Origin of the sequence: Pyxidicoccus caerfyrddinensis, from assembly GCF_010894405.1 — a bacterium.
GTDB classification, from domain to species: domain Bacteria; phylum Myxococcota; class Myxococcia; order Myxococcales; family Myxococcaceae; genus Myxococcus; species Myxococcus caerfyrddinensis.
The window spans coordinates 575,969-633,639 of sequence record NZ_JAAIYA010000004.1 but is presented as its reverse complement, the minus strand read 5'-3'; the positions used below and the strand labels follow the sequence as shown (position 1 = coordinate 633,639).

The window sequence follows — 57,671 nt, the reverse complement described above, 5'->3', positions numbered from 1 at the left end:
CGGCGTGAATGACGTGCCGGCACTCCAGGCCGCGGACGTGGGCATCGCCATGGGGGAGCGAGGGACGCGCAGCGCGCGCGAGGCGTCCTCCATCGTGCTGCTCGACGACGACTTCGGCACGCTGGTGCGGGCCATCGCGGAAGGCCGGCAGCTCTTCCGCAACCTCCAGCGCTGCTTCCAGTACCTGCTGCTCATCCACATCCCGCTCGTCGTGACGGCGGCGCTGCTGCCGCTGGCGGGCTATCCGCTCCTGTACCTGCCCATCCACATCGTCTGGCTGGAGCTCATCATCCACCCCACGGCGATGCTGGCCTTCCAGGCGGCGGCGCGTCCGGGACGTCTTGGACCTGCGCGGCGCCAGGGGCCCGCGCGCTTCTTCACCGCGGGCGAGTGGGCCACCGTCGCGCTGGTGGGCGGGCTGGCGACGGTGGGGCTCGTCTGGGGCTATGACCGGAGCCTGGGGGCGGGACGCGACGTGGAGCACGGGCGCGCGGTGGCGCTGGCGTCCCTCACGCTCGCGAGCGCCGGCTACGCGGCGGTGCTCACCGCTCTGCGCACGCGCACGGCCCGGTGGGTCTGCGCGCTGTCCTTGGGGGCCTCGGTGCTGCTCATCCAGGTGCGGCCCCTGGCGTACATGTTGGGGCTGCACCCGCTGCACAGAGATGACTGGGCGCGCGTCGTCGTGGGCGTGGCGGTGGCACTGGTGCCGCTGGTGCTCTCGCGCCAGCGCCTCTTCTCGCGGGGCCCACGCGGACGCCAGATTCTCCGCGGCCGCTACCGGCTCCGTCCCCGCGTCGCGTGAGCCGCCGACAGGTCGAGCGCCACGGCGAGAATCAGCGTTCCCGCCCACGCATTGACGGGGTCGAACAGGGCGTGATGCCTCTCGCGGTGGACCGGAAGCTTGGGCGGGCGCAAGGACGCGGCATCTGCTCCCGGGTTGGGGGGCAATGACAGATGCAGTGGGAGCGGGCTCGTCCTGACTTGAAGCTGGGCAACATCCGAATGGGGGCACGCGGGCGGGCCCTGTCCGGCGAGGTTGTCTATCGGGGAGCGCACCCACGCGTCGCCAGCCCGTCAAGGGGTGTCGAGGCGAACGGCGCACCTCCATCCTGAGACAGGACCACGCAGGGAGGGGCATCGCGATGGAAGAGCTCAGTCGATGTAGAAGCAGTCCGAGGGAGTCTTGCTGCGACCTGGTCTTCGAGGGAGGCGGGGTGAAGGGCATCGGCCTGGCCGGTGCCTTCTCCGTCCTGGACGAGATGGGCTACCAGCCACAGAACCTCGCGGGGACTTCCGCGGGAGCCATCACGGCGGCGCTGATTGCCGCCGGCTACCGGGGAGAGGAGCTGAGGCAGACCGTGCTCGAACTCGATTTCCTTCAGTTCAAGGACAAGGGCTGGGAAGACAAGATTCATCTCGTCGGAAAGGGGATCAGCCTCCTGCTCGACCAGGGCATCTACGAAGGAAAGCGCTTCAGCGCGTGGATGGACGAGCGTCTCGCGGCCCATGGCGTGCACACCTTCAAGGACCTGCGCACGAAATGGACCGACCCCCGCTGGAGCTCCCGGCTGCAGGTCATCGTGTCGGACCTCACCGCCCACCGGTTGCTGGTCCTTCCACGAGATGCACACCTGCTGGGGCTGGACCCGCTCGAGCTGAAGGTCTCCGAAGCGGTCCGGATGAGCATGAGCATTCCCGGCTTCTTCGAGCCCGTGCGGGTGACGAATTCCAACACCGGGGAGGAGCACGTGCTCGTGGATGGTGGCCTGTTGTCGAACTTCCCGGTCTGGCTCTTCGATTGCGAGGACGAGGAGCCGGCCTGGCCGACCTTCGGCCTCATGCTCGTCGAACCCGAGCCGAAACACGCTCTCCCGAAAAAGACGCATGGACCGGGCGGGCTGACGGGGCTCTACAAGCTGTTCAGTGAGTTGGTCGAAACGCTCCTGGAGGCTCACGACCGCCTCTATCTCGAGCGGGCCCAGTTCGCCCGGACCCTCACCATTCCGACCCTGGGTGTCGGGACGACGGAGTTCGACATCACGAGCGAGCGGGCGCTGGATCTCTATAACTCCGGCCGCGCCGCCGCGAAGACGTTCCTGGCGTCCTGGAACTTCCAGGCCTACGTGGAGGAATTCCGCAGGGGCAAGCCCTACATCCGCCGTGAATCGGTGCGGACGCAGTTCGCACGCGCCGCCGCCATGGCCCCCGCCTGATGTCGTGCATCCGGTACCGCGAGCGAAGGAGGCGCGGGACCGGGAGCGGCCGGACAACCGAAGGCGAGGTCTGACAAGACGGATGGGGTGAACTCTTTTCCGGAACCCGTCGGAACCGCCCCCTCCGGCCCTGAAGAGCTCACCGGGGCGCAGGCCCTCGGCCCGGCGCATGGGCAGCACCGTCTCTCCGAGCCGGCTGCGCACCCGCACGCGCTTGCCGGCACCGCTCACGCGAGTCGCGGTGCGTCCATCACCGGAAGCTCCCGGGGCAGGCCGCCCGGAAGAGGACGCCCCCTCACCCCCGCGTCCGAGCCGCGGACGTCACCGTCCCAGGCGCTCGTGCAGCAGGTGGAGGGCCCAGGCGCCGAAGAGGATGCCGAACACGCCCAGGCCCACCAGGACGACGGTGCGCTGCTCCAGGAAGCTCGCGCCGAGGTAGACGGTGCCCACCGCGTAGGGAAGCTCCGCCAGCGCGAGGACGAGCAGGTAGCGGCGCAGCCCGTAGCGCGCCAGGCCGAGTACATAGCCGGGAATCTCCGAGGGCACCGCGAGCTGGAAGAGGAGCACCCAGCCGAAGGGCGTGCGCCGGGAGATGCGCTCCTCGTAGCGGGCCAGCCCGCGTGAAGAGGTGAGCCGGCGGATGACGGGCCGGCCCCAGGAGTGGGCGAGGCCATACGCGCAGGCGCCGCCGAGCATCCAGCCCACCCAGAGCAGGAGCACGCACACCGTCTTGCCCCAGGCGTGGAGGGCCACCGGCAGCAGCAGCGCACTGGAGAAGAAGGCCAGCATCGCCGACAGCGCGGAGACGAGCACGAAGAGCACCGCGCCCCAGAAGGGGTGCTCGGAGATGACGGGCGCGCTCGCCTCGAGGATGCGGCGGAGCAGGGACTGGAAGGCGTCCGACGAGGCGAGGAGGGCGAGGCCAGCGAGGAGCGCCGCCAGTACGAGCGCACGGGCCCAGGGCGCGGGGAGCCCACGAGGCGTGTCCGGCGGACGGAGGGGCGGGCTCATTGCTTCACGCATGATGCGTGAGGGGCTCCTCGGTGGGATACGCGGTGGGGAGCGTGAAGGAGAAGGTGCTCCCCTCGCCGGGGCTGCTCTCCACCCAGAGGCGACCACTGTGGGCGTCGACGAGCCCCTTCACGATGGCGAGCCCCAGCCCGGCGCCTTCCTTCCTTCCCACGCGCGCCTGCCAGAAGGGCTCGAAGAGGTGGGGGATGTCCTCCGAGTCAATCCCGGCCCCCGTGTCCTTCACCGAGAACCTCAACATGCCTCCCTCGGGCACGGCCCGGACCACGATGTGTCCGCCCTCGGGGGTGAACTTGAGCGCGTTGCCAATCAGGTTCGAGAGGATTTGAAGCACCCGGTCATGGTCGGCGAGCAGGGGAGGGGCGTCCTCGGGGACGTCGGCCGTGAGCGTGAGGGACTTCATCTCCGCGAGCGCCCGGTGCTGCTCGATGGCCTCTCTCACGAGGTTCGTGGTCCGCAGCGGAGCGCGCTCCACGGAGAGGTGGCCGGCCTCCATGCGGGCGACGTCCAGCAGGTCCCTGATGAGCCGGTTGGCCCGCGCCACCGCCTTCCGGATGGACTCGAGCGGCCGCGTGTCGGTGGCCCGCTGCTCGGGCGTCCGCTTCAGGAGCGTCTCGGCGCTCAGGGTGATGACGTTCAGGGGGGTGCGCAGGTCGTGGGCCACGACGCGCAGGACTTCGTCGCGGGTGCGGGTCGCCTGCTCGGACCGCTCATGGAGGCAGGCGTTGTCGATGGCGAGCGCGGCGCGGGCGGCCAGCTCCTCGGCCAACGACAAGTCCCGGATCCCGAAGTGGCGCCCCGACTCGGAGGTCCAGAGGATGATGACCCCCAGGATTCGCCCGCGAGCCGAGAGGGGCGCGACGAGGCCGGACACGGGCGCGATGCTCCTCAGCAGCTCCAGGTGGGCACCGTCCTCTGCCATCGACTCGAGCACCGTTCCCTGAACCTCCGGGAAGAGGGCGGACCGCCCCGTCTGGAGCACGCCCGCGACGATGCTCCCCTGGCGCGCCGGCTCCTGAGGGTAGGTGCGCAGCAGCGTGTCCAGCAGCCGCGCCTTGTCCGGCGAGGCCGCCACGCCCTGCACCGACTGGAGCCGTCCGTCCTCATCCACCAGCTCGACCACGCACCAGTCCGCCAGCGTCGGGACGGCGAGCCGCGCCACGGTGGAGAGCGTCGCCTGCGACTCGAGCGAGCCCGCCAGGCGCGGTCCCGCCTCGGCCAGGAAGCGCAGGGCCTGCTCGAGCTGCTTCCGCTCCGAGATGTCCTGCATGTGTGCGAGGAAGTGGAGCGGCTCGCCCCGCGAGTCGCGCATCAGCGACGACGTCAGCAGGATGCTGACGATATGGCCCTGCTTGTGGATGTAGCGCTTCTCCCGCTGGTAGGAGCTGAGCTCTCCCGTGAGCAGCCGCTGGAAGCTCAACAGGTCCACCTCCAGGTCCTCGTGAAAGGTGATGTCCCGGAACCTCCGGTTGAGGAGCTCCTTCTGCGTGTAGCCGACGATGTCGCACAGGCAGTCGTTCACGTTCAGGAAGCGGCCGTCCAGCCCGACGAGGGCCATGCCGATGGGGGCATCCTCGAACGCGGTGCGGAAGCGCTCCTCGCTGTTGCGGAGCACCTCTTCCGCGTGCCTGCGCGCGGAGATGTCTCGCAGCATGACGGTGAGCAGATGTGCCCCGCCCACGTCCACCTTGGAGATGCTGGCCTCCGCGGGGAACACCTCGCCATTCTTCCGCCGCCCGGAGATGGGACGCCGCTCCGCCATCTGCCGCGAGGAGTGCGCGCCCTCCGCGAAGCGCTTCACGTGCTGCCGGTGGATGTCGCGGTACTGCTCCGGGATGAGCTGGTCCAGGGGCTGGCCCAGGGCTTCGTGGGCGGAGTAGCCGAAGATGTGCTCCGCGCCCTCGTTGAAGACGGTGATGCGCTGCGCGTCGTCGATGGTGATGATGGCCTCGGCCGCGCTGGAGACGATGCCGGCGAAGCGGGCCTCGGACATCCGGAGCGACTGCTCCATCTGCTGGCGGTCCGCCTCCATGCGGGACAGGACGCGCGCATTCCGGGTGAGCAGCGCCAGGAAGAGCGCCAGCGCGAAGAGCGCGACGATGCAGACGTCGAAGTAGGCGTAGAGGATGCCGACGTCGCCCAGGCCCCAGGCCATCAGCCCGCCCACGGCCATCGCCACGGCGAGACCGGCCGCGAGGGGCCCCAGCCTGACAACCACCTGCTCGAGCCGGGGAACCCGGCCGCTCCCGGGTCGCGCCGTCATGAGGGCCCTGCCCGGGCGGCCTCCAGGAGCAGCCGCCGCTCCGCCGAGGCGATGACCCTCCGCGCCGCCGCCGCCGCGCCCGGGTCCACGGAGATGGAGGTGATGCCCGCGCGCACCAGGTGCTCGGCGAACTCCGGGCGGTTGGACGGGGCCTGGCCGCAGAGCGACGAGGTGAGGCCGGCCTCGCGGCTGGCCCGGATGATGTGGAGGATGGCGTCCAGCACCGCCGCGTCCGACTCGTCGAACAGCTCCGCGCACAGCTCCGAGTCCCGGTCCACGCCGAGCATCAGCTGCGTCAGGTCATTGGAGCCGATGGACACGCCCGAGATGCCCAGCTTCGCGTACTCGGGGATGCGGTAGACGACGGAGGGTACCTCCGCCATCACCCAGCGCTGAATCCCTCGCTGCCGGCCCAGCGGGCTCTTGTCCATCGCCTCCAGGCACGCCTCCAGCTCCCACTTCGTGCGCACGAAGGGAATCATCACGTGCAGGTTGGGTGTCTCCTCGCGCACGCGGGCGAGCACCTCCAGCTCGAGCTGGAACACCTCGGGCTCGCGCAGGTAGCGGTAGCAGCCGCGGTAGCCAATCATCGGGTTGGCCTCGGTGGGCTCGAACTCGTCGCCGCCCTCCAGGCCGCGGAACTCGTTGGTGCGGAAGTCGGTGGTCCGGTAGATGACGGGGCGCGGCCGGAAGGCGCGGGTGATTTCCAGCAGCGAGCCGGCCAGCTTCTCCACGAACTCCGCGCGCCGGCCCTGGGCCAGCAGCCGCTTCGGGTGCACGCCGCCGAGCGCGTCCGTCAGCATGAACTCCGCGCGCAAAAGCCCCACACCGTCCACCGGGAGCGCTGCCACCTCCTTCGCCTGCCCGGGCAGGGCGAGGTTGACGTAGAGCCGGGTGGCGAGCGGCTCGGGCTCGGCGGCCACGGGGGCCCGGGCGGGGGCCGCCTGGACGGCCACGGGCGCCGCCTCCAGTCCCGCGCGGACCTGGCCGGTGGACCCGTCCACCGTCACCTCCTCGCCGTCGCGCAGCACCCGCGTGGCCGAGCGCGTGCCCACCACACAGGGGATGCGCAGCTCCCGGCTGACGATGGCGGCGTGGCACGTCATGCCGCCGCTGTCGGTGATGATGGCCGCGGAGCGGCGCAGCGTGGGCACCCAGTCCGGAGACGTCATCGGCGCCACCAGCACCTCGCCTTGCTGCAGCCGCTTCCCCTCCTCGGGCTTGTGCAGCACGCGCACGCGGCCGGACACGACGCCCGGTGATGCGCCCAGGCCGGTGACGAGCGGCGGGCCCTTCGCGGCCGGGGCCTGCTGCTTCGGCGCCTTCCCGCCGTCAGCCAGCGTGGTGATGGGGCGCGACTGCACGAGGTACAGGCGTCCTCCGGACTGCGCCCACTCCACGTCCTGCGGCGAGCCGTAGTGCTTCTCCACGCGCAGCCCCAGCCGCGCCAGCTCGACGATTTCCTCGTCCGTCAGCACCCTGCGTCCGGCCTCCTCGGGAGACAGCTCGACGCGGTGCTCCTTCCCGTGGCTCTCGCGGACAATCTGGAACGCCTTGTGGCCGATGCGGACCTCCATGATGCGCAGGCGCTGCTTGCTCACCACGTACGTGTCCGGCTCCACCTGTCCACCGACGACGACCTCGCCGAGCCCGAAGGCGCCCTCGATGACGAGCCGCTCCCGGTCGCCGGTGGACGGGTCCACGGTGAACATCACCCCCGAGCGCGCCGAGTCCACCATCTCCTGCACCACCACGGCGAGGGTGGGCTCCTCGGACAGGCCCTGGCTGCGGCGGTAGGCCACCACGCGCTCCCCGTAGGCGGAGGCCCAGCACTCGCGCACCTTGTCCAGCACCGCGTCCTCGCCGGCGACGTTGGTGAAGGTCTCATGCATGCCCGCGAAGGAGGTGTCCGCGGTGTCCTCGGAGGTGGCGGACGAGCGGACGGCCACGGCGCGCTCGCTCCCGAGCTGGCGGTAGGCGCTCAGGAGGGCCGTGCGCACGGACGCGGGGAACGTCACCTCGCGCACCAGCTGCTTCAGCTCCGCGGAGAGCGTGGCGAGCGACTCCGCGTCGTCCGGGTCGATGCGGCGCCAGAGCTGGGTCAGCCGGGCGCGAATGGGCTCCAGGGAAGCGGAGAAGGCGGCGGCGGTGATGACGAAGCCCCGGGGAACGGGCAGGCCGGCCCGCGTCAGCTCGCCCAGGTTCGCGCCCTTGCCTCCGGCGATGGCGGTGTCCCCGCGTGACAGAGCCTCGAACCAGACGACGGGGGCGGGGGACTCCTGCTGGGACGCTGCCACCACTCCCGCCGAGCCATCCGGCGGCCCGTTCCTGGGGGTCCTCGTCGTCTGCATGGCCAGGCTCCTTCGCGTTCCATGCCCCTCAATGTGCGTCATCACGGCTCCCGGTCTGGCCAGTGGGCCTCTCGAAGCCACGGCCGCTCGCACCGGGCCCCCGCTGGACGTGGCACCTGCCAGCCGTCGCGTGCCAGTTCCCAGCCCAGGCGGGCGACAGCGTGTCCAGGCTCACGAAGAGGCTCACGGTGTCGGCTCGCGAGCAGGGCGGACCCATGCCCGAGCGCCCGCACGGGAGAAGCGTGGAGGCGATGCGCTCCCGCTGCCATGAAGCGGCTATCAACCTGCTACGTTCTCCCTGTGTCGATGGAGGCTGGAAGTAGGATGCCCATGCACGAGGAAGATTGGAAGGTGCACCCGGGGGCGCTGGGGCCTGGAACGGAAGTGGGCTCCTGGCGCGTGGTGGAGCGGCTGGGCGTGGGGGGTTACGGGGCCGTGTACCGGGTGGAGGACCTGGCGTGTCCGGGGGACTTCTACGCGCTGAAGCTCGCCCTGCGACAGGGGGATGAGCGCGCGGAGCGCGAAGTGCAGTTGCTGATGTCCCGGGCCGTCCACCCGAACGTGGTGCGGCTGTACGCCTGTGGACGCTGGCCGCACCCGCGGACGGGCTACCTCTACTTCGTCATGGATTGGGTGCCCGGCCCCGTGCTGCACACGTGGGTGGAGACGGTGAACCCCCCCTTCCGGCTGCTGGCCGAAAAGGTGGGGAAGGTGGCCGTGGCGCTGGGCGCCCTTCACGACAGGCGCACACGCCGGATGGGGCGGGCATCCCTGTCTGCATTGAGTTGTTTGGCAACGACGACAAGCGCGGCCTTGTCATCAGGCCGGACAGCGGTCCCGACTCTGCCCGTGTCTTCAGCACTGGAAGCGCGGATGCAGTCGACCACTTCGAGTGAAGTCAGGAGCCCCGCCATCGGTGGCTGGCGGACGACGCCGACCGTGCAGGGTGATAGGCGCGGGCGCCTCGGGCCCCTCAGGAGGTCACCTTCCGTGCTCCAGCCGTCTTCCGTCGTGCCCCTGCTCCTCGCGCTCGTCGTGGGGAGCTCCGCCCACGCGCAGCCGGGCCGGCTACCCGAGGTCCCTGGCGTGCGACGGATCGAGCTGGAGTAGGGGGCAGCCAACTCCGCGCTCGAGGTGTCCATCAGCCCGGGGCTGACCACTGCGTTCCGCTTCCACGGCGCATCGCTGAACCGGGAAGGGGTGACGCTTCAGGGGCGCGAGCAGATGTGGATGTCCATCGCGGAGGAATCGATTCTCCTCGTGCCCTCGGAGCTGGCGGCCGCCGGGCAACGGCTTCGACTGACGGTGCCTTTCAAGGGCGGTGTGTCCCCGGCCAGCGTCACGTTCACCCTCGTGGTGCACCCTGCCCTGGCTGAGCGACAGGTCGAGGTCTACCGGCAGCCGCGCCTCTCCGAGTCACTGCGGGCCGAGGTGAGGGAGAAGGACGCGCAGCTCCAGGCGTGCCGCGAGCAGGTGGACCGCATGAGCGTCGAGCGGAAGCAGCCGGAAGGGCTGTCGGGTCTGATTGCCGCCCGACAGCTGGACAAGACGGGCGTCATCTCCAAGGAACTCATCGAGCCCACGGCCTCGCAGCCCAAGGAATCCATCCGCGTACGAATCGCGAGGAGCTTCAGCTCCGTGACGCGGGTGGCGGTGGAGCTGTTGCTGGACGTCCCCGAAGAGGTGGGCCCCTGGAATGCGGAAGGGGCGACGTTGCGAGGCAGGGCGGGCGAGGAGCTGACAGGCGTGACGGTGTGGCAGGACGCCGTCGTGTCTCACGGTACGCAACGGCGCGTGGTGGTGGAGGCAGCGGCGGAGAACATGGCTCGCGGCCCCTTCGTCCTGAAGCTGTGGGGCGAGGGTGGCCGGCATTCCATCACCCTCGGCAACGTGACGTTCCCGTAACTCCCGCCAGCGCCGTTAATCCCCGTGCCCTCCGGACGCGGAGGTGCCTGGAAGGAACGTTCATTCCGCCGTCGGGGCTGCCCCCCGGGCGGAGGTGCCTGGAGGGAACGTTCATTCCGCCGTCGAGGGCCGCCGCGCCGCTCCCGCTCGCACAGGACTCGCGCAGGGCTGACGTGAGCCGCCGCCTCCAGGGCCACGTGGACATGGGCCGCGTGTGTGGAGGTAGGTCCGGTTCCTCTGGGACGTGGCCGGTGACGAGGCGCGCGGGTCTCCCATGTCGCAGCACAGTCCCCATCGGGGAGCGTCAGGCCGAGCGCACCTCGTTCTCTCGAAGAGAGCCCTTGAAAATGAACCGTATTCTTCCGCTCGTGGTGTGCGTCGCGCTCTCGCTCATGGGCTGCGGCGACGATGCGGTGTCGTACTCGGCGCCCGTTGGCATCAACCTCAAGGCCAAGTCGTCCGACACCGTCAACAGCACCGTCACCGCCCAGAAGGGCATCTCGACCGAGTCGGGCAACCCCTTCAAGGTCTTCGTCGATACCGCGCACCAGGAGCTGGACGGCAAGGCGCCCTCTCGCGTGGAGATCGCCACGCTCACGCTTACGCTGGGCGCTGGCAGCGTGGGGGTGGCCTCGCTCGCGGAGGTCTTCACTGGCCGCGTGGAGATCCTCTTCCGCGTGGAGGAGTCCAACAACACCTACGTCGCGGGCCACGTGGAGAACCCCACGGGCACTGGCCCGGTGCCGTTCCTCGTCGACTTCGACTCGACGGCGATGGCGCCGGACGACTACACCCGCTTCCTCGACGGCAAGTTCAACGTGGTGCTGCGCGGCTCGGCTGCCCCGACCTTCATGAACAAGGGCGCGGAAGTCGACTTCCAGTCCACCTTCTCCTTCACCGCGTTCGAGTAGCTGTCAGGGAACGCGGCGAGGAGGGTCCCGCCGGGCGCGCGCGGTGGGGTCAGGCCTGTTTCGCCAGCTCCGCGTCGATGGCCTGGACGAGGCGGGGGTCATCCGCCGTCACGTCCGGCGCGAAGCGGCCCGCGACGCGGCCATCCCGGCCGATGAGGAACTTCTCGAAGTTCCACTGCACCTCGGGGACCGGATTCGCCTTGATTCCGTAGCCCTGGAGCCGCGCGCGCATCGGTCCTTCGCCCGTGGCCGCGGGGAAGGCGTGGGTCAGCTCGCGGTAGAGCGGGTGCTGCTTCTCGCCCACCACCGTGACTTTCGAAAACAGCGGGAACTTCACGTCGTAGGTCAGCTTGCAGAACTCCTGGATCTCCGCCTCGGTTCCCGGCTCCTGGCCGAGGAAGTCGTTCGACGGAAAGCCCAGCACCTCCAGCCCCTGGGCGCGCCTGGCCTCGTAGAGCTTCTCCAGGCCTTCGTACTGGGGCGTCAGCCCGCACTTGGAGGCGACGTTGACCACCAACAGGACCTTGCCCTTGAACGGGGTGAGGGTCTGCGCGGCGCCTTCAATGGAGGTAAGAGGGATGTCGTAGAGGTTCTGGCTCATGCTCGGCTCGAGTTCGGGTGGATGGGGGCAGCCTGCCTCACCTGATGGACTCCCGTGAGGATTGCCCGTGCCCACACGATACGTCTTCCTCTTCCTGGCGCTGTGCTCCGTCCTCGTCGCGAGCGGAAGTCTCGCGGCCGATGCCGGCCCGGGGCCCCTCATCCTCCGGCGCGAGCCGCTTCCCGGCCGATTCACCGGCCTGGCCGAGTCCCGAAGCACATGGCTCGTCCAGTTCGGCGGCTGGTCCGAGTGGGGCGGAGCGCGGCGGAACGCACTGCGGCTGGACGGGCGCTGGCGCGGGGTTCCCTCGGGCAGCGCCTTCACCTGGCGGAAGTGGCTGGTGTTCGAGGGGCTCGAGCCGCTTGCTCGCTCGGACGAGGACGCGCCCACGCGGTTCCCGCCCGGCGCGACGCCGGGAATCTCGCTGGGCACGGATGACGTCTTCGCCCGGCGGGTGGTGTTGTTGGACCTGGAGACGCAGCGGGTGTTGGAAGCGCCCTGGGACACCCTGGCGCCGCTGCCGCTGGGGGACGGGCAGGTGTGGCTGCTGTGGAGGTGCCCGGGCAACGACGAAGCGCGCCGCCTGGAGCTCATCGCGTGGACACCCCGGGACGGCCGGAGCCGCGGCCTGGGGATGCTGGCGGGAGACGTCCGTGGAAGCTGCGAGCAGGCCAGCGCCGCACAGGAGTTGCGCGTGATGACGTTTCCCGACGGGGGCGTGAAGACGCCGCAGGGCACGAGCTCCTACGACGATGTGCCGGCCGTCGTCCGCTCGGGCACGGGCGCCTTCGCGCGGACGGTGTCCGACGGGGGAGAGGCGTGGGTCTTCGTGGATGCGAAGGGGAGGGTGCATGACCGGGGGCCTCCCGAATCCATGGATGGCGGGACGCCGCTCGAGCCCTTCACGCAGGTGCCTCGGGAGGAGGCGTACGACGTCTCCGACGGGTTCCTCCGGACGCAGGATGGGCGTGAGGTTCTCGGCACGCAGTCGGACGACGCGTCTGTTCCGCTCACGCCGAGCCTGGGCGGTGGCGTTGCCCTCTACCGGGGCTTCCTCTTCACGGATGAAGGCGTCTACCGCTGGCCACGTGGTGAGCCGCCGCCTCGGGTGGTGACGAGGTCAGAAGCGGGCAACGGAAGCGACGGAGGGCCCGACGCGTCCGGCACTCCGTGAGCCCGTCCGCCGGACAGGGATCATCGGGGCTGGAGGAGGCCGGCCCTGGCGAGCAACTCGCGCACACGCCGAACCAGTGTCACGTGCTCTGGGTTGGCCATGGTGAAGCGCTCGGGCGTGAGGATGATGAGGGTGCCTCGGTCTTCGATTGGCTCGATGCGTACGGGCGCGGGCAGGGGCGGCACCCTTCCCAGGCGGTGCGAGAGGTAGGTCAGCCAGTTGAGAGAGAACGGCGATGAGGCGGGCTCTTGGTACTGACTCCTGTAGGCTCGCGACCCAGCCAACGCCCAATCCGGCTCCCAGCAGGACGCCATGCCTCGCACGACGTTCGTCAGCAGTGGGGCGGTTGTCAGCCGCTCCGCACTTGCCCCGCGCCATGGCAGGTCCAGCACGCACGCATTGCTTATGCCTCGCGCATAGCTGCCGCAGAACATGCTCAACGACACGAGCTCCCCACGTTCGCCGTCGTTGTATGCCGAGACGGTCAATCCCAGGTCCTCGATGGCGGGTCCCCCAGGTTCCCGATTGACGCCGCGCCGGAAGGCCTCGGTGAGGATGGTGAGGTCGGGAGGCATGAGGGGCGTCTTGCGGCCCCGGCCGCGCGGCTTGGGAATCTTGTTCCAGCCGGCCAGCAGGGGCTCGCATGAGGCCAGCAGGTTGAGGAAGTCCGCCGCTCGTCGAGCGCACTCCTCGGCGGACTCCTTGCGCGGGCCCCAGTAGGCACCGGCGTAGTAGGTCTCGGCATAGGGTTGGGCTTCCGGGCTGCCGGTCACGATGGTTTTTTCCTCAGAGCGCAGGGGTGTGGATGACCGTGATTCCTACGACTTCTGCATCCTGCAACATCTGCCAGATGGCTTTCGCAGCATGCTTCTCGGCGACATGCCACTCAATCGGAATGCCCATGCCTTTGACCCTCTCGCTCTGTCGTTTTGCCTGGCGGACAAGCTCCACGGCTCCCTCCGAGAGCTTGAACCACTCCTTGGGGACAAACTTCTCGTCGAAGAACTCGGCGTACCCGGGGCCCTTGGCCTCCAGCAACGCGCCGTTCCTGTAGCCGTCGAACTTCGTCCCACCGCTCTTCCTGCCCACGCCGCCGACCCAGTAGGCCTCGTCGTACGAATGCCCTGAGATCTGCTCCTGGTAGGCCCGGGCCCGAGGGGGCGCACCCTTCTCTTCGGACGGTCCCCACTCCCCCGGCCCGCGTCCGCCGGAAGGTGAAGCCTCGCCTGCGGCCGAGTTGGCGCGCTGGAGGATGATGGCCGCTCCGGGCCCGCCGCCCAGCACCGCGGCCGCCCGTCCCACCGGCACCGCGACGCGATCAATCGTGAGCGCCCCCTGCGCGGACAGGGACAGGGCGGGCACTGTCGCCTCGGCACCGGCGAGCGCGCCCGTCACCGTGCGCGTGGTGGCCGAGGCCGCGCCCGTCGTCACGACGAGGTTCGTGACCAGCTCGGCGACGGCCCGCACCTGCTCGCCGCGCGTCATGTACCGGAAGCGCTCGAAGTATTCGGGCGACGCGGCTATGAGCGCGACGACCCCGGCCGGCAGGTCCTTCAGCGCGGCGAGGCTGTCCAGCGGCCGGGTGAAGAACTGGCCCAGCGAGAGCGCCAGCTGCAGGAACGCCGCCTCGGCCCCATCCAGTGAGCGGCCGAGGTAGTCCGCATCGTCGTACACCTCGACGAGCACAGGCCCGGCCATCGGCTCCAACTGCTCGTCCGCGAGCCGGAAGACGGAGCCGTTGCTCACGTAGAATCGTCCCAGCTCGAAGGGGCCCGCCCGAAAAGCGCCGTCCTTCCACTCCACCGCCGCGGCCCTTTGCTGCGTGCGGCCGGTACGGACCCAGGCCAGGTACCCATCCGGCCTCAGCACCGCCACCCGCGTGAAGCGCTCCACCCGGCGCACGAGCTCGTCCCGCGAGAGCTCGCCTCCCTCCAGCACCTCGCGCAGCAGGGCGCCCACCGCCATGCGGGCCGGAAAGGTGCCGAGGGTTACCGGCTTGCGCAGCAGCATCTTCAGGAGTCGCGCCGCGTGAGCGGGCGTCAGGGGGCTGTTCGGCAGGGGGCGCTCGTCTGGTGCTTCCAGCCCCGCGTCCGTCAGCAACTTCTCCCAGGCATCCTCTCGCGCGTCGCCTCGGACGCCGCCGACATTGCCCGCCACGCGCTCGGGGCCCGCCCGCGTCACCTCCGCGCGGGACTCGCGGCGACGGTGCATCCGCTCGCGTTCCCCGGGGGGCGGCATCGAGGAGGGCAGGGTGCTCTGAGGCTTGGCGCTCGCCCCCTCTGCCTGCGTGGGCGTCGCGGCGGCACGTGGCGAGTAGCCCAGGTTCATCCCCTGGACGGGCGATGGCGACATCGACGCGCAGCCCGTGGTCAGCAGCGCGGCGGCCAGCAGCAGCCGCGCCCATCGGACACGCGGCGAGTCAGCGCGCATCGTCCACCCCCAGGCCCACGGACGCGAAGGCGGCTGGAAGGAATGCTCCTTCCGCGGCCGGGAACAGCAGCGTGCCTCCCGTGCTCAGCGCGTACAGCGGTCCTCCGAGGAAGCGCCAGCGCACTTCCGCCGCGCCCAGGTAGCGTGCCCCGGGGTGCCCCAGGCCCACGGCCAGCCCCTTCGCGGCCAGCTCGACGGCGCGCCCGAAGAGCTGCACCGCCACGCGCCCATCCACGTCGACCCGGCCCCAGGTGAAGGCCTCGGCGGCCAGCGAGAGCTTCAGGTGTTTCCACGGCCCGCCGTGGCTTTCGGCTTCCCAACCCACCACGGCCTCACCGCAGAGGGAGTAGCCCTCCGGAAAGGAGGCGTCCGCCAGCGGTACCCCGTCCGCGCCCGCCGCTTGGAAACGCGCCAGCTCGTAGTCCGGACCGACGGAGCCCTGGCGGAAACCGCCGTGCTGCCGGCGCACCTCCAGTCGCAGCTTCAGGTCCAGCGTGGCTGTCACCGCATCCGCGCCCGCGCCCACCACCGCCCCCCACGCGCCGCCCCTGCCCGGCCGTCCTCCCCAGCCCGCGAGCAGGTGCGCTTCGAAGTCCGGCCGCACCACCACCACCGCCGTCCCATCCAGGTGCGCTAGCGTCACCGGGGGCGCACGTCCTCCGGCCCTGCCCCAGTCATGCACTGCTGACAGCGCCAGCGTGTAGCGTCCCTTCTCCCGGGGCCGGCCGAAGAGGACATGCTGTACGTCCACCGCGACTTCCACCCCCATCAGCCGTGCGCCCAGGACATCCGAGGCGAACGCCTCCGTGTAGAGCGGGCCCAGCGTGCCGGTGAAGAAGCCGCCCGCCGGGTGGTAGTCCGGATTGAGGCGGTTGGAATAGCGCCGCACGAGGTGCCCGGAGAGGAGGCTGTAGCTCTCCAGGGCGCCAAGCCACACGCCCACGGGCGCATGGTCAGAGCCCAGCTTGAGGCCGCGCACGAGCTGCCCCCAATCCGAGACACTGTCCCAGTCCTCCCGCCGCACGACGTCCGCGCGCTCACCACCGCCCCACAACCGCAGCCGCACGGGAGCGCCCACGTTGACTCCGAAGTCCGCACCGCCGTCGATGATGAGGGTGGGCTCGAGCTGCGCGAAGCCGTCGTCCGAGCCCGCATCGGAACGCGGCAGCAGCGCCAGCGTCGTCGCCTCCATGCGCAGCAGGGAATGCCACGTTCCGGAGGACGTGGCCGGCGGGGAAGCCTCACGCGCGGGCGCGGGAGGTGTCGCTGCCTCTGCCAGCCACGGAAAGAACCCGAGCAGCAGTCCCCACCAGCGGGTCCTCATCGCGCACCTCCTCGACGTACCCCGGAGCAGGGACGCTGAAGGAGGTAATACCTGCTCAGTCCGACAGAGCAGGCAGACCTGGAGCGACGCCACGCTGCGCCATCGGCGCACGCCTGCTCGCCTCGGGGCCGACTGGTTGCCCCAACAACAGTTCGTCCTCACTCTCTTCTCACAGGCTCTCTACATCCGCGGCCGTCGTGCCGGCGGGAAGGACGGGAACGCTGATGGGGAAGAACTCGCGAGCGAGCCCGGTGGAAGCGCTGCGCAACCTGGCCCTGGGGCTCGAACGGCTGGCCGCGCGCGAGGCCGTGGTCGGCGCGGTGAGCGGCGCGGCCGACGGGCTGCGCAAGGAGATGCCGGAGCTCGATAGTCAGCTGCGCGGCCTCCTGCAGGATGCGCTCACGGTGCTCGGCCGCCTGGTGCATGACGCCGCCGAGCACGAGCACGTGGAGCCGGGCGGGGTGGCCCATGCCATGGCGAGCGCCGCCACGCAGGGCGCGCTGGAGGCGCTGGAGCGGGAATGGCAGGACGGCGGTCTGCCCTTCCACGCCTTCGCGGAGCGCATCAACCGCCTCCTGGATGGAGTGGCGGCCTTCGCCCGGCACCGCACCGAAGAGATTCGCACCCCGGGAGAGCGCGCGCAGCTCATGGCCCGGGGCATGGTGACGGCGGTCACGGAGGAGCTCCATGCGGCCGCGCCGGGGCTCGTCGAGGACGCGCGGAGGTTCGCTCCCGCCGGGGCGGAGATTGCCTCGAAGATAGGCAGAGGGGTCGCCGACGGCCTCGGGTCGAAGCTGCGAGAGGACTCCGATGCGCTCGTGGGCCTGCTCGAGCGCGCGGGCCGTGGACTGGTGCGCGGACTGGCCGAGGGCATTCGCGAGGAGGTGGCGAAGCGCCCGGCGGAGACGGGAGCGGCGCTGGTCTCTTCCCTGGAGATGCTCGCCGAGCGCACCGCCGCCGCAACCGTGCGAGGCGCGAGCGGGGCGCTGGAGGTCCAGGGGCGCCGCTGGCATGAGGCCCTTCGCCGTGACGGCCTCGTGCGCAAGGCCAGCCGCGAGCTCGTGGGCGGCGCGCTGGAGGCGCTCGGAACGGGACTGCGCCGTCCCGTGATGGCTGTGGTGGGCGCGGGCAGCGCGCTGGTGGCCCTGTCGGTGCTGGCGGTGCGGTGGCGCACAGCCTGAATGGCTGACACCTTGCGCGGGTGGTGACAGAGACCCACGGCCAGAGTGCCGCTGGTCAGGCGCGGTTGAGATACCAGCTTCCCGGCTCCCTTCGCGGAGTGTGCATGAGAGTTCCGGGCCGCTGGACGCGCGGAAGCGCTATCTGTCTGTTCGTCTGTCTTTCCTGGAGCCTGCTCGCGGGTGCGCGGTCTCACCCCGAGGACTCTCTGCTTCCCACCGGCTTCGCGGTGGAGGTGGTGGCCTCGGGACTGCAATTGCCAACCACGTTCGCCGCGCTCCCGGACGGCCGCATCCTCATCGCGGAGAAGGCAGGCGTCGTCCGGCTCTTCAAGAACGGGGTGCTCCAGCCCACGCCCTTCATCGACCTCCAGGCGCTCGTGAATTCCCACCATGACCGGGGTCTCCTCGGGCTCGCGGTGGACCCCGCCTTCTCCACGAATGGTTTCGTCTACCTGCTCTACACCTACGACGACGACGCCACGGACGACACCGGCCCCAAGACGGCCCGCCTCGCGCGGTACACGGCGGCGGGGGACACGGCCTCGCCCGCCAGCGAGTACGTCCTGCTGGGCACCGCGGTGGGCAATTCCTGCAATGACTTTCCACCGGGCACGGACTGCATTCCCTCCGACAGCCCCTCCCACACCGTGGGCAACGTCCGCTTCGCGCCGGATGGCACGCTCTTCGTGACGCTGGGGGACGGAGCCCGCTTCGACGGGGTGGATGACGATGCCCTGCGCGCCCAAAGCCTGGACTCGCTCGCGGGCAAGGTGTTGCACATCACCCGCCTGGGGCAGGGCGTCTCGTCGAACCCGTTCTGGAATGGCGATGCCAATGCCAACCGCTCGAAGGTCTGGGCGTACGGGCTGCGCAATCCCTATCGCTTCAACCTGCGCCCCGACACGGGCGTGCCCTACCTGGGCGACGTCGGCTGGGGGACCTACGAGGAAATCAACGTCGCGAGCGCCGGAGCCAACCTCGGCTGGCCCTGCTACGAGGGAGACTTCCGCCAGCCCGGCTATGAGCCGAAGCCCGTCTGTCAGGCGCTCTACGGCCGGGGCCCGTCCGCCGTGAAGGGCCCGCTGTATGTCTGGGACCACGGTGTCGGCCAGACGTCCACGGGTGGGGCCTTCTACACGGGCGCGGCGTACCCGGAGGCCTGGCGCGGCGCCTACTTCTTCGCTGACTACGGCCAGCGCTGGATTCGGGCCCTGCGCGTGGACGCGAATGACAACCTCGTCCCCGGCAGCGTGACGAGCTTCGCGACCGACGTGGGCGGAATCGTCGCCCTCGACGTCGGGCCGGACTCCAATCTCTTCTACGTGGACATCCTCGCGGGGGAGCTGCGCCGCATCCGCTACACGGCGGGCAACACGCCTCCCGTTGCGGTGGCCTCGGCCACGCCCACCTCCGGAGACCTGCCGCTGCGCGTGCGCTTCTCCAGCGCGGGCACCCAGGACCCGGACGGTGACGTGCTCCAGTACACGTGGGATTTCGGGGACGGCAGCGCCCCCTCCAGCCTCGCCCACCCGGAGCACATCTATGCCGTGCGCGGCTTCTACACGGCGCGCCTGAGCGTGAGCGATGGGCGTGGCGGCAGCCACTCCGCCACCGTGCGCATCGCGGCCGGGCACCGCGCCCCCGTCGTCTCCATCTCCGCGCCGTCGCCGGCCTACAGGTTCAGCGTGGGGGACGTGGTGGCGTATTCCGGCAGCGCGAGCGACGCGGAGGACGGCGCCATTCCCGGTGACAGGCTGCGCTGGACGCTCACGCTCCAGCACTGCTCCGGCGGGACGTGCCACGCGCATCCGTACGCCACGAGCACGGGCCCGACCGGGTCGTTCACGGTCGCGGACCACGGGGACGAGGTCTTCTTCCAGCTCACGCTCACCGCAACGGACTCGACGGGGCTGACGGGCTCGAGCACCGTGACGCTCCTCCCGCGCACGGTGCAGCTCACGCTGGAGACGTCACCTCCCGGGCTGGACGTGGTGTTCGACGGGACTTCGGGCCCGTCGCCCCGGGTGCGCACGGCCATCGTCGGCTCCACGCACACCCTCTATGCGCCCTCGCCCCAGGACGACGCGGTCTTCCACGCGTGGACGGACGGAGGACCGCAGCAGCGCGAGGTCGTCGCCGGGAGCACCGATGCCCGCTACACGGCCCTCTTCGTCCCCGAGTCCCAGGGCGAGTGCCCCGACGGCACGTACCGGGCGGAGTACTTCAACAACATGGGGCTGTTCGGCGTGCCGGTGCTGGTGCGCTGCGAGTCCGCGCCGCTCTCCCACGACTGGGGCGGAGGCAGCCCGTCGCCGCGGTGGATGGGCGCGGACGGGTTCTCGGTGCGCTGGTCCGGTCGCTTCTACCTGTTCTCCGGCGGCTACTTCTTCGCCGCCGAGGCGGATGACGGCGTCCGCGTGTACCTGGACGGCAGCCGCATCATCAACGGGTGGAAGGACCAGGCGCCCACCGCGTACGTCACCTGGCGCTACCTGCGCTCCGGCATGCACCGCGTCGTCATGGAGTACTACGAGAACGGCGGAGGCGCCGTGGCGCGGCTCCGCTGGTACCGGTAACGGGCCTCCAGCCCGGGACAGAGCAGGCCGCTCGCCTGCTCAGCAGACGAGCGGCTGCGCGTTCCGGCGGTGCCCGTGTCCAGTGCCTAGCATGCCTACATGTCCAGGCTCTTCTTCTCCCGGCGGGCGGAGCGTCAGCTCCAGCGCCTTCCGGGCGAGGTGCGCGTGCACCTCGAAACCCATCTGGAGAATCTCGCGCTCCTGATGGGGAGCGCCGTGCCGCTGGGGCAGATCCTGGACCGCATGGAGCGCGACGAGGAAGGCTTCGTCACCACGGTGGAGGGCGTGCGCCTGTCGTTCGCCCTGGACACCGTCCTGCGCGTCCTCCTCGTGCACTGCATCTCACCCGTCGAGACGCCGCGTGCCCCCGGAGCGCCGGGCCTCCACGGCGCCCCGCCCGCGACCTAGCGGGCGGGCAAGCGCGGGTGCCCGAGGCTCAAGGCGCCGCCGGGCGGGCCGAGCCAGCCCCGTCCGCGGTGACGGCAATCCCACCCAGCACCTGCTCGTCGACCTCCACCTTCGTCTTGCTCCGCAGCGAGGTGACGAGGTCATCCATGAGGCGCGAGCGCTTCTCCATCTGCAGCCGGCTCTCGATGCGCGGCCTGACGATGTCGAATGACTGCTCCAGTCCCGGCTGGCGCCCGGTGAGCTTCAGCAGGTGCAGGCCCCGCTCCGAGGCCACCTGGCCCAGCTCGCCCAGGGCGTGGAGTCCGAAGGCCGCGTCCGCCACCGCCTGCCCCCACTTCGCCGTCAGCTCCTCGCGCGTCTGGTAGCCCAGGTCGCCCGCGGCCTCCTTCGAGGCTGCGTCGTCCGAGCGCGTGCGCGCCAGCTCCGTGAAGGCCACCTTCACCGGCCCCGCCTCCTGGCGCTTCACCTCACCCAGCAGCTTGTCCGCCTCCGCCTTCACCGCCGCGCGCTTCGCGTCGTTGCTCGCCGAGGCGAGGAACACCTGGCTCACCCGGACCTTCTCCGGCCGCACGAATTCGCCCAGGTGCTCCTGGTAGTACTTGCGCAGCTCCTCGTCCGTGAGCGGCGTGGCCGCCGCCGTCGCCGCGTGCTTCTGCATCAGCCGCTGCACGATGAGCTTCTCCAGCGTCGCCTTCACCTCGGGGTCCTGGTCCAGGCCCTGCCTGCGCGCTTCCTGCACCAGCAGCTCGAAGCGCACGAGGTTGTCGAGGAACTCCTTCTTCGACGCCAGCGAGGTGTAGCGGGAGCGCAGCACCGGGGGCTGCTCCTCCAGCCGCGCCTGGAACCCGCTCGCGGTGATGACGCCGTCTCCCACCTTCGCAACCACGGGGTCCGGCCTACCCCCGGACGCCTCGGTCCCTCCCGAACCCTTGCAGGCACAGACGAGCAACACGGCGGCTGTGAGTATGGGTTTGAAAGGACTCATGGGTGTAATTCCTGACTCATTAGAGGCGGGTGGAGACAGACACCGTGCGGCAGTGCCGGTGGGCACCGGGATTTCAGTAGCAAATGACGCAGGGATTCACAATTGGCGGCACATTTCAGACTAGTTGAATTCTTTCTGGGAGATCGCGGACGATAGCCAGCACATCAGGTGCGTCACCTCGTCCACGGAGCGTCGTTTGTCATACATCGGGTACAGCCGCTGGCTCGTCGTGACGCTCGCGCTGATGGGCTGCGAGGGGCGTCAGTCCGAGGGTGCCCGCGGCTCCGTGGCGGACGCCGGTGCGGTGTCTGGAGACGTGGTCGCCCGGTACAAGGGCGGCGCCATCACCCGCGAGGAGTTGGTGCGTGAGTCGCGGAGGCTGCCTCCGGCGCTGCGCGAGCAGTTCGAGAGTCCGGTGGGGCAGGAGGAGTTCGCCCGCTCGCTGGTGGACAAGCGACTGCTGGTGGAGGAGGCGCGGAGGCGCGGGCTCGCGCAGCAGCAGGACCTCGCCCGGCAGGTGCGGGAGCTGGAGGAGCGGCTCCTCGTGCAGGCGCTGCTGGCGGAGGAGGAGCGCGGCGCGGGGCCCGCGACGGAGCCGGAGCTGCGCGCCTGGTACGACGCGCACCGGTCCGAGCTGCGCCAGCCGGAGCGCGTTCATCTGGCGCGCGTGCTGGCGTCCGCCGGTGGGGGCACCGCCGCGGAGCGCTCGCGAGCGCGGGCCCGGGCAGAGGAGTTCGCGCGACGCCTGCGGGCTGGGGAGCCCCTGGCGCGCGTGCAGTCCGCCGGAGACGGTCCCGAGCGGGCGCGGGCGGGGGACATGGGGCTGTTCGCCCGGGGCGAGCTGAAGGACGCACGGCTGGAGGAAGCGGCCTTCGCGCTGCGCACCTCCGGGCAGGTGTCCGCGGTGGTGGAGACGGCGGAGGGGTTCGCCGTGCTCCAGCTCCTCGAGCGGCGGGTGGAGCGCATTCCTCCGTTCGAGGAGGTGCGCGCGGAAGTCGAGGGGCGGGTGGCGCCGTCGCGTCAGCGCCGGGTGTTCGATGCGTTGCGGACGCGCCTGAGGGGCGCCGCGGATGTGCACGTCGAGGTATCAGCGCGTCCCTGACGCGCGGGGCAGAGGGGGAAGTCACATGCAGCCACGTCGCGCGACGCGCCTGGGGGCGCTGAGCGTCCTGTGCGCGGTTCTCGTCGGTGTCGTGCCTGCCCTGGCTCATGGGCAGGCCGCGCCGTCCGTCGTGTCCGTGTATCCCCTCCGCCCGCTCCAGGCCGGGGCGCGGACCGTGGAGCTCGGCTTCGAGGTGGAGGGCACCGCCGCCCAGGTGGTGGTGAGCGTCAAGGGCACCTCCGCCACGGCGGGCGCGTTCGTGGACCTCGCAAGGACTGTCGTCTCCCGGGACATGGCCGGTGACGTTCCCTTCCACGTGCTGGTGCCGCTGACGGCCGAGCTGCCGGCGGACGGGCGGCTGGTCATCACCGCCGCGCCCGTGGCAGCCGAGGGCGCGCAGGTGACGCCGGTGCAGGTGGTGCTCGACGGGAGCGCGCCTCCGCCCGGCTTCGCGGCGAACGCGGTGAAGGTCCGGGCCTCGCAGGACTCCGGCGAGCTGCTGGTGGACGTGGCGTACCAGGGCACCCTCGCGCGCGTGGAATTGACGTTGCTGGGCGCCTCGGCGGAGCTGCTGCGCACGGTGAAGGGCGACCTGGAGGAGGCCGAGGCCCACTCCTTCGCCACGGCCCGCCGGAAGGTGGCGCGGCCCCGGCTGACCACGCCCGGCCAGGTGACGTTCTCCGTACCCGTCACGGCCGAGCGCATCCCCGTGGACGGCGTGGTGGTGGTGGACGTGGCGCTGGTGGACCCGTACGACCGCGTGGTCCACACGTCCGAGGTGGAGTTCACCGACTCCACCGCGTTCGACCCGGTGCTGGCGCTGCGCGCCGGGCCCTCGCCCCTGCTGCTGTCGGAGGGCTTCGGCCAGCGCGAGCCGCTCAAGGTGTCCGCCGTCTTCGCCATCGCCGGGGAGGTGGACGTCAGCGGCGGCGCGAATGGCGCCACGTACGAGTCCTCCGACGAGTCGGTGGCGGCGGTGACGCGGGACGGGCACGTGGTGGCTCGCGCCAATGGCGAGGCCCAGGTGACGGTGCGGTACGCGGGCTACACGGCCACGGTGCCGGTGGTGGTGGACTCCACCGCGCAGCTGCAGCAGCTCGCCATCCTCCCCGTCGCGCCGACCATCCCCCGCGTGGGGGGCTCGGTGGCGCTGCGGCTGGAGGGCCTGCTCACCTCCGGCCGGCAGGTGGACCTGACGCCGGCGGCCGTCGGGACGAAGTGGAGCGCCGAAGACCCGAGCACGCTGAAGGTGTCTCCGGACGGCAAGGTGACGTCGCTGCGGCCCGGACCGGCGCGCGTCGTCGCCACGTACCCGGGCCTGTCGCCGGTGTCCGTCATGGTGGAGGCCCTGGACGCGCCGCCCGAGGTGCGGCTCACCGTGCCCGCTACGGTGGTGGCCGGTGGCAGCCTCGAGGTGAAGGCCGTGGCCACGGACGACGTGGGCGTGGCGCGGGTGGACTTCCTGGTCAACGGCGTCCCCACCGTCTCGGACACGTCGCCGCCCTTCGTGCTCCAGGTGAAGGCGCCTCCGTATGGCGGCAGCCCCCTGGTGCTGTCGGCGCGGGTGGTGGACACCGCCGGCCAGCAGGCGCAGTCGGCGGAGGCGCGGGTGCAGGTGACGGGCGCGCGCGCGCCCAGCTCGCGCTCGGTGGTGTACGAGGCGCCGCTGGCCGGAGAGCTTCTCGTCGCCGGGCTGCCCCGGACGCTGCGGGTGACGAGCGGCGACTGGCGCAGCGGCACCCTGAGCGCCAGCGACTTCCAGGTCGTCCGCTTCACCGTGGACGACGCGGCGTTGGGCGTGGCGGAGGCTCCCCGCGTGGAGGTGCGGATGCGGGAGACGGACAAGGGCCCCGAGCCCGTCCTCGTCCCGCTGTGGGAAGTCACCTTCGTGCCGTCGAGGACGGCGGCGGGCACCTCCGCCGTCATCCGGGCCACGGCCGTGGACGGCTCCGGGGCCGAAGTCCCGGTGGAGGCGCTGCCGGTCCGCATCGTCGCGGACTCCGCGCCGCTCATCACCCTGCACCAGCCGGTGGGGCCCATGGCGGATGCCACCGTGGGCGTGCCGCTGGCCGTCGCGGGCACGGTGGGGGACGACGCGCTGGCCTTCGGCGTGGACCTGCGGCTGCTGGTGGACGGCGCCGCCGTGGCCAGCACGCGGCTGACGAAGGGGGGACTGGCCGGGACTCCGTCGGGCTCGCAGGGCTTCTCCTTCAGCTGGACGCCGCCCGCGTCCAGCCTGGGACGGCAGTTGAAGGTGGAGGTGCAGGCCCTGGACGTGGGCGGCAACGAGCGCCGCGCCGCCTTCCAGGCAGTGGTGCGCGCGGACCAGCCGCCGCAGGTCTCCATCCTCTCGCCCATCAGCCAGAGCAGCCTCATCGCCGGCTCGCGCATGGTGCTCACCGCGGCCACGCAGGACGACTCGGGCCGGCCCGTGCAGGTGACGTGGCTCGTCAACGGCGCCCCGGTGGGCCTGTCCAGCGTGCCGCCGTACCTCACGACGTTCGGCGTGCCCGCCTCCGCCGCGGGCCAGACATTCACGGTGGAGGCCGTGGCGCGCGACTCCTCCGGGCAGGAGAAGAAGGCCAGCGCCACGGTGTTCGCCACGCCGGACGTCACGCCGCCCTCGCTGGCCATCGTCTCTCCCGCGGAGGGCGCGCAGGTCGTCCGCACGCAGGACCTGCTCGTCAGCGTGGCGGGCCTGGACGACGTGGACGTGAAGCGGGTGGAGCTACTCCTGGATGGGGAGGTGCTCCACACGGACTCCACCCCGGCGCCCAACGCCGGCGTGCCGGGCTCGTTCGTCACCCACGCGGTGATTCAGGCGGCCCTGCTGCAGGGGCGCGCGGACCACCGCCTCCGCGCGCGCGCCTACGACTCCTCCGACAACGTGGGCTTCTCGCCCGAGGTGCTGGTGCACGCGCTGGCCGACGAGCCGCCCACGGTGGCGTTCCTCCGGCCCCTCGCGGGCACGGTGGCGACGCTGGGGGCGTCGGCGGAGGTGGTCGTCGACGCGCGGGACGACGTGGCCATCAAGGCCGTCGCCCTGTTCCTGGACGGCACCGCCGTGGGCACCCGCACCCTGCCGCCGTACCGCTTCGAGGTGCCCCTCTCCGGCGCGCCGCGCGACGCGGTGCTGAGGGCGGTGGCCACCGACAGCGGTGACAGGACGACGGAGGCCACGCTGCCGCTGAAGTTGTCCGCGGACCAGAAGGCGCCGCTCGTCGGCTTCCGAGCTCCGGCCGAGGGCACGCGCGTGTTCGCGGGCCGCACCGTGCAGGTGGAGGTGGTGGCGTCGGATGACGTGGAGGTGGCCTGGGCGGAGCTGTACGTGGGCGCCACGCGCGTGGACCGGCTGACGGGCGGCGTGCAGGAGGGGCTCTACCGGGTGTTCCGCTTCCAGCTCCCCGTGCCGGCCTCCGCGGAGGGCTCGCGGTTGCAGCTGCGCGCGGTCGCGGCGGACCGCTCCGGGCTGACGGCGGAGCGCACCCAGGAGCTGAGCGTGGTGAAGGACCTGCCTCCCACCGTGACGCTGCTGGCGCCGCCGCCGGGCAGCCCGTACCGGGAGGGCGAGGACGTCCGGCTGTCGGTGGCCATGGGCGACGACGAGGGCGTCATCGGCTGGGTGGGCCAGTCCGGCGGAGTCGTGGTCGGCGCGCTGCCGCTGTCGGGGCCCCGGAAGGACGTGGCCACGCCCCAGGTCATCGTCGTCACGGCGCCCCTCATCTCCAAGGGCCAGCCGGACACGGTGGGCATCACCGTGCGCGACACCTCGGGACAGGACACCACCCGCACGGTGTCGCTCGGCATGCGGCGCGACACCCAGCCTCCCACCGCGCTGCTAACTTCGCCGCTGCCGCCGCGCGAGGGATTGCTGGACGTCCCGGAGGGCGGCTCGCTGGGCGTGCGCGTGGAGGTGCGGGACGACGTGCGCGTCTCGCGCGTGGCGGTGCTGGTGGACGGCACGGCCCTCACCCCGGGCGGCAGGGAGCCGCTCGGCGTGGCCGAGGAGCGCTTCGAGGAGGTCCGCACGCCGGACCCGCTGGGGCCCGGCTCCATCCTCACCAGCCGCGAGTACGTGGGCACCTTCGCCGGCACCGTGCGCATGGAGGGCGTGGCCCCCGGTGAGCACACGCTGCTGGCGCGCGCGTATGACCCGGCGGGCAACGTCACCGACACGCACGCGGTGCGCTTCCGCGTGAAGGAGTACGTGGACAGCGGCCCGCCCCGGCTGACGCTGGCCCTGTCCGGCTGCCCGGACGACACCACCTGCGTGTCCGGCACTACGGTGAAGCTCCGCGTGTCGGCCAGCGATGACGGAGTGGTGAGCACGGTGTCCGCCAGCCTGGACGGCGTGGCGCTGGTGCTGCCGGACGTCGAGCCCGCCCCCTCCGTTGGCGCGGAGGTCTCCGTGCCCCTGCCGGTGCTCGCGGCGGGCGAGACGTCGCGGCTGCTCACCTTCACCGCGCGCGCGGTGGACGCGACGGGCAAGGCGTCCGAGGCGAGCCTCACCCGCACGCTGCGGCCCGATGCCGCGCCCACCGTGGCACTGCTCGTGCCCGCGGCTGGCGCGGAGCTGACGGAGGAGCGGCGCGAAGAGGTGAAGGTGGAGCTGCGCGACGACGTCTCCGTGGCGTCGTCGCTGGTGGTGCTGTCCACCACCGGGGCGCGACTGGCCCCCAGCGGCGCGGGGTCCTTCGAGGTGCCGGCCACCGGCGCCACCGCGGGCGGCGCGACGCCGTCGGTGACGTGGAGCTTCGGGGCGGAGCAGTCGTTCCAGCTCTCGGTGGAGGCGGGCCTGGTGCGCGTCCTGCCGCATGGCCCGGCGGGGCAGGGCGGCGCGTCCGGCCGCGCCGTGCTGAAGGTGGGCGCCTCGCCGTCTGGCCTGGGCGCGCGGGCGCGGGTGACGTGGCGCTACCGCGTGCGCCCCGGCCAGGAGCAGTCCGCGGCCGTGGAGGACTTCCTGGCCCAGAACCCGGGCGGGCGGCGCGAGCTGGTCCTGGCGGCCCCGTCCTACTCGGCCGACCTGTCCTTCCCGGCCTCCGTGCTGGCGGTGGATGCCATCGACGTGGAGCTGCTGTCCGCTTCCGGCGCCAGCGAGCCGCTGGCCGTCACGCGCACGGGGCTCGTCTATGACGGCTCCAGCGTGCAGGTGCGGGCGGTGGCGGGCGGCGAGTGGCTCGCCGTGAGTCCGCTGGACGTCCAGGCCTCGGCGCCGGGACGCGTGAGCCAGCCGACGACGCACCTGCGTCCTCCCATGGGCTGGTCTCCGCGCGCGGCGGTGCTGAGCGCGCTGGCCTGGGACGGCGCGGGCGTGGGTGCCGTCGCCACGCTGCCAGTCGGCGTGCGTCCTGACACGACGTCCCCCGTCGCGGCGGTGACGTCGCCCGCCAACGGGAGCGCCGTCGTCGAAGGCGCCCTGACGACGGTGACGCTGTCCTTCCAGGACGACGTGGAGGTGGAGTCCGCCGAGCTGCGCGTGGACGGCGTCACCCTCGAGACGCTGGCGCGGCCGGGCGCGGAGGTGAACCGCACCCTGGTGCTGCGGCGTCCCGCCAGCGGCGCGCCCGTGGCGCTGTCGGTGGTGGCTCGCGACAGGGCGGGCAACGCGTCCGTGTCCCAGCCCGTCTACGTGGACGTGCGCCTGGACGAGGCGCCGTCGCTGACGCTGCAGTCGCTGCGCTCCAGCGTGGAGGACATCACCGGTCCGGAGCTGGCGAGCGGCTTCGTGCGCCTGCTCCAGGGCACGGACGCCTCGCTCCAGTTCGAGGCGAAGGATGACGTGGGCGTGGCCTCCCTCGAGGCCACCTTCCGGGGCGAGGTCATCTTCAGCCAGGTGCTGTCGCCCGCGCCGGCCACCGCCACCCGGCAGCTCACCTTCCGTCCGCCGGTGAGCCGCGACGGCGAGCCCTCCGTGCTGCTCCTCACTGTCACCGACACGTCCGGGCGGCAGGGCCGCGCCCGGCTCGTCGTCGAGGGCCGCCGCCCCCAGGCGCCCGAGCTGGCCATCTCCGTGCCCACCGCCGCCAACGCCACGCTGGCCGAGGGCAGCATCCAGCTCTACTTCCAGGCCATCGCCGGTGACGACACCGCCGTGGAGCGGGTGGAGCTGTTCATCAACGGCCAGCCCGCGCTCTCCGTGTCCGCGAAGGCCGCGAAGGACATCCCCACGCTGGGAGACTCGCTCGGGGAGGACGGCCTGCCCGTGGCGCTGGACCCGGCGGTGCGCGAGGCCGCGCGCGAGCTGAAGGAGCCCTTCCGCGACGTGACGCGGCTGAAGACGTATGGCGGCCTGGTGCGCCTGCCGCCCGGCTTCGTGGCGTTGGAGCCGGAGCGCACGCAGACCACGCTCCAGCTCCGGGCGGTGGCCACGGACATCGAGGGCCACCAGTCCTCGTACGAGCGCGTGGTGGTGGTGGTGCGGGACACCACGGCGCCGGTGGCCGAGGTGCTGCGGCCGACGCTGAGCCAGAACGTGGTGGAGAAGACGCCCGTGCTGGTGGAGGTGGTGGCGCACGACAACGTCTTCGTGGACCGGGTGGAGGTGCTCGCCGGCCCCAGCCTGGAGGCGCTCCAGGTGGTGCACGTCGCGGGCGGCTTCCCCGCGGAGAACGCGGTGCCGGGCTCCGACTTCGACGTGTACGCGCCGCCGGTGCGCTACGAGGTGGGCATGCCGCCGCTGGCCCAGTTGGGCATGGCGGACAGCGCGCCGTACTTCGTGGCCACGCGCGCCCGGGACGTGAGCGGCCGGTGGAGCACGCTCTTCATCCAGCCCATCGACGTGGTGCGAGACCGCGAGCCCGCGGTGGCCATCATCTCCCCGCCCAACGGCATGCCCGTGGTGGAAGGCAGCCCGGTGACGGTGACGGTGGCGGCTGATGATGACGTGGGCTTGCAGGCCGTGGAGTTGATGGTGAACGACGCGCCGCAGCCGCTGGTGCTGCGCACGCCGCCCTTCGCCTTCCAGGTGCCGGTGCCACAAGGGGGCGGGACGCTCAAGCTCCAGGCGTCGGCGGTGGACTCGTTCGGGCATCGCGTCAACAGCCAGGTGGTGTTGCTGCCGGTGGTGGCGGACCAGGCGCCCACCGTGGCGCTCGCGCAGCCGCGCCAGGGCGACACGCTGACGGAGGGCCGCGACTTCGGCCTCGTCGTGGCCGCGCAGGACGACGTGGCCATCTCCTGGGTGGAGGTGCTCGTCGAGGGCGGCGCGAGCGGGACCCTGCGGTACACGGGCACCACGCGCCCCTTCACCTTCCGCGTGCCGCTGCCGTACGGCTCCGCCGGGCGGACGCTCACCGTGCGCACCCGCGCGCGGGACTCGCTGGGCAAGGAGGCCGTGGCCCCGGTGGTGACGCTGCCGGTGGTGGCGGACACGAAGCCGCCGGAGGTGGCCTTCCTCTCGCCGGCGAACAACTCCGAAGTCGTGGAGGGCATGCGGCTGGACGTGGAGGCGCGCGCGGACGACAACGTGGGCGTGGCCAGCGTGGTGTTCCGCCTCGCGGGCAACACCGAGCCCCTGGCCACCATGCCGGTGGCGCCCTACCGGTTCAGCTACCGCGTGCCGAAGAGCGCCCGGGGCACGACGCTCACGTTCATCGCCGAGGCGACGGACACCTCCGGCCTGAAGTCCCAGAAGCAGGTCTCCGTGCGGGCGGTGGAGGACGCGCCTCCGGCGGTGTCGCTCCAGGCCCCCGCGCAGGTGGTGGCCGGGCTGAAGCGCCGCTTCAAGGTGACGGCGGAGGACAGCGTCGGCGTGGCCCAGGTGTCGCTGCACCTGGGCACGGGCGAGACGCCGCCCGAGGTGATGCGCCGCTTCGTGCTGCCGTACGACTTCGACTTCGAGGTGCCCGCGGCGTGGGTGGACACCACCATCACCGCGAGGGCGAAGGCGGTGGACGTCGCGGGGCAGGAGGCCTGGTCGGCGCCGGTGCTGGTGCGGGTGGTGAAGGACCAGCCGCCGGTGGTGGCCATCAAGAAGCCGGTGCCCGGCACCAACGTCTTCGACGGACAGTCGCTGCGCATCCAGGCCGAGGCCACGGACCCTGACGGCGGCATCGTCCGGGTGGCCTTCCTGGTGGACGGCAAGCGCGTGGACACGGCCCTGGTGCCCGCCGGCATTCCCGGCGCGCCGGCCGTGTACGTGGGCACCTTCGTCGCGCCCGTGGGCAGCGGCAACCGCCTGTTCGAGCTCACGGCGGTGGCCGTGGACACCGCGGGCCAGGAAACGGTCTCCGCGCCGGTGCCGGTGGGCACCGTGCGCGACACCGTGCCGCCCGAGGTGGAGCTGGTGGACCCGCCCGAGCGCGACCTCGTCACCGAGGGTGAGCTCGTCACGCTGTCGGCCGCCGCTGTGGACAACTCCGGCGTGAAGTCCACCGAGTTCTGGGTGGACGGCCTGAAGCTGGGCAGCACCGCCGTCAGCCACCCGGGGCCCGCGAACCGGCCGCTGTACTCGCTGTCGTGGCTGGCGCCGAGCGGCCGCGCGGGCGAGCTCGTCACCCTCCACTCCGAGGCCACGGACGCCTCCGACAACCGTGCGCGCTCGCAGCAGGTGAAGGTGGAGCTGGGCTTGCGGCCCTCGGCCACGTTGCTGCCCATCTCCGGCGCGGCGCGGCTGGGGCCGGTGGCGGCGCGCACCGATGGCCGCCTGGCCGTGGGCGGGAGCCTGGAGCAGGGCGGTGGCGCGCTGGCCTTCGCGCAGGCGTCGCTGGGGGACAATCCGCTGCTGGGCCTGGGCCTGGTGCCGCTGGATGCGGAGCCCGTGGCCGTCGCCTTCTCCGGGACGCGCGCGCTGGTGACGACGCCGCACCGGCTCAAGAGCAACGGGTCCTTCGTGCCGCCCCTGCTGTCAGTGGTGGACGTGGAGCCGCGCGTGCTGCGCGGCAGCGTGGACCTGCCCGGCAACGACGTGGGCGGTGTGGCGGCGAGGGACAGGGTGGCCTTCGTGGCCAACGGCTCCGCGGGCGTGGCGGTGGTGGACATCGGCGACCCGACGGCGCCCCAGCGCATCCTCACGCTGCCCGTGGTGGGCGAGGCCCGGGACGTCTTCATCTCCGGCGACTTGCTGCTGGTGGCCGCGGGCCCCGCGGGCCTGCGCGTGCTGGACCTGAAGCACCCGAGGCTGAAGGAGAAGGGCTTCGTGGCGGTGCCCGGTGGCGCGCGCGCGGTGTCCGCCGTGGGCAACCGTGCCTTCGTGGCGTGCGACGGCGCCAGCGCGCAGCTCGCGGTGGTGGACCTGACGCAGCCCACGCAGCCCCGGCTGCTGTCGCTGCTGCCGCACACGCCCGGCCGCAAGGACCTGCTGGCCACGGGGCTGGGCGCGGTGAGCGCCTCCGGCAACCTGGTGTTGGGCGCGACGCAGCTCACGGACCAGGACGCGCAGCCGGTGAAGGGCATGCTGTCGGTGTCCGTCGTCAAGCCGGAGGGCGGGGCCCGCACGCTGGTGCGCGCCAACCTGCCGGCCGGCTCCCACGTGGCGCACGCGGCCGGCGGCGCGGTGGCGACGCTGGGTGACAGGCTGGCCCACTTCGCGCTCCAGCGGCTGGTGGTGACGTCCGTGCAGCCCGCGGATGGAGAGCGGCAGGTGCCCGTGGCCGCGCCGGAGCTCGCCATTCAGGTGGAGCTGTCCACCGCGCCCTCGGCCGCCAGCATCGGGCCGGGCACGGTGGTGCTGCGCGCGGCGGATGCGCTGCTGGGGCCGCAGGTGCCCGTCACCGTGGAAGTCGCCGGACGCCTGCTGCGCGTCGTGCCCCAGCGCCCGCTGGCCGTGGGCATGGACTACTTCCTCGCGGTGGGCCCGGAGCTGGCCACGTCCACGGGGCTGACGTTGGGCGAGACGTTCCGCTCGCGCTTCACCACGCGCGCCGCCGCGCACACGCCGCCGGCCGTGGCCGAAGTGCAGCCCGCGTCGGGACCGCTGGACGGCGGCACGGCCGTCACCGTGTTCGGCGCCGGCTTCAGTCAGGGAGCCCGGGTGTACTTCTCCGGCGCCGAGGCCACCGAGGTGGTGGTGGCCGGTGACGGCAGCAGCCTCACGGCCCGCACACCGCCGCAGCTCGAGGGCGCGGCCACCGTCACGGTCGTCAACCCGGACGGGCTCGAGGGCGCCCTCTACGGTGGCTTCATCTACCTCAAGGTTCTGGAGCTCCAGTTCGTGGTGCCCTCCACGGGAAGGCTGGAGGGTGGCAACACGGTGGAGCTGTCCGGCGGGGGCTTCCAGCGCGGCGCCACGGTGACGGTGGGCGGACAGCCCGCGACTCAGGTGCGGGTGCTGTCTCCGGGCCGGCTGACGGCCCGGGTGCCGCCGGGGCCCTTCGGTCCCGCGGACGTGGCGGTGCGCAACCCGGACGGGCGGCGCGCGGTGGCGGCGGGGGCGTACCTCTACACGGACCTGACGGTGTCCACGGTGCTGGAGCGCTACGACCCGGAACAGGACGGCCCCATCCGCCCCGCGCACCTGATGCCGAGGCTGGCGCCGCTGAAGGTGACGCTGTCCGGGAAGAAGGCCTGGGTGCTGTCGCCCGCGCAGGTGGCCACGTCCGCGAAGGAACCGGTGGAGCTGCTCCAGGACAGCGTGCACGGCGCACTGTCGCTGGTGGACGTGGGTGACGCGTCGGGCGCGTTCCTGCTGGGAGGCGTGTCGCTGCCGCCGCCGTACGAGCCCGCGGCGCTCGCGGTGCGGGGGACTCGGGCCTACGTGGCCGTCAACGGCGCGGACCTGCCGTTCGTGGACGTGGTGGGGGAGGGCGGCCCGTCGCTGCTCGTCGTCAACGCGGCCACGCCGACGGCGCCCGTGCTGGTGACGGCGGTGCCCGGCGTGGGGAACGCGCGGGGCCTGGCCCTCGCGGGAGACCTGGCGCTGATGGCGGCGGGGCCGGGGGGCGTGGCGCTCTACTCGCTGGTGGAGCCGGACCGGCCGGTGCTGCTGGGCGCGGTGACGCGGTTCCGCTTCAACGGCACGCAGCAGGAGCCGTCCATCCTGGACGTGCAGGTGTCCGGCCGCTACGCGGTGCTGCTGGCCGAGCTCGGCTCCGAGCGCCGGCTGCTGGTGGCGGACCTGTCGCTGCCGGCCATGCCGGTGGTGGGCGAGCTGGCCACCTCCGCGAGCGACGTGGCGCTGTTCTCACGTCGCGGCTTGTCCGTGGCGGAGCAGACCCTGCGCACGCTGTCGCTGGTGCCCGTCACCCGGCCGCGCGAGGTGGCACCGGTGACGCCGCTGGTGGGCGGCATGCGCTTCGCGGGTGGCGCGCTCGGGCCCCAGGTGGGCGCGCTGGCGGGCTCCGGCGGTTCGGCGCTGGTGCAGGTGCTCGTCGCTTCGGACCCTTCGCGGCCCATCTCCGTGGACGCGGTGGACCTGTACCCCGCGGCGACGCTGTCCGACGTGGCGGTGGAGGGTGACGTGGTGGTGGCCACCGTGAAGACGACGGTGGAGCCGCCGCCGGGCGCGCCCGCGGCGCTGGATGCGCTCGCGGTGGTGGGGCTGCCCTTCCCGGTGGTGACGGGAAGCGTGCCGGAGGATGGCGCGGAGGCGTTCCCGGTGGGCACGTCCCTCCAGGCGTTCCTGAGCCGGCCGGTGTCGGACGTGAGCGCCACCACGGTGCGGCTGTTCCAGGTGGACGGCACCGCCCAGGGCGCGCCCGTCCCGGCCACGCTGGAGGTCCAGGGCACCACGGTGACGCTGACGCCCGCGCAGCCGCTGGAGCGGAGCAGGACGTACCAGCTCCGCGTCGAGGGACTCCATGCGCAGGTGGACGGCGCGCCCATGCCGGGCGCATTCCTCGCGGAGTTCACCACCGCGTCCGACGTGACGGCGGTCCCCGTGGGCTTCACGCGAGTCACTCCGCGCCAGGGTCCCGCGTCGGGCCGGGTGGACGTGACGCTGGAGGGCCACGGCTTCAGCTCGACGATGGAGGTGCGCATCAACGGCGCGCCGGCCACGGTGAAGTCCGTGGCTCCGGGCGGCATGAGCGCCGTGGTGGAGACGCCGCCGAGCATCGCCGGCCCCGCCACCGTCAGCATCATCGGGCGCGGTGGCAGCCGCGTGGACGCCATTGGCGCCTATCTGTACGTGGACCCGCTCCAGCTCACCGCGGTGTCACCGCCGCGCGGCCCCACGTCGGGGGGCACGCGGGTGCTCATCTCCGGCAGGGGCTTCGCGCCGGACGGGACGGTGCGGGTGCGCTTCGGCAACGCGGACGCGCTCCAGGTCCGCGTGCTGGGCATCGGCCTCATCCAGGCGTACACGCCGGACGGGCTGCGCGGCCCGGTGGACGTCACCGTCACCAACCCGGACGGCACCACCGCCACGCTGGCGCACGCCTTCACCTTCGACCAGCCGACCGGCGCGTCGGTGGCGCTGGGCGCCGCGCTGCGAGACGTGGTGGTGGTGGGCGACCTGGCCTACGTGGTGGGCGACTCGGGGCTGGAGGTGGTGGACATCTCCGGCCTGCACCGCTTCGGGCCACACGTGGGCGAGCCGATTGCCCCGGACCGCCGGGGCGACCTGGTGGACGAGAACGGCGACCGCGTGGATGACCGCCGCGTGGCGCACCTCAACCTGCCGGGCGAGGCCACCTCCATCAGCTACCCGCCCTCGGGGGGAGACCTGATGTACGTGGGCCTCATCTCCCGGCGCGGCGCGAATGGAGTCCCCGCCGAGGGCGCGGTGGCCCGGGTGGACGTGGACAGGCCGGACCAACCCCGGCTGCTGGCCGTGACGCCCTCGGGCGCGCACGGTGTCTTCGGCGTGGACGCGCGCGGAGACCGGCTGCTGGCGGCGGCCGCGGCCAGTGGACTTCGGGCCTTCGACACCTCCGTGGACGTCTTCCCCGTGCACACGCAGGAGATTCTCCCCGGGGTGCAGGCGGTGGGCGTCTGGGAGGGGCAGGCGGCGCTGGGCGTCGGGACTCGTGGCGTGGATGACCGCGTGGCGCCGGGCAGTCTCCAGCTGTGGTCCGTGGAGGGCGCGCCTGCGTTGCTGGGCGTGCTGCCGGACATCGCTGTGCAGCGCGTGCGCCTGCGGCGGGAGCTGGCCGTGGTGGCGGCGGGCGCCGAGGGCCTGGTGCTGGTGGACGTGTCGCAGCTTCCGCTCCGGCGCCTCGCCTCGGTGGACGTGAAGGGCTTCGCCTCGGACGTGCGGCTCTCGGGAGACGTGGCCTACGTGGCCGCCGGGGCCGCGGGCGTCGCGGTGGTGGACCTGAGCGACGCGCTGGCTCCGAAGCTGCTCCACCATGTCATCGGCATGCAGGGCGGCGACGCCCGCACGGTGGCGGTGGGCGGTGGGCGGCTGCTGAGCTTGAGGGACCGTGGACAGCGCGGCTGGTCGCTGGAGCTGGGCCCCGCGGCGGAGCTGTCCGTCACGGGCGCCAGCGTGGCCTCGGGCGAGGTCGTCCCGCGCAGCCTGGACTCCGTCACCGTCTTCTTCTCGGCGGCGTTCGACCCGGCCACGGCGCCGGGGGCCTTCTCCTTCACGGCGGACGGCCTGCCCGTCTCCGGCACGCTGGAGGCGGGGGGCGTGGATGACCTGCGCAGCACCTGCGTCTTCAGGCTCTCGGAGCCGCTGCCCTCGGGCGCCGCGCTGCGCGTCTCCGTCTCCCAGGCGCTGAAGACGCCGGACGGCCACGCGCTCATCGCGCCCTACACGCTGGACTTCCAGGCCGCGGGCGGCGTGGGCGTGCGGCCGGTGCTGTCGCAGGTGGTGCCGCGCGTGGGCTCAATCGCGGGTGGCAACGTGGTGGAGGTGCTGGGGGCGTCCTTCGAGCCGGGCGCGAGCGTGCGCATCGGCGGGGTTGAGGCGGACGTGCTGGCCGCGTCGTCGACGCGCCTTACGGTGGAGACTCCTCCGGGCGCGGTGGGGCTGGCGGACGTGGAGGTGGTGCAGCCGTCGGGACTGTCCGTGCGCAGGCCGGGCGGCTACCTGTACGTGGCGCCGCTCTTCGCGCACTCGGCCAGTCCGCGCTTCCTCAATCCCCGGGGCGGCAGCACCGTGCGCGTCACCGGCGAGGGCTTCCTGCCGTGGTGGGCGGATGCGCTGGGCTCCACCCGGGTGCTGGTGCGCGGCCTGCCCGCGTCCGGCGTGCAGGTGGTGTCCTTCAACGAGCTGACGGCCGTGGCGCCGCCGGGCTCGTTCGGCGCGGCCGAGGTGTCGGTGGTGTCTCCCGACGGCATCTCCCGCGTCACCGCGCCGAGCCCCGTGGGCTACGGCCTGCCGTTCTCCGGCGAGGAGCGCGCCGTCTCGGTGCGTCCGCGCGCGCTGTTCGTCAACCCGGAGCAGCCGCTGCAGGTGTTCGCCGCGGCCGGCGCCGGTGGCAACGGCAACCGCTTCGACCAGCCGTACCTCGGCGCCATCACCGGCCAGGGCGTCATCCCCGAGTCGTTCCGCGCCGTCGTGTACGACGCGACGCTGGCGGGCCGGCCGCGCACCTCGGGCGCGCAGGTGGTGGACGCGCCGGACGCGCTGGTGGACCGCTACTTCGCGCTGCGGATGGGCTACCTGCGCGACGAGCCGCTGCCGGACATCGAAATCATGCCCGACTCGCTGGACGTGGCGGCGAGGGACGGCAGGCTGTACGTGGCCAACGGCCTGAGCGGCCTCGCGGTGCTGGACGCCACGGACACGCTGGGGCTGCCGCTGCTCGGCCGGGCCTCGCTGGAGGGAGGCTCGGACGGCATGCACGCCACCCGCGTGCTGCCCACGCCGACGGGCGCCTGGGTGCTGGGTACCGTGCTCACGATGGACCCGGAAGGCCGCTGCCCCGGGACGCCCCCGGCCTACGGCACGGGCGGCGGGGTGATGCTCTTCGACACGCGCACCGCGAACGACCCGGTGCGCATCGGCGCGCTCCCGTCCGCGACGGACGTGTTCGGCGCGGCGCTGGCGCGAGGCCGCGCGTTCGTGGTGACCGGCCGGCACGAGGGCCTCTACTTCTGCCCGCCCGACCCGTATGACCCGATGAAGCTGCCGCCGCCTCCGGAGACGTCCGTCACCGGGAGCCCTTCGGGTGAGCATGCTCGCGCCATTCCCGGCGAGCCGCCCTCGGGCAGCCTGCTCGTGTACGCCTCCGCGCGTCCGGGCGCCTCGGTGGAGGCCTCGCTCACGTTCCCGTACTCGCTCACGGACGTGGTGGTGGTGCGCGACGTGGCGATTGTCGCGGCCGCCGAGTACGGCCTGCTCTTCGTGGACGTGGCTGACCCGGCCCATCCCCGGAAGCTCGACACGGCCAGCATTCCCTTCGACGGCACGCTGTCCAACAAGCCGGGCCACCCGCAGCGCCTGCGGCTGCTGGGCGATTTGCTCTTCGTCTCCGCGGCTGACGGTGGCGTGGTGCTGGTGGACGTGTCGGAGCCGCGCGCGCCGAAGCTGGTGAGCGGCGGCAACCCGGAGCCGGCGTGGGACTCGGCGGCGGTGCAGGACCGGCTGCTGCTGGCCAGCCGCGACCGCGTGACGGAGCTGTCCGTGCCCTTCCTCTACGTGACGGGCTACACGCCCGCGCGGGAGTCGCTGGTGGCGCCCGAGGGCGTGGAGTTGGTGGTCCGGTTCAACCGGCCGCTCGCCGCTGCCAGCTTCACGGACGCGAGCGTCCGGCTGCTCGGAGCGGATGACGAAGCCGTCGACGTGGACCTGGAGGTCTCCGGCTCCACGCTGGTGGTGCGTCCGGAGTCCGCGCTGGCGCCGAACCTGGCGTACCGACTGGAAGTGGACTCGCGGGTGACGGACCAGCGCGGAGGCTCGCTGCTGGTGCCGCTGAGCCTCGGCTTCCGGACAGGCGCGGTGGGCAGCCGGCTGCCTGTGCTCGTGTCCGTGGCGCCCTCCGCGGCCTCGCGCGCGGGAGGCACGGTGCTGACGGTGGTGGGGCAGCGCCTGGGCGGCGTGGCCCAGGTGCGCGTGGGCGGACAGCCCGCCAGCTTCCAGGTCGTCTCCGAGACGGAGCTGCGCGTCACCGCGCCCGCCATGGCCGAGGCCGGCCCCGCGGACCTGGAGGTCGTGGACCAGGGTGGGCCCACGGCGGTGCTGCCCTCGTCGGTGCTGTACCTGGACCCGCTGGAGGGTGCGGGCGTGGCGCTGTCTCCGGACCATGGGCCGGTGGAGGGCGGGACGCGCGTGCAGCTTGCTGTCTCGGGCCGTCAGGCGCTGGCGCCGGGGACGAAGGTGCGCATCGGCGGCAGGGACGCGGTGGACGTGGACATCCAGGACCTGACGTCGCTGAGCTTCACGACGCCCGCGGTGGATGACGCCACGCTGGCGCCGGTGGAGTTGGTGCGGCCCGGCGAGGAGCCGGTGCGGGTGGGCCTGTTCTCCTACGACATGCCGGTGGGCACCACGCTGGACCTGCCGGGCTTCCCGCCGAGGGTGGCGTCGGAGCTGCGCCTGTCCGGGGACACGCTGTACGTGGGCGTCTCCAACAGCGGCTACGAGGGGCTGGAGCTGTTCGACGTGAAGATTGAGGAGCGGCCCATCCGCCTGGGCGGAGTCCGCACCGAGCGCCCCGTGCGCGGCCTGGACGTGTCCGGCGCGCTGGCGTACCTGGCGACGGATGAGCTGGGGCTGGTGGTCGTGGATGTGTCCGACGCCGGGTTCCCCTTCATCGCGGACCGCGCGGTGACGTACGGCCGGGCGACGGGCGTGCGGCTGGAGGGCGCGGACGCCTACGTGTCCGTGACGGACCCCGGGAGCAGCGCGGGCGTCATCCAGCGCTTCCACGCGGCGGGGCCGCGTCTGTCTCCTCCCGAGTCCGTCGTGCTGGACGCGGACGCGCTGGCACTGGACCTGGGACCGGACCGCTTCTACACGCTGACGTCGCAGGTGGTGGGCGGCACGGGCTCCGGCCTGGCGCTCACGCTGTACACCCGCGCGGGCACGCGGGTGGGGCGCGTGACGGTGCTGTCGGGGACGCGGCCCTACGAGGAGCTCGTGAGCAGCCGCCTGGCGGTGCGCGGGGGCCGTGCGTACGTCAGCGTGGGCACGAAGCTCTACGTCTTCGACCTGAGCGACGAGTCCGCGCCGCGCGTGCTCCAGTCCACGGACCTGGGCTCGCCGGTGCTGGGGCTGACGTTCGCGGGCGGGGCGCTGCTGGCCGCCACCGCGGGCGATGCGACGGTCATCGAGATTCCTCCCACGGACCTGCTCGCCGTGGAGCTGGACCCACCCCAGGGCGGGCTGGCGCCGCCGGGCACGCTCATCCAGGCGCGCCTCACGCTGCCGGTGTCGCCGGAGTCGGTGACGCCGCAGACGTTCGAGGTGCAGGCCAATGACGGCACCGGCTGGCGCGTGGTGCAGGGCTCGCGCGAGGTGGTGTTCGCCGTGCGCGGCTCCACGCTCGTCTTCCAGCCGTCCGTCCCGTTCCGTCCGGGCGACGAGGTGCGGGTGGACCTGTCCCCTGGCATCAAGGCGTTCGACACCCGGCCGCTCGCCGTGCCGGTGCACGCCACCTTCCACGTCACGAGCGCGGATGCGCTGAAGCCCGTCATCACCCGCCTGGAGCCGGCGTCCGGCCTGTCCAATGCGCACACCACGCTGCTGCTCACGGGCGCGGGCTTTCGCGCCGCCACGTCCGTCCGGGTGGGCGGCCAGGCGGCGGCGGTGGAGTGGCTGGCGGACGACACGCTGCGGGTGACGGTGCCTCCCTCCGTGGGCGCGGCCGCGGGGCCGGCGTTGGTGGAGGTCATCGACACGCCGTCGGGGCTGCGCGACGCGCGCCTGGGCGGCTTCCTCTACCGCGAGCCGTTGCGCCTGCTCACGCTGTCGTCCGACCAGTCGCCCCAGCAGGGCGGCAAGGACATCGTCGTCACCGGCAAGGGCTTCGTGCCCGGGCTGGCCGTGCGCTTCGACACCACGCCGTCCTTCGACGTGCGGGTGCTGTCCATGGAGCAGGCGGTGGTGCGCGTGCCGCCACACGCGGCGGGGCTGGTGGACGTCACGGCGACGCTGCCGGGCCAGTCCTCCGTGCTGACCCGCTCGTTCATCTACGGCGCGGGCGCGGTGTCGCGGCTGCCCACGCTGCCGGTGGCGCAGGTGCTGGTGGACCACGGCGTGGCGTACGCGGCGCTGGGCGGCGAGACGGCCATCGTCGGCGCCGACGGCACCGTGTACGAGGCGTCGCGAGCCACGTCCGAGGGCGGGTTGCTCATCGCCCGCCTGTCGGAGCTGCCCACCATCACCGAGGTGAAGAAGCTCACCGTTCCGGTGTCGGGCGGCGTGCGGCGGCTGGCCAAGGCCGGCAGCCGCGTCTACCTGGCCGCGGGCGCGGCGGGCGTGAAGGTGGTGGAGGTGTCGCAGGTGGACGCGCCCGTGGTGACGACCACGCTGGGCGTCACCACGGCGGCGCGGGACGTGCTCGTACGCGACGACCTGCTCTTCGTCGCGGACGGCGCGGGCGTCTCCGTGTACCGGTTGGGTGAGACGGACGCGCCGCTGCCGGTGGGCAACCACGCGGTGTCCGGCGGCGCGAGCGCGCTGGCCACCTGGGGCCCCTACCTGTTGGTGGCGGACGGCAACGAGAGCGCGCCGAAGCTGCACGTGCTGGACGCGCGCAAGGGCGGGCTGCCGCAGGTGGGCACCTTCCCGCTGTCCGCGCCCGCGCTGCACCTCACGGCGAGCGGCACGCGCGCCTACGCGTCGCTGGGCCGGGCGAAGCAGGTGGCGGTGGTGGAGCTGGTGGACCCGGCGAATCCCGCCCCGGCCGGCCAGTTGGTGCTGACGGATGCGCAGGGGCGCACGTGGATGTCCGCGGAGCAGACGTGGGTGTCCGGCGGCGTGGCCTACGTGGCGGCGGGTGGCGGCAAGGTGCAGCGCTTCGCGGTGCCGGTGGGCCTGCCACCCTACGCGCTGGAGCGCGCCCAGGTGGTGGGCGATGCGCGGACGCTGGCCTTCGCCGACAACTACCTCCTGGTGGGCACGCTGCTGCTGGACGTGAATGGCCGGTCGGTGGAGCTGCCGCTGGAGCAGGCCTCGGACCAGGGCGGCGCGCTGGCGGGCTCGCTGGCCGCCGTGGCGCTGGACCACCTGGAGCTGGTGGGTACCACGCCCGCCAACGGCGACACCGTGGCGCCGGGCGAGCCCGTGCGCGTGCACCTGTCGGAGCTGCCGGACTTCAACACGGCGGACGCCGTCACGCTGACGCGGGATGACGGCTCGAACATGCCGGTGGCGGTGGCGCGGCGGTTGATGGCCACGACGGAGGGCGCGGACGTGGTGCTGGAGCCGTACGCGCCGCTGGCCACGTCGACGGCGCACCGGCTGCACATCGGCCAGGACCTGGCCAACCTCGAGGGCGGCAAGCTGGGCGTGGACGTGGACGTCCGCTTCCGCACGGCCAGCGCGGCGAACGCCGAGCGCCCCGTGCTGGCCCGCGTGGAGCCCGCCTTCGGCCTGGAGGCGGGCGGCGACACCGTCACCGTCCTGGGCGAGCACTTCGTCGCCGGGTGCGCGGTGTCCTTCGGTGGGACGCCGGCCCTGGTGACGTCGGTGGCGGCGGATGGCCGCTCCATCGCCGTGCAGGTGCCTCCGGGCACCGCCGGCCCCGCGGCCGTGGAGGTGGTGAACGTGGGTGGCCTGTCCGCCCTGCGCCTGGGCGCTTACCGCTACCTCTCGCCGCCCTCCATCGCTTCGCTGACGCCGGAGACGGCGCCCTTCGACAGCGGGGAATTCGTCACGCTGCGCGGGCAGGGCCTCTACGGCGGCTCGCAGGTGACGTTCGGCGGGGTGCCCGCGGCCAGCGTGGAGCTGCTGTCCGCGGAGGTGCTGCGCGTGAAGGTGCCGGGCAACGTCACGGGCCCGGTGGACGTGCGCGTCTCCACCCCGGCCCCGGGGGGCCCGGTGAGCGCGGTGCGGGCGGGAGGCTTCACCTTCACGCTGCAGCCGCTGGTGACGTACGGCCAGGGCGCCGAGGCGCTGGCCCGCGTGGGCTCCGCGCTGTTGATGGCGGACAACGGCCGGCTGGTGGCGGTGGACCTGTCGATTCCGGAGAGCCCGGACCGGCTGGGCGACGTGCCGGGCGTGCCGTACGCCACGGCGCTGGCCGTCAGCGGGGACGTGGCCTTCCTCGCGGGCACGGGCGTGGTGGTGCGGTACGAGGTGGGTGCCTGCGGCTCCGCGCCGCGCGTGCCGTGTGAGCTCCAGGAGCGGGAGCGCATCTCCCTGTCTCCGGGCGACGTGGTGCCGACCTCCATCGTCGCGACGCCGGGTGCGGCGTACGTGGCCATCGGCGGCGGCAACGAGGTGGCGCTGCTGGGCCGCGTGGACGGCACCTTCCAGGTGGTGGCGCGCGCGTACCTTCCGGGCGGCAACATCCGCGCGATGGAGCGCATCCGCGGGGCGCTGGCCGTGCTGGTGGACGTGGGCTCCACGTCGCGGCTGGAGCTGCGCAGCTTCGACGACGCGGAGCTGACGCTGCTGGGACAGGTGGACGGGCTGCCGGATGGCGCCTTCTCCCTGGCGGCCGAGGGCAACCGGCTGCTGCTGGGCCTGGGGCACCAGGCGCGCCTGGTGGATGCGACGCAGCTGGAAGCCCCGGCCGTCGTGGGCAGCTTCGCCTCCAGCAGCACGAGCAACGACTTGCTGGCCGTGTCGCTGTCCGGCCCGTGGGCGTGGCTGGGTGGCGACGAGCGGCTGTCCTGGGTGGACACCACGGACGGCATGGTGGAGCGCACGTGGGCGCCGGTGCTGAGCGGCTCGGGCCAGCGCGTGGTGGTGGCGGCGGGAGTCGCGGCGGTGGCCAGCCCGTGGGAGCTGCGCCTGTTCCATCTGCCCTATCCGGTGACGGTGGGCTCCACGCCGGTGCCGGGCGGAGCGCTGCCGCCGGGAGGCACCGTGTCCGTGGCGGTGTCGCCGCTGCTGCCGCAATACCTGGCCACCGGCAGCACGCTGGCGCTGTCGCAGGGGAGCACGCCGGTGTCCGGCGAGACTTCCCATACGGGCTTCACGGTGGGCTTCACGCCGTCCTCCGAGCTGCAGCCGGGTGCGGTGTACACGGCCGAGGCGTCGCTCGCGGCGCCGTCGGCGGTGGGTGGTGGGCTGCGCGGACCGTGGCGCTTCCCGGTCGTGGGCGGCGTTGCGGACACGCTGATGCGCGTGGACGCCATCTCTCCGGACCACGGTGGGCTGGGCGGGGAGCTGCTGGTGGACCTCACCGGCGCCAACCTCCAGGCCGTGTCCGGGGTGACTTTCGGCGGGCGCCCCGCGCCGCTCCAGCAGGGCCCCACGGCCACGCTGGTTCGCGTGCGGGCTCCGGCGGCGCAGGTGGCCGGCCCCGTCACCGTCGAGCTGCGCACGGACGCGGGCGAGCGGCTGCACGTGCCGGGCGGCTTCGTGTACGTGGCGCCGCTCCAGGTGACGGACGCGTCCCCGTCGCGCGTGGACCTGGGCGGCGGGTGGGTGACGCTCACCGGCTCCGGCTTCACGCGCGGCCTCTCCGTCAAGGTGGACGGGGTGACCGTGCCGTCGAATGCCTCCAGTGACACGTCCCTGGCCTTCCTGGTGCCGGCGGGCGCAGCGGGCTTCGTGACGGTGGAGTTGTCGCAGGTGGGCACCGCGCCGGTGGTGATGGCCAACGTCGTGCGGCGCGCGGACACGCAGCCGCCGTCGGTGGTGTCGTGGCAGCCGGTGGAGGTGGCACAAGGCGGGCAGAGCACGCCGCTCGACAGCGTGTTCGCGGTGCGCTTCGACGAGCCCATCGCCCCGGCGAGCGCCGCCCTGGCGCGGCTGGAGCGGACGGCCACGGGCGTGGCGGAGCCCTCGACGGTGACGGTGGACGCGGATGGCCGAGGCCTCACGCTGGTCCCGTCGTCGCCGCTGCCGCCGACCACGTGGTACCGGCTCAGCGTGGTGGGCGTCACCGACCTGGGCGGCAACGCGGTGGCCTACAGCTCCGCGGCCTGGCGGACGTTCCGCACGGTGGACACGGTGCCTCCGTCCGTGGGCCTGGTGATGCGTGGCACGGGCCGGCCGGTGGAGACGGGCGACCTCTTCACCGCGCAGGTGGACCACGTGTTCGAGGTGACGGCGGAGGACGACTCGCGGAGCTTGCGCGCCCTCACCCTCAAGGTGGATGGAGTGGCGGTGCCAGGCGGGAGCAATGGCTTCACGTACCAGTGGCCGGCGGAGAAGGTGGGCGGCACCTCTCAGCTCGTCGCGGTGGCGGAGGACTCGGCGGGCAACACGGCGCAGTACACGGTGACGGTGCAGGTGGTGAACGACGTGCCGCCCACGGTGTCCATCACCGCGCCGGCAGTGACGCACCTGACGCTGGAGGAGGGCGCGCCGCTGGAGGTCGCCGTCTCCGCGACGGACAACACGCGGCTGAGCAGCATGGAGCTCCGGCTGGACGGCGTGTCACAGAAGCGCATCACCGGCCTCACGTCCGACAGCGCCACGCTGACGCACCGGCTGCGCATGGCACCCGTGGGCGCGGCGCCGGTGGAGCGTGTGCTCACCGCGCTGGCCATGGACGAGGGCAACCTCGTGGGCAGCTCCGCGCCCGTGGTGCTCACCGTGACGCCGGACGTCACCGCGCCCCAGGTCTCCTTCACCTCGCCGGGCGAGGACGTGCGCGTGGTGTCCGGCAGCACGGTGGTACTGGCGGTGGAGGCCGCGGACCACAACCCGGTGCGCTCCGTGGTGTTCACGGTGGACGGCGTGGCGCGCGAGCCGCTGACGCTGTCGCCCTGGGTGCTGCAGTGGACGGCGCCGACGGTGACGCAGAACCGCGACGTCGTGGTGACAGTCGTCGCCACGGACGCGCGCGGCAACACGGGCACGGCCACGCGGACGCTCACGGTGGAACCCGCCGACGCACCGCGCGTCAGCATCACCTGGCCGGGCCATGGCGCGGAGTTCACCGAGGGCTCCCAGCTCCAGGTGAACCTCGAGGTGTCGGGCCGTGCCGCCGCGCGGCTCGTGCGCCTGTCGCTCGACGGCCAGCAGGTGGTGCTCACGGGCGAGCCCTGGCGCCACACCTTCACGTTGCCAGTGGTGGGCCCGGAGGGCCGCTACGTGGTGCTGCGCGCCGTCGCGGAAGGCGCGACGGGGCAGCAGAGCGCCGCGTCGCAGCGGCAGCTCCACATCGTGGACAGCGGCCTGCCGGCGCCGGTGGTGTCCGTGGCCGCCTCGCCCGAGGGGCCGGTGTTCGCGGGCGGCTCGTCGCTGCGCGCGCAGGTGGCCGCCAGCGACGCGACCACCGTCACGCACCAACTGCACGTGGGCAACGTAGCGGTGGCCGCTACACCCTCGGAGGACTACGTGCTGCCGACAGCGCCGGAGGGTGCGCAGGTGCGCCTGTCCGCGCTGGCCTCGGGGCTGGGCGGCACGGCGTCCGCCGAGCTGACCGGGACGCTGGCCATCTTCGCGAGCGGAGCGGCCACGCGCCACACGCTGACCGGCGTGGAGCCGGCGGTGGACCTGGCGCTCCAGGGTGAGCGACTGGCGGTGCTGCGGAGCAACGGCGGTGGGCGGGCCCGGGTCGAGCTGCACGCTCGCGCGGATGCCGCCCCCGGGGCGCAGCGGACGCTGGAGGGCGCGCCGGTGGCGGTGGCCTTCGCGGCGGACCGCGTGGCCGTCGCACTGGTGGCGGACGGGGAGGGCGCACTGGAGCTGCTCTCCTCGACGGACCTGTCGCCGGTGGCCCGCGTCGCCCTGCGCCGCGAGCCGCTCGCGGTGGCGGGCTTCCGGGGTGGCGTGGTGGTGGGCTTCGACGAGGGCCTGGAGGTGCGCGCTCGCGACGGCGCGCTGAGCGCACGCCTGGCGCTGGGCTCCGTGGCCGCGCTGGCCGTCCGCGGAGACATGGCGTACGCGGTGGCGGATGGCCGCGTGGTGGTGGTGGACCTGTCGGTGCCTCCGGCGCCGTGGGTGGTGGCCTCGGCGGATGCGACGGGCGCGGTGGCGGTGACGGCGCTTGGTGCGGACCGGGTGTGCACGGCCGGCGCGGAGCTGCGCTGCTTCACCCTGGCCGGTGGCGTGCTGACGTCGGCGGAGGCCCGGGCGCTGACGCCCGCGGCGGTGTCCGTCCACGCGGTGGGCCCCTGGTTGATGCTGGGGAGCGACGCGGGGCTGACGGTGGTGGACGCACGGGCGGTGCCGCGCACGGCGGGCACCTTCCCCGCGGTGAAGGGCCGCGCGGTGGCGGCGGCGGGCACGGTGTTCGCGGTGAAGGACCTGGAGCTGTCGCGCCTGGGCCTGGGCCGTGGGCCGGGTACGCCGCGCGTGTCGCTGGAGCTGCCCGCGACGGCGGCTCCGGGCTCGCGGCTGGCGCTGGTGGCCTCGGTGGAGGATGAAGTCGAGCCGCTCAACGCCTATACGGCCGAGCTGCTGGTGGACGGCCGTATGGTGGAGGTGCTGGACAGCGCGCTGCCCGCCTCGGTGGACCTGCCGCTGACGGGCGGCTCCGCGCAGGTGACGCTGCGGGTGCGGGACCTGGCCGGCAACGTGGGCCTGTCGCAGCAGACCGTGACGCTGGTGGACGGAGGCGTGGGCCCGGCGCTGCTCGCGCTGGAGCTGCCGTCCGAGGTGCTGGAGGGCACGGAGCTGGCGGCGCGTCCGGTGGCGGTGGACCCGGCGCGCGTGGCCGCAGTGGAAGTGACGCTGCAAGGGCAGGCCCCGGTCACCTTCGCCGCGCCCGCCTGGGCCGGCGTGCTGCGCGCGCCCCTGGTCGGCGCGGACACGCAGGTCATCGTGACGGCGGTGGCGGTGGATGCGCAGGGCCGTCGCGGCGCGGCGGTGCAGGCGCAGGTGTGGATTCGCGATGACGCGGGTACCGCGCCCGCCGTCTCCTCCGTGGAGCGGCAGGGCACGGGCCCCATCCTGGAGGGCTCGCGCGTGGCGGTGCTCGCCGCCACGTTGCCGGTGCTGGTGCGCGAGGTGCGCTTCCGGGTGGATGGCGTGGAGCAGCAGCGGACGATGACGGCGCCCTACGTGGCCTCGCTGCGGATGCCTCGCGGCGTGGGCTCCCGGAGCGTCCTGGTGGAAGCGGTGGCGGTGGACGCCCAGGGCCGCGAGTCGGCCCCGGTGGGCCTGTCGCTGCTGGTGGTGGACGACCTGGCCGAGCCCACGCTGTCGCTCGTGCTGGAGCCCGCCGGGTTCGACCGCATCGCCGCGGGCACGTGGTTGAGTTCCACGGCCACGGCGACCGACACGGCGGGGACACCGCGCATCGCGCAGTCCCTGCTGAGCAACGGCGTCGAGGTGGCCACGGGCGGCGCGGTGCTGCGCTACGCCGTGCCCGCGTCCACGCCGGCCGGCACGCAGCTGCGCCTGGTGGCGACGGCGACCGATGGCGCGGGGAACGTCCGGACGCAGCAGGTGGTCTGGACGGTGCTGGCGCCCGCGGCGCCTGCCGCCGGCACGGTGGTGGCGGGCACGTTCGCCGGCGCCGAGCAGCTCGCGGTGAGCGGGGACACGGTGTACGCCCGTACCGCGTCTGGCTTCGCGGTGGGCACGCTGGGCCGGGGGCCGATGCCTTCGCTCACCCCCGTGGGGACGTACCTGGCGCCGCGCCGCCCGCTGTCCCTGGCGGTGGTGGGGAGCGTGGTGCTGCTGGCCTACGGGGAAGCAGGCGTGGACATCGTCGACGTCTCGACGCCGGCCAGCCCCGTGAAGGTGGGCCACGCCGATGGGGACCTGGGCAAGGTGGTGTCGTATGCGGGGAGGGCCTACGCGACGTCGACGCAGGCGCAGCAGGGCTACCTCTACACCCTCGACGTGAGCGACCCGTCCCGCCCCTCCGTGGCGCTGCTCAACGGCTACCAGGGCCGGGTGCTGTCCGCCCACGTCGACGGCCTCGTCTTCCAGGACAACGCCTGGGTCGTCTCCCACTTCCGCAACCCGAGCCAGCCCACCGGACCGTACGACACCTACAGCGACTGGGTGGGCGCGGGGCCGATGCTGGCCGAGCGTGACACGGGCGTGGTGGTGCTCGCGGACCGCACCCTGCGGCTCTACGACGCGCAGCTCCACCTCCAGGCGACGCTGGGGCTGCCCGCCCAGGGCCGGGCGATGCGGGTGGTGGATGGCCGCGTCTACGTGCTGGGCACGGACGCGCGGCTGCGCGTGGTGGACGTGCGTGAGAACCAGCACGCGGCGGTGGTGGCATCGGACCCGCTGGACGGCACCGACCTGGCCATCTCCGGAGGGCTGATGCTGGTGGCCACCGAGGTGGGCGTGGAGCTGCGCCGGCTGCCGGTGCCTTCCGCCGACGTGGCCCAGGTGGCCTCGGCGACGCAGTCGCTGGCGTCTCCGCCCATGGGCCTCACGGCCTGGCGCGGGGGCGTCCTCGTCGCCGCCGGTCCGGCGGGGCTCGCCAACCTCGAGCTGTCCCTGCCCGGACGGTTCCAGGCGCGCGACGGCAACGTGGGCATCACCGACGCGCGGCAGGTGGAGCGCGTGGGGCAGACGGCCTGGTTCCTCACGGGGACGGCGCTGCAGGAGGCCTACGAGCAGGCCAATGGCTCGCTCTGGTACTCGTACAACTACGCCAACAACTGGCACCTCAACCAGCTCGGCGCGGTGACGCGCTTCCACGCATCCGCCCGCCGGCTGTGGGCGCTGGGCGGCGGCAGGGTGTCCACCGCGACGCTGCCCGTGTCCGACTCGCGCGCCTCGCTGCTGATGTCGGGCGGCGCGGTGGACGTGTCGGGCGACGAGCGCCGCGCGGCGGTGGCTCACGGCGCGGGAGGCTGGAGTCTCGTGAGCGTGGAGTCATCCGGCGAGCTGCGTCGGCTGGCGACCTTCGCGGGCACGGCCGCGGACGCGGTGGCGCTGGACGGCGGCCTGCTGGTGACGGGCAATGCGCAGGGCTTCACCACGTGGCAGGTGGACGGCGCGGAGGCCACCGCCCGGGTGCAAACGCAGACGGCGGGCCCGGTGGTGAGGGCGCGGCTGTACGGCCGGCTGGCGGTGCTGAGCGAGGCCAGCGGCGGGGTGCAGCTCTTCGACCTCACCGACGCGGACGCGCCCGTGCACGTGGCCACCTTCCCGGCGGGCCGCGCGGACGACGCGGTACTCAGCGGCGGGGACGTGGTGGTAGCGGATGCCTTCAACGGCGTGCTGCGCTTCCCGCTGCCCGCCACGCGGGCGGTGCCCTCGGTGCGCATCGTCGCGCCGGCGGACGGCTTCGAGGTGCGCGCGGGTGACGTCTTCGCGCTCACGGGCGCGACTTCCGGCGCCTCCGTGGACTCGGTGGAGCTGCTGGTGAACGGCCGCGAGCTGGGTCCGCTCGATGACAGGGATGCGCGCGCGCTGCTGCCGGTGCCCGTGGGCACCAGCCCCGGGAGCGAGTGGGTCGTCCAGCTCCGGGCGCGCGGTGGCAACGGCGGCGTCGCGCTGTCGTCCCCCGTGCGCGTCCGCGTGACGCCGTACGAGGGGGCCGCTCCCTCCATCACCATCGTCAACATCGGTGCGAACTGGACGCTGCCCTCCGGCCAGCGGACCGACGTGCAGGTGCTGCTCTCGGGCGCCGTGGCTCCGGCCCGGTGGACGGTGCGGTACGGAGACAAGGTGCTGGGCGAGCAGGTCGCCCACCCCGCCGTCTCCTACCCGACGCAGTCGGTCGTCCTGCCGACGGTGACGAGCACGGAGACGGGTGTGCTCCACGCCGAGCTCATCGACGGAGCGGGGCGCACGGCCACCACCTCCATTCCCATCATCCTCTCCACGCCCCCGACGTTCACCGACCTGCCGTGGGGCCTGCCCGCGCACCTGCGGGTGCGGCCGTTCCTCAACTGCATCTCCGGCTACTACTACTACCCGCATGGCCCCTACACGCTGGCCCTGCTCGTGGACGGCGTGGAGGTGGCTTCGACGGAGAACACGGCGCAGACCTGGTCCACGACGTCCGTGTACCACTGCCTCGAGCTGCCCGAGTCGCGCCTCGGTGAGTCCGTCGCCCTGGCCCTGGTGGTGAAGGACCCGGCGGGCCGCTCCATCCAGACGAGCCAGTCGTACGTGGTGCGCTCGGACGGCGATGCGCCCGAGGTCGCCTTCTGGGACTCCGCGCGTCCTCCGAGCGCCGCGTTCGAGGGCGACCTCATCCATGTGTACGTGGAGGCGTCCGACAACGACGGAGACCTGACCTCGCTGCGCCTGCTGGCCAACGGCGTGGAGCTTGCCTCGGGCACCAACAGCTACCTTCAGGTGGACTACGCCCTGCCGCGACGGAGCGAGGCGCTGCGGATCGTCTTCACCGGCATCGCACGTGACAGCCGGGGCCGCGAGACGACCCAGACGCGGACGGTGGAGGTGATGCCCAACGCGCCGCCCCAGCTCTACCTGGAGCCCACGACCGACCAGCTCGTCTCCGGCTACCCGGAGCTGCTCTGCGCCACGGCCACGGACGCGGCCGGGGTGGGACGGCTGGAGCTGCGGCTGGACGGCACGCTGCTGGACGCCACGCCCGCGAGCTGCTGGGGCGAGCGCTGCCTGAAGCGCTGCGCCACCGTCACCATGCCCGCGGGCACGCAGGTGGCCTTCACCGCCACGGCGGCGGACACGCTGGACGCGGAGTCCACCGCGACGTGGACCTACGGCCTGCGGGCCAACACGCCCCCCACGGTGGTGCTGTCCAGGCTGGACTACCTGGTGGCGGGAACGCCGGTGACTGTGTCCGGGTCGATGGCCGACGAGCGACCGCCGCTGGCCTGGGCGGAGTTCCAGCTCGCGGGCGTGCCCGTCGCCGCGCGCATCGAGGCCCCGAGCTCCCAGGCCTACGCCTCCTTCACGCCGCTGGTGACGGGGCCGGCGGTGCTGTCGCTGGACGTCATGGACCGCGCGGGCGCGGAAGCCTCGGCCACCTGGAGCGTGGAGGTGCTGCCGTCGGGCACGGGCTCGACGTGTGACCTGCCCGTGCCGCTGAAGGCGGGGGAGACGCGGCTCCAGCCGAATCAGGCCTCCGACGCGCCCCAGGACTGTGGTTGGGGCACGCAGGGCGCGTGGACGTCGCTGCCCTTCGACGGCCCGGTGGAGCAGCTCACGTACTATTCGGCGGACATCGTGAGCGTCCGGGATGGCTGCGAGCAGCCGCAGCAGGCCTGCACCTCCGGCATGACGACGGTGGGGCCGCTGTCCGCGAACGCCCGCCTCTTCGTGCGCAACTGGTACTACGGCGGCGACAGGAGCGTCGTCCTGTACAGCGCGCGGCTGGGCATTGGCGCGAAGTGCGAGCCTTCCTCCGGGGCCTTCGTCTGCGGCCACGGCGCCTGCGTGCCGGCGGAGGAGGGCGTCCACCGGTGCGTCACCGTGGAGTGCAGCGACGGCGTCGACAACGACGGCGACGGCCGGACCGACTACCCCGAGGAGCCCGGGTGCGAGTCGCCGGCGGACTCGAGTGAGGAGGACTCGCAGCTTCCGTCCGCCTGCGCCAATGGCGTGGACGACGATGGGGACGGCCGTACCGACTGGCCGGCGGACCCGGGCTGCGTGGCGGCGGGCTCCCCGTCCGAGAGCGGCGATGGCGAGGTGTGCTCCGCTCCCGCCGAGCTGAACGCGCTGGAGACCCATGTCTCGCTGGCGGGGGCGGACTCCAACGCGTGGCTGTCGTGCGCGCCGCAGGGACTGCCCGACCGGGTGGTGGCCTTCCGGATGCCGGGCGCGGGCGCGTTCGAGTTCCGCGCCACGAATGCGCACCTGGCGCTGCGCGACGGCTGTGGCCAGGCCAGCCATGAGCTCAAGTGCTCCACCGCGTGGATTCCCGAGGACCCGACGCAAGGCTCTCCGTCGTACTTCTGGCACGCCTTCACGCCGGGCACCTACCACCTCGTCATCAGCGGCCCGCGTGACGCCACGCTGCGCGTGGCAGGCGAGCTGTACGACGGCTCTACGTGTGATCCGGCGCAGCCCTGGTTCCGCTGCGGGTCCTCGCGCTCGTGCCTCCCGACGGAGGGCGAGCTGCGCTGCCGGTCCGCGGCGTGCCAGGACGGCTTGGACAACAACGGGGACGGCTTCGCCGACTTCCCGCAGGACCCCGGCTGCTCCAGCCCGGAGGACGACCACGAGGAGGCGCCCGCGGTGCTACCGGAGTGCGCCAACGGCGCGGACGATGATGGCGATGGCCACATCGACTGGCCGGAGGACCCGGGCTGCGGCTCGCGCTCGGGGCTGTTCGAGAACAACGGCGACGGCGAGAGCTGCGCGAGCCCCGCCGAGTGGGCGGGCGAAACGACCCACGTGCCGCTGGCCGGGGCCTCGGACGACGAGCGCCTCTCCTGCGGCGCCACGCAGCCGGACCGCGTGTACGGCGTGCGCATGCCGGGCGATGGCCGCCTGGAAGTGGAAGCGACCTACGCCAACGTGGAGCTCCGGAGCGTCTGCCACTCGAACTGGGCCATGAGCTGCGGAGCGACCGGAGTCACCCAGGGCGGAGGGAACGGCGGAGGCAACAACGCCCTCGCGGATGGCGGCACGGACGGTGGCACCGACGGCGGTGACGATGCTGGCACCGATGGCGGCACGGACGGTGGCAGCGGAGGCACGCCGTCCCCCGGCAGGGCCTCGGCCTGGGTGAACAGGGGCACGTACTATGTGGTCGTCAGCGGCTCGGAAGACGCCACGCTGCGGGTGGGCGGGCTGCTCTACCAGGGCTCGACCTGCGACCCGGCCCAGCCGTGGTTCGTCTGTGACACGGGCACGACGTGCCGGACGTTGGGCGAGGAGACGCTCTGCCTGAGACAGGCCTGCCTGGACGGCCGGGACGACGACGGCGACGGCTTCGCGGACTACCCGGAGGACCCGGGCTGCGAGTCGCCAGAGGACGAGGACGAGACCGACCCGCCGGAAGGAACGCTGTGCCGGAATGGCCTGGACGATGACGGCGACGGCCGCGCGGACTACCCGGCGGACCCGGGCTGCGCGAGCGCGGCGGGACAGACGGAGAGCGGGGACGGCGAGAGCTGCGCCGGACCCCTGGAGCCCACGTCGGCCTCCACGCCGGTGCCGCTCTCCACGTCGCAGGACGACGAGTCGGTGTGCTGTGGTCCGGACCGCGTCTTCGGCATCCGGATGCCGGGCCCGGGACGCCTGCGGGCCACGGCGCCCGGCAGCACGCTGACGCTGCGCCCCTACTGCGGTTTCGAGGGGATCACCCTGGCGTCGGGGCCGGACCTGATCGACCTGTCCTACGTCTACCCGGCGAACTACTTCCTGCTGCTGAGCGGGACGTCGGACACGACGCTCCAGCTCTCCGGGCAGCTCATCCAGAACTCCTCGTGCGACGTGGAGCAACCCTGGTTCGCGTGCGCGCAGGGCCAGGTGTGCCGGCGGCTGGGCGACGAGGAGCGGTGCGTGCCGGCCCGCTGCGCGGATGGGGTCGACAACGACGGGGACAGGAAGGTGGACTACCCGGCCGAGCCGGGCTGTGCCTCGGCGGGTGACGACGACGAGACGGACCCGGAGACTCCGCCCCTCTGCGCCAACGGCGTGGATGATGACGGCGACGGCCTGACGGACTACCCGTCCGACCCGGGCTGTGAGGCGGCCGGCGGTGGCAGTGAGCTGTCGGTGTGCGGCAACGGCCTGGATGACGACGGCGACAGCCGCGTGGACTGGCCGGCGGATACGGGCTGCTCGGCGGCGGGAGGTGGCAACGAGGCGTTCTGCTCCACGCCCGCCTCGGGCCTGCTTCCCAGCGTCCTGCCGGCCCTCGTCTCCGGCAATACGATGGGCCAGCCCAACAACTTCACTGCCAGCTGCGGCAGCTCGGCGCGCTCGTCCGACCGCGTCTACGAGTGGGTGGCGCCCGTGGCGGGCCGCTACCGGCTCGAAATCGTCCAGGGCAGCTACGACACGGTGCTCCACGTGAGGGACTTGACGTGCGGGGGGCCGCAGCTCGCCTGCGACGACGACAGCGGGAGCGGCGCCTGGTCCCGGGTGCTGGTGGACCTGCGGGCCCGGCAGGCCGTCGCCGTCATCGTGGATGGCTACAGCGTCGGCAGCTACGGCTCCTACACGCTGGGCATCTGGAAGATGGACGAAGTGGGCCTCTGTACCGGGGGCGCGGACGACGACGGCGACGGCGCCCCCGACTGTGCCGACGCGGACTGCGCGGCGGACGCGGCGTGCCAGCAGACGGTGGGAGGCGGACAGTGAGGACCTGGATGCGATGGATGGGAGCAGTCCTGGGCCTGCTGCTCGCGGCCTGTGGGGACAAGGACGTGGTGGCGGACGTGGGCGGCACGGCGCTGAAGCGCGCGGACGTGGCGTGGTTCTGGGAGACGCGGGACCGCGACGCGACGCCGGAGCAGGCGCTGGACGCGCTGGTGGACCGGGCGCGGCTGGCCGAGGGTGCCACCCGGGCGGGCCTGCTGGACGACCCGGCGGTGGCGGCGAGGGTGGAGGCCGCGCGGCGCGAGGTGCTGGCCAACGCGTACCTGGACAAGGTGGCCGCGGAGTCCGGCACCGAGGACGCGCTCAGGCAGCGCTACGAGAAGGAGAAGGAGTCCTTGTCGCGCCGGCAGGTGCACGTGGCGCACCTGGTGGTGCGCCTGCCGGCGGACGCGAGGGCGAGGACGGAGGCCCGGGCGCGCATCAACCTGCTGTACGCGCGCGTGCAGGGCGGCGAGGACTTCGCGGCCGTGGCACGCGAGGCGTCCGAGGACGCCGCCACCGGCGAGAAGGGCGGAGACCTGGGGCCGGTGCGGGAGGGACAGGTGGACCCGCGCTTCTTCGACGCGGTGGTGGAGCTGAAGCAGGGCGAGCTGTCGAAGCCGTTCGAGACGGCCTTCGGGCTCCACGTGGCGAAGGCGCTCGAGGCGCCGCGCACGGTGGTGCCCACGTTCCAGGAGGTCCGGGGCGAGCTCGCGGCGCGGGCGCGGCATGAGGCGGCGAAGGCGCTGGAAGAGCAACTGCGGAGCAACATCTCGGTGAAGCGTCATCCCGAGCGTCTGCGCGAGCTGGCCGGTCCGGCCAGGTCCAAGGGGGAGGAGTCCGAATGAACCGGGGGATTCGCGCGACGGCGCTCTGGGGAGCGCTCCTGCTGACAGTCATCACGGGCTGCCCGAAGGACCCGGTACCGCCGGTGGTGACGTTCGACGGCATCCCGGAGGGGGCGTACCGGAACGCGCCGGGGGTCGTGACGTTCACCGTCACCAACGCGGACCAGCCCGAGAACGCGGTGGTGGCCACGCTGGACGGGCAGCCGTACGCCAGCGGCGACCTCATCTCCTCGGAAGGCCCGCACACGGTGGAGGTGGTGGCGCGCAACCGGGCCGGCAACCAGACGGTGGCGCGGCGGAGCTTCACGCTCGACTTCACGCTCCCGGTGGTCACCTTTAGCGGCTTCGTGGAGGGCGCGTACGTCGCGAGCCCCGTGACGCCCGTCTTCAGCGCCACGGACGCGTACCTCCAGCAGGCGGACGCGACACTCGACGGCCAGCCCTTCACGTCGGGCACCGTCGTCTCCGCGGAGGGCACGCACCTGCTCTCCGTGACGGCGCGGGACAGGGCCGGCAATCAGGCCACGGTCGTGGGCCACTTCACCGTCGACACCACGCCGCCCGTGGTGGTGGTGACGGGCGTGGAGGCGGACCGGCACTACCGGCAGGGCGTCACCCCCGGCCTCAGCGCCACGGATGCGAACCCGGGCAGCGTCACGGCCACGCTCGACGGCGCGGACTTCACCTCGGGGACCGAGGTCTCCACCGAGGGCGCGCACACGCTGGTGGTGACGGCGCTCGACGCGGCGGGCAACACCGCCACGCGCACGGTGCACTTCGTCCTCGACCTGACGGTGCCGGTCATCCAGGTCTCCGGCCTGCCGGCCGAGCCGTTCGTCAACCACGCGGTGACTCCGGCGTGGACCGTCACCGACACGCATCTCGCGCGGGTGGAGGCGCGGCTGGATGGCCAGGACGTCGTGTCCGGCACGGCCATCTCCGTGTCGGGGGCCCACACGCTGGTTCTCTCCGCGTGGGACGAGGCCGGCAACACGGCCAGCCAGACGGCCACCTTCACCATCGACTCCACGCCGCCCGTCATCACCGTGGCGGGCGTCGGGGACGGGGAGCGCCGCAACACGCCGGCCACGGTGTCCTGGACGGTGCAGGAGGAGCACCCGGGCACGGCGGGCGCGACCCTGGACGGGCAGCCCTTCGCGAGCGGCGGCGTGGTGTCGGCGCCGGGTCCGCACACGCTGGTGGTGACGGCGCGGGACGGCGCGGGCAACGAGGCGGCGGTGTCGCGCGCCTTCGTCATCGACACCGCGCCTCCGTCGGTGACGGTGGAGGCTCCGGCGGACGGCCTGGTGACGGGCGCGGCCGACGTGGCGCTGGTGGTGGCGGTGAGCGACGACGGCCCGCTGGCCGACGTGCGGGTGGGCGGCGTGTCGATGATGCGCGGGGCGGACGGGAAGTACCGCCACACGCTCCCGCTGACGGAGGGCGGCAATGCCTTCACGGTGGAGGCGCTCGACGCCGCGGGCAACTCCGCGTCGGCGCTGCTCCAGGTGGTGCGGGACTCGGAGGCGCCGCTGCTGGTGGTGACGTCCCCGGAGGACGGCGCCGTCGTCGCGGCGCCCACGGTGACGGTGTCGGGCACGGTGACGGACGCGACGGCGGTGACGCTCACCCTCGGCGGTGGTCCGGTGACGCTGGAGGCGGGTGGCGCCTTCTCCGTCACGCAGGCGCTGCAGCAGGGGAACAACACGGTGGTGCTGGTCGCCACGGATGCTGCGGGCCACCAGACGACGGTGAGCCGCGCGGTGCGTCGGGCCGGCAATCCGCCGTCGCTGGTGGTGACGGACCCGCCGGAGGACTACGCCTTCCCGGAGGCGTTCGTCACGGTGCGCGGTGAGGTCTCCTCGGCCGAGGCGGGAGACGTCCCCAACGTGACGGTGGATGGGAACGTGGCGGCGGTGGATGCGCGCGGCCGCTTCGCGTACACGCTGGAAGTCCCCGTGGGCCCGAGGAACGTGTCGGTGGTGGCGGTGGACCGCTACGGTCAGTCCACGGAGAAGTCGCTGCGGCTGCTGCGGCTGGGCACGGAGTCGGACGCCGGCACGAGCACCGACGCTGGCACCTCCGGGGCGGATGCGGGTGTGCCGGGGACGGACGCGGGCGTGCCCCAGGCCGACGCGGGTGTGCCAGAGCAGGAGCCCGCGCCCGTGCTGGTGGTGGAGTCGCCGTCGGACGGCACCGTGGTGGGCGGCATGCGCTTCGCGGTGATGGGGCGCGTGGAGGGCGGCGCGCTGCCGCTGCAGGTGACGGTGAATGGGCTTCCCGCGACAGTCTCCTCGCGGAGCTTCAGCGCGTC

The 57,671-nt window shown here is 72.9% G+C and carries 20 protein-coding genes and 1 pseudogene (2 of these 21 running past the window's edge); 13 read left to right on the top strand and 8 right to left on the bottom strand.

Annotation, left to right across the window (positions count from 1 at the left end):
- Both G4D86_RS12865 and G4D86_RS12860 read left to right on the top strand, forming a co-directional pair.
- On the top strand, positions 1–802 hold the 3' end of the coding sequence (locus tag G4D86_RS12865) for a cation-translocating P-type ATPase (RefSeq protein ID WP_163993169.1). The gene continues 1,781 nt to the left of window position 1, outside the view; 802 of the gene's 2,583 nt are visible here — the last part of the coding sequence; its start codon lies off the left edge, out of view; it ends in the stop codon at positions 800–802.
- A gap of 340 nt (positions 803–1,142) precedes the next feature.
- Entirely contained in the window at positions 1,143–2,213 is a 1,071-nt protein-coding gene (locus G4D86_RS12860) for a patatin-like phospholipase family protein (protein ID WP_275899106.1), read from the top strand.
- 321 nt (positions 2,214–2,534) lie between these two features.
- On the opposite strand, the gene G4D86_RS12855 is transcribed toward G4D86_RS12860, so the two are convergent.
- From G4D86_RS12855 to ppsA, 3 genes are read right to left on the bottom strand one after another with little or no spacing between them, the layout of a single operon-like run.
- The gene (locus tag G4D86_RS12855; protein ID WP_240360209.1) at positions 2,535–3,236 is read right to left on the bottom strand and encodes a TVP38/TMEM64 family protein; all 702 of its coding nucleotides are present in this window, start codon (positions 3,234–3,236) and stop codon (positions 2,535–2,537) included.
- On the bottom strand, positions 3,229–5,505 hold the full coding sequence (locus G4D86_RS12850) for a PAS domain S-box protein (RefSeq protein WP_163993164.1): 2,277 nt from the start codon (positions 5,503–5,505) through the stop codon (positions 3,229–3,231). The genes G4D86_RS12855 and G4D86_RS12850 overlap by 8 nt, the downstream gene beginning before the upstream one ends.
- The gene (ppsA, locus tag G4D86_RS12845; protein ID WP_163993162.1) at positions 5,502–7,856 is read right to left on the bottom strand and encodes a phosphoenolpyruvate synthase; all 2,355 of its coding nucleotides are present in this window, start codon (positions 7,854–7,856) and stop codon (positions 5,502–5,504) included. The genes G4D86_RS12850 and ppsA overlap by 4 nt, the downstream gene beginning before the upstream one ends.
- A 330-nt stretch (positions 7,857–8,186) precedes the next feature.
- On the opposite strand from ppsA, the gene G4D86_RS52785 reads away from it, so the two are divergent.
- From G4D86_RS52785 to G4D86_RS12830, 3 genes and pseudogenes are all read left to right on the top strand, one after another.
- On the top strand, positions 8,187–8,966 hold the full coding sequence (locus G4D86_RS52785; protein WP_240360208.1) for a protein kinase family protein: 780 nt from the start codon (positions 8,187–8,189) through the stop codon (positions 8,964–8,966).
- Positions 8,967–8,984: 18 nt separating this feature from the next.
- Positions 8,985–9,761, top strand: a pseudogene (locus G4D86_RS12835) (DUF2381 family protein); the annotation flags it as partial.
- Between the two features lie 347 nt (positions 9,762–10,108).
- Positions 10,109–10,672 (top strand): hypothetical protein, encoded by a 564-nt coding sequence (locus tag G4D86_RS12830; protein ID WP_163993158.1) that lies wholly within the window; start codon positions 10,109–10,111, stop codon positions 10,670–10,672.
- A gap of 49 nt (positions 10,673–10,721) precedes the next feature.
- Here the strand turns inward: G4D86_RS12830 and G4D86_RS12825 are convergent, their stop codons facing one another.
- Positions 10,722–11,273 (bottom strand): glutathione peroxidase, encoded by a 552-nt coding sequence (locus G4D86_RS12825; RefSeq protein ID WP_163993156.1) that lies wholly within the window; start codon positions 11,271–11,273, stop codon positions 10,722–10,724.
- 67 nt (positions 11,274–11,340) lie between these two features.
- Between G4D86_RS12825 and G4D86_RS12820 the strand changes: the two genes are divergently transcribed.
- Positions 11,341–12,447: a hypothetical protein gene (locus G4D86_RS12820; RefSeq protein WP_163993153.1), complete on the top strand. Its 1,107-nt coding sequence runs from the start codon at positions 11,341–11,343 to the stop codon at positions 12,445–12,447.
- Between the two features lie 20 nt (positions 12,448–12,467).
- Here G4D86_RS12820 and G4D86_RS12815 read toward each other — a convergent pair whose 3' ends face one another.
- The 3 genes from G4D86_RS12815 to G4D86_RS12805 are packed head-to-tail and all read right to left on the bottom strand — an operon-like array spanning position 12,468 to position 16,201.
- A complete protein-coding gene (locus G4D86_RS12815) occupies positions 12,468–13,220 on the bottom strand; it encodes an immunity 52 family protein (protein ID WP_163993151.1) in 753 nt (250 codons plus the stop codon).
- 13 nt (positions 13,221–13,233) lie between these two features.
- Positions 13,234–14,877, bottom strand: coding sequence for a Tox-REase-5 domain-containing protein (locus G4D86_RS53765; protein ID WP_275899105.1), 1,644 nt, complete (start codon positions 14,875–14,877; stop codon positions 13,234–13,236).
- Positions 14,867–16,201, bottom strand: coding sequence for a hypothetical protein (locus G4D86_RS12805; RefSeq protein WP_420821855.1), 1,335 nt, complete (start codon positions 16,199–16,201; stop codon positions 14,867–14,869). Before G4D86_RS12805 ends, G4D86_RS53765 begins: the two co-directional genes overlap by 11 nt.
- A 224-nt stretch (positions 16,202–16,425) precedes the next feature.
- Here G4D86_RS12805 and G4D86_RS12800 point away from each other — a divergent pair, with 224 nt between their 5' ends.
- The 3 genes from G4D86_RS12800 (at position 16,426) to G4D86_RS12790 (ending at position 20,366) form a co-directional block, all read left to right on the top strand.
- Positions 16,426–17,382 (top strand): hypothetical protein, encoded by a 957-nt coding sequence (locus G4D86_RS12800; protein WP_163993149.1) that lies wholly within the window; start codon positions 16,426–16,428, stop codon positions 17,380–17,382.
- 104 nt (positions 17,383–17,486) lie between these two features.
- On the top strand, positions 17,487–19,958 hold the full coding sequence (locus tag G4D86_RS12795; protein ID WP_163993147.1) for a PQQ-dependent sugar dehydrogenase: 2,472 nt from the start codon (positions 17,487–17,489) through the stop codon (positions 19,956–19,958).
- 99 nt (positions 19,959–20,057) lie between these two features.
- Positions 20,058–20,366, top strand: coding sequence for a hypothetical protein (locus G4D86_RS12790; RefSeq protein ID WP_163993146.1), 309 nt, complete (start codon positions 20,058–20,060; stop codon positions 20,364–20,366).
- Between the two features lie 28 nt (positions 20,367–20,394).
- On the opposite strand, the gene G4D86_RS12785 is transcribed toward G4D86_RS12790, so the two are convergent.
- Positions 20,395–21,351 (bottom strand): peptidylprolyl isomerase, encoded by a 957-nt coding sequence (locus G4D86_RS12785; protein WP_163993144.1) that lies wholly within the window; start codon positions 21,349–21,351, stop codon positions 20,395–20,397.
- A gap of 196 nt (positions 21,352–21,547) precedes the next feature.
- Here G4D86_RS12785 and G4D86_RS12780 point away from each other — a divergent pair, with 196 nt between their 5' ends.
- The 4 genes in view from G4D86_RS12780 to G4D86_RS12765 are tightly spaced (at most 25 nt apart) and all read left to right on the top strand, a layout consistent with a single transcriptional unit that may run on beyond the window.
- Positions 21,548–22,453 (top strand): peptidylprolyl isomerase, encoded by a 906-nt coding sequence (locus G4D86_RS12780; protein ID WP_163993141.1) that lies wholly within the window; start codon positions 21,548–21,550, stop codon positions 22,451–22,453.
- Positions 22,454–22,478: 25 nt separating this feature from the next.
- Entirely contained in the window at positions 22,479–54,512 is a 32,034-nt protein-coding gene (locus tag G4D86_RS12775) for an Ig-like domain-containing protein (RefSeq protein ID WP_163993139.1), read from the top strand.
- A 17-nt stretch (positions 54,513–54,529) separates the two neighbouring features.
- A complete protein-coding gene (locus G4D86_RS12770; protein WP_163993137.1) occupies positions 54,530–55,357 on the top strand; it encodes a peptidylprolyl isomerase in 828 nt (275 codons plus the stop codon).
- Positions 55,354–57,671 carry the start of an RHS repeat-associated core domain-containing protein gene (locus tag G4D86_RS12765; protein WP_163993135.1) on the top strand. Its footprint extends 11,437 nt past the window's final position, so 2,318 of the gene's 13,755 nt are visible here — the first part of the coding sequence; the start codon lies at positions 55,354–55,356; its stop codon lies beyond the right edge, outside the window. The genes G4D86_RS12770 and G4D86_RS12765 overlap by 4 nt, the downstream gene beginning before the upstream one ends.

Excerpts from the sequence above, each read along its gene's own strand:
- G4D86_RS12860 (WP_275899106.1), top strand. The coding sequence starts at position 1,143 with ATGGAAGAGCTCAGTCGATGTAGAAGCAGTCCGAGGGAGTCTTGCTGC.
- G4D86_RS12855 (WP_240360209.1), bottom strand. The coding sequence starts at position 3,236 with ATGCGTGAAGCAATGAGCCCGCCCCTCCGTCCGCCGGACACGCCTCGT.
- G4D86_RS12850 (WP_163993164.1), bottom strand. The coding sequence starts at position 5,505 with ATGACGGCGCGACCCGGGAGCGGCCGGGTTCCCCGGCTCGAGCAGGTG.
- ppsA (WP_163993162.1), bottom strand. The coding sequence starts at position 7,856 with ATGCAGACGACGAGGACCCCCAGGAACGGGCCGCCGGATGGCTCGGCG.
- G4D86_RS52785 (WP_240360208.1), top strand. The coding sequence starts at position 8,187 with ATGCACGAGGAAGATTGGAAGGTGCACCCGGGGGCGCTGGGGCCTGGA.
- G4D86_RS12830 (WP_163993158.1), top strand. The coding sequence starts at position 10,109 with ATGAACCGTATTCTTCCGCTCGTGGTGTGCGTCGCGCTCTCGCTCATG.
- G4D86_RS12825 (WP_163993156.1), bottom strand. The coding sequence starts at position 11,273 with ATGAGCCAGAACCTCTACGACATCCCTCTTACCTCCATTGAAGGCGCC.
- G4D86_RS53765 (WP_275899105.1), bottom strand. The coding sequence starts at position 14,877 with ATGCGCGCTGACTCGCCGCGTGTCCGATGGGCGCGGCTGCTGCTGGCC.
- G4D86_RS12805 (WP_420821855.1), bottom strand. The coding sequence starts at position 16,201 with ATGAGGACCCGCTGGTGGGGACTGCTGCTCGGGTTCTTTCCGTGGCTG.
- G4D86_RS12800 (WP_163993149.1), top strand. The coding sequence starts at position 16,426 with ATGGGGAAGAACTCGCGAGCGAGCCCGGTGGAAGCGCTGCGCAACCTG.
- G4D86_RS12795 (WP_163993147.1), top strand. The coding sequence starts at position 17,487 with ATGAGAGTTCCGGGCCGCTGGACGCGCGGAAGCGCTATCTGTCTGTTC.
- G4D86_RS12790 (WP_163993146.1), top strand. The coding sequence starts at position 20,058 with ATGTCCAGGCTCTTCTTCTCCCGGCGGGCGGAGCGTCAGCTCCAGCGC.
- G4D86_RS12785 (WP_163993144.1), bottom strand. The coding sequence starts at position 21,351 with ATGAGTCCTTTCAAACCCATACTCACAGCCGCCGTGTTGCTCGTCTGT.
- G4D86_RS12775 (WP_163993139.1), top strand. The coding sequence starts at position 22,479 with ATGCAGCCACGTCGCGCGACGCGCCTGGGGGCGCTGAGCGTCCTGTGC.
- G4D86_RS12770 (WP_163993137.1), top strand. The coding sequence starts at position 54,530 with ATGGGAGCAGTCCTGGGCCTGCTGCTCGCGGCCTGTGGGGACAAGGAC.